Genomic DNA, 53564 nt, shown 5'->3' on the forward strand with positions numbered 1-53564 from the left:
CATGGGGGCCGTGGCGGGCAAGCTGTTCCGGCCGCGCCGCACGGCTTCCTGCAATTGCACGATGGCGGTTTCCGGCGAAGGCGCCGCGGTGACGGCGCTGATCACCGCCACACCGGCGGCACCGGCGCGCGCCGCCTGCTCGGTGCGCGCCACGTCCATGCCGGCAATGCCGACGACTGGCGTCGGCAGCAGCGCGCACCAGTAGGCCAGGTTGTCGTTGCCTTGCGGAGTCCACGGCATGGCCTTGGCCTGGGTGGGATGGATGGGGCCGCAGGCGATGTAGCTGGGCCGCAGCGCCCAGGCGCGGCAGACTTCCCAGTAGGCGTGGGTGCTGATGCCCAGCCGCAAACCGGCTTGGGCAATCGCGGCCAGGTCGGCGACGTGCAGGTCTTCCTGCCCCAGGTGCACGCCGTACGCGCCTTCCTCGATAGCGAGCTGCCAGTGGTCGTTGATGAAAAGCTGCGCGCCGGCTGCGGTGGCCGCGCGGATGCTTTGGCGGATTTCCTCGCGCACCGTCGCGCGGTGCTGCTCACCTTCTGCGTCGAGCGGCGCCGGGCCGCCCCAAGGCGCGAGAGCCCCCTCGGGGGGCAGTGCAGTACGCGAAGCGACAAGCGTGGGGGTCATCTTGATGCGCAACTGAACCGTGCGCACGCCGGCGGCCACGACGCGGGCCACCCAGGCGGCGCTGTCCACCACGGCGTACAGGCCCAGGTCTGCGTCGCTGAGCGCGGCAAAGCCGCTGACCGTTGTGGACCGGGGCAGGCTGAAGTGCGGCAGGTTGGCGCTACGCTGCGCAAAGTCGGGAAGTGGCTGCAGGGGTCCCGTCCCCGTGTGCTGGCTCAAGGCATCGTGCCGCGCCATGCAGGCCATGACGATGGCTTCCATGGCGACGAAACCGCGCGCCAGCGCCCGTGCGGCGGCGTCGGCGAACACCACGCCCGCGTCGGGTTGGCTTTTGGGGTGTGCGGTCGTGACGGAAGGGCTCAGCCAGCCGCTGGCCTGCGGCGTGTCGGCATAGTCGGCCTCGTCGCCGGTGATCACAACCGCCTCGCAAACGGCGGCGCGCAAACGGGCTGCGGCCTGCGTCACGGCCTCGGGCTTGGCCAATGCGGGCAAACCCAACAGCGTGGCGGCTTCGCTGCGACTCAGGCAGAGCAGGGCGGGGCGCGGCAGGTCCTGCGCGCTGCCGGCCAGCAGCCCTTGTATTTCCTTCGCGTTGCCGGCAAAGGTCCAGACCGGTGGGGTGTGGGCGGGCGCTGTCACAGAATGAACGGCCGGCCGGTGACCGGGGTGGAAGCGACCGCCATGTCCTGCTGCGCCATGATGCCGGCCCCATACGCCAGGCGCCCGGACTCGATGCCGAGCTTGAAGGCGCGCGCCATCTGCACCGGGTCGCGCGCATGGGCCACGGCCGAGTTGAGCAGCACGGCGTCGTAACCGAGTTCCATGGCCTGCACCGCGTCGGCGGGCGAGCCGATGCCGGCGTCCACGATCAGCGGCACGCCGGGCAGGCGGGCGCGCAGCGTGCGCAGCGCGTAGGGGTTGACCAGTCCCTGGCCCGAGCCGATGGGTGCGCCCCAGGGCATCAGGATGCGGCAGCCGGCGTCGAGCAGGCGCTGGCAGCTGACCAGGTCGTCGGTGCAATAAGGAAAAACTTCAAAGCCGTCGCGTACCAGCTCGGTGGCCGCCGTCACCAGCTCGAACGGATCGGGCTGCAGCGTGTGTTCGTCGCCGACTACTTCGAGCTTGATCCAGTTGGTGCCGAACAGCTCACGCGCCATCTGTGACAAGGTAATCGCTTCACGCGCGCTGCGGCAACCAGCGGTGTTGGGCAGCAGGCGGGCGCCGCTGTCCCGGATCAGCTGAAAAAAGTCGTTCTGCGTGCCGCCACCGGCTGCCAGCTGGCGCTTGAGTCCGACAGTGACCACCTGCGCGCCCGAAGCAGCGATGGCCTGCTGCAGAACCTGCGGTGACGGGTAGCTGGCGGTGCCCAGGAAAAAGCGGCTTGTGAGCTCAACACCTGCGATGTGAAAAGTGTCCGTGCCCGCGGAGCCGCCCGAAGGGGTCTGGGTGCCCTCCTTGGGGACAGCGAACGAAGAAAGCGTGGGGGTGGTCATTGGTCTAGCCTCCTGTGATGGCCTGGAAGGTGAAAACGGCATCGCCTTCCGCGAGCAGGGTTTGCGCCCGCGCGTCGCGTGCCACAAACTCGCCATTGACCGCACTGGCAAACGAGGCTGCCGGCTGCCCGCTGGCCTCCAGCAGCTCGGCCAGGGTGCAGCCGCCCGGCACCTGCCGGGCCTCGCCGTTGAGTGTGATGTTGATGGTTGTCATGTCAGATGCTGCAGCGTTTGCTCGACCAGTGCCGGCGCAATCAGCCAGCCGTGCCGGAACAGGCCGTTGATGCGGACCAGCCCGGGGCTTTGTTCGACGCGCGGCAGATTATCGGGCAGGGCCGGGCGCAGGTTGGTCTCGGTATGAACCATCCGCGCTTCGGCCAGTTCCGGAATGATGCTGTGCGCCGCTGCCAGCAGTTCGACCGTGCTGCGCAGCGAGATCGGCGAGCGGTCTTCGCTTTCAATTTCGCTTGCGCCGACGACGATGTGGCCGCCTTCGCGCGGCACCAGGTAGACCCGGTGCCGCGGGTGCAGCAGGCGCACCGGCCGCTGCAGGGCCACGCCGGGCGCATGCAGCCAGATGATTTCTCCGCGCACGCCGCGGACCTGCGGCGTGAAACCGTCGTTGGCTGTCAGGCCGGCCGGGGCGGGCCGGGCCCCGGTGCCGCGCACATCGAACACGCAGTCGAACCGGCTGACCCCTTGCGGTGTGTGGATCTCGCCGGCCTGCAACTGGCTGACCACTACGCCCCAGTGCCAGTGCGCACCTGCCGCAGTGGCGGCACGGGCCAGGGCCTGCATCGCCTGCACGGTATGGATATGCCCCTCGTGCGGCAGCAGCCAGGCGTGGGCCACGCCGTGGACGTCGGGTTCAAGCTCGCGCAGGGCCGCGGCATCGAGCCGCTGCGGCGCATGACCGGCCGGCGCCTTGTGCTGCAGCAGGTCCACCACGCGGTGCGCCGCGCCTTCGTCGCCGCGGTGCGCCAGCAGCAGGCTGCCGCGCCGGTGCAGTTCCACCGGCAAGCCCAGGGCCGCCACGATGGCCGGCCACAGATCCAGCGAACGCAAGCCGAGCGCGAACACGTGTTCGTCGGCCGACTCCAGCTCAGCCGTGGGGCTGAGCATGCCGGCGGCGGTCCAGCCTGCCGCATAAGGTGCCGTGCCCGGACCGCAGGCGGGCGCCTGTGGGCCCGGCGCGGGGTCAAAGACCTCGACCACATGGCCGGCCCGGCTCAGTTCGAAGGCCAGCAGCCGCCCGAGCAGGCCAGCGCCTGCGATGCCGATGTGCATGATGATGTCCGCCTTTTTTTTGCGTGCGCCCAGACGCTCAGAGCTTCTGGATGGGGATGTAGATTTCGCTGCCGCTCTCGCGGAACTCGGCCGATTTTGCCTGCATTCCCTGGTCCAGCGCCGCGTTTTCCGCAATCCCTTGCTGCACCGCAAACTCGCGCACTTCCTGGCTGATTTTCATGGAGCAGAACTTTGGTCCGCACATGGAGCAGAAGTGGGCGACCTTGCTGACTTCCTTGGGCAGGGTTTCATCGTGGAATTCGCGCGCCGTGTCCGGATCCAGCGACAGGTTGAACTGGTCGTGCCAGCGGAATTCGAAACGCGCCTTCGACAGCGCCTCGTCGCGTGCGCGCGAGGCCGGGTGCCCCTTGGCCACGTCGGCGGCGTGCGCGGCGATCTTGTAGGCAATGATGCCCTGCTTGACATCGTTGCGGTCGGGCAGGCCCAGGTGTTCCTTGGGCGTGACGTAACACAGCATGGCGGTGCCGAACCAGCCGATCATGGCCGCGCCTATCGCGCTCGAGATGTGGTCGTAGCCGGGCGCGATGTCGATGGTCAGCGGGCCCAGGGTGTAAAACGGCGCTTCGTGGCAATGCTTGAGCTGCTCGTCCATGTTGGCCTGGATCATGTGCATGGGCACGTGGCCGGGCCCTTCGATCATGGTCTGCACATCGTGTTTCCAGGCGATTTTTGTCAGTTCGCCGAGCGTGCGCAATTCGGCAAACTGCGCCTCGTCGTTGGCGTCGGCACCGGAGCCGGGGCGCAGGCCGTCGCCCAGAGAAAAACTCACGTCGTAGGCCTTCATGATCTCGCAGATCTCCTCGAAGTGCGTGTACAGGAAGTTTTCCTTGTGGTGCGACATGCACCACTTGGCCAGGATGGAACCGCCGCGCGAGACGATGCCGGTGCGGCGATTGGCCGTCATCGGGATGAAAGGCAGGCGCACGCCGGCGTGGATGGTGAAGTAGTCCACGCCCTGCTCGGCCTGTTCGATCAGCGTGTCGCGGTAAATCTCCCAGCTCAGGTCTTCGGCGACGCCGCCGACTTTTTCCAGCGCCTGGTAAATCGGCACCGTGCCGATGGGCACCGGCGAGTTGCGGATGATCCAGTCGCGCGTGGTGTGGATGTTTTTTCCGGTGGACAGGTCCATCACGTTGTCGGCGCCCCAGCGGATCGCCCAGACCAGTTTTTCGACCTCTTCCTCGATGCTCGAGGTGACCGCCGAGTTGCCGATGTTGGCGTTGATCTTCACCAGGAAGTTGCGGCCGATGATCATGGGCTCGACTTCGGGATGGTTGATGTTGGCCGGAATGATGGCGCGGCCGCGCGCCACTTCGTCACGCACGAACTCGGGCGTGACGAAGGCGGGCAGCTGTGCGCCCATGGGGTTGCCGCGTACGCGGGCCGCGCGTTCGGCATCGCCCAGATATTCGGCCATCCATTCGCGCCTGGTATTTTCGCGCAGCGCGATGTATTCCATTTCCGGCGTGATGATGCCGCGGCGCGCGTAGTGCATCTGGGTGACGTTGGCGCCGGCCCTGGCACGGCGCGGCGTGCGCTGCAAGCCCGCCGCTTGCGCGCGCAGGGCCGCGATGCGTTGGGCTTCCGGGTCTTGTGGATCATCGCGGTCCTGGCGGCGCGTGCCGTCATCAACCGCCTGGGCCGCACGGCCAGCGTACACCTCGGTGTCGCCGCGTGCCTCAATCCACGGCGTGCGCAGGGCTTCCAGCCCGCGGCGCACGTCGATGTCGGCGGCCGGATCGGTGTAAGGGCCGGAGGTGTCGTAGAGCGTGGCGGATTCGCCGTTGCTCAGGCTGACCTCGCGCATGGGCACGCGAAGGCCGGCGTGGACCTGGCCGGGCACATGGATCTTGCGCGAAGCGGGGAAAGGTTCACGGGTCAGGGACAGCAACTGGGCGAACTTGTCGGGCGCGTTCATCGGGGCATCCTTTGGCGTGTTGATACACAAAATGCTCCGAAGGTGTGGCCAACACCGGCGCTGTGGTGTTGGTTGTTGACTGGATAACCGGGGGGCCGGCGGCAGTCAGCTCTTCTTACGTCGGTACGAACCGATTCAAGTTCACGGGTTTGGGTTGGCCATCTCAGCGACCCGACCACCATGGTCGGGTTGCACCCCGGAGCAAGGCCATTCTAATGCACCGCGTGGCCGGACGCCGATAGCGTGCTAACGAGTGAGGTTGCTGCGAAGACGCTATGCTTGCCGCCACCACTTCCCGCAAACCATGAAAAAGATGAGCAGTCCGTTTGATTTTTCCACCGGCAACATGTCGGCGCTGGCGCAGGCCGACGTCGTTCGCGCGCTGGACGAAGACATCGGGGCCGGCGACCTGACCGCCAGCCTGATTGATCCTGAGCAGCACAGCTACGCCCGGGTGCTGGCGCGGGAGGCGGCGGTGATTTGCGGCCTGCCCTGGGTAGAGGCGACGCTGCAGCGGCTGGACCCGCAGGCCGAACGGGTCTGGCATGTGCGCGATGGCCAGCACTGCAGCGCCAACCAGGTCGTCCTGGAGGTCAGGGGCCGGTCGCGTGCGCTGCTCAGTGCCGAGCGGACCTTGCTCAATTTTTTGCAGCTGCTCAGCGCCGTGGCCACACAAACCGCGGTGTATGTCCGGGCCGTGCAGGCCGTGCCGGGCAACCGGGCCGCCATCGTTGATACGCGCAAAACCCTGCCCGGTCTGCGGCTGGCGCAAAAGTACGCGGTGCGTTGCGGTGGCGGCAGTAACCACCGCATCGGGCTTCACGACGCCGTGTTGATCAAGGAAAATCACATTGCGGCGGCCGGCGGCATCAGCGCGGTTTTGCAGCGCACGACCGAGGTGGCGAGCCGGGCGGCTTTTGTCGAGATTGAGGTGGAAACCCTGGTCCAGCTGCAGGAAGCCCTGGAGGCCGGCGCCCGGATGATTCTGCTCGACAACATGGACCTGGCCCAACTGCGCGAAGCCGTGCGCATCACGGCGGGCCGGGCGATTCTGGAAGTCTCGGGCGGCGTTGGCCTGGACACGGTGGCCGGCATTGCCGCCACCGGGGTGAACCGCATCTCGATCGGGGCCCTGACCAAGGACATCAAGGCGATTGATTTTTCCATGCGTTTTGCGCAACTGTGATAGCCGCCATGAGTGACGTACAAACCCCTGTTCATCCCCTGGTCCGGATCGACTACGAACAACCGGCCTGCCCGACCCGGCACGCCTGGGCGCGGGTGCCGGTGGAGCCGGCGCCCGCCGAGCGTGCGGCGCTGAAAGACCGGATCCGCCGCCTGCTGAAAGAGCGCAACGCCGTCATGGTGTCGCATTACTACGTGCACCCTGACCTGCAGGACCTCGCCGAAGAAACCGGCGGGCTGGTCAGCGATTCCCTGGAGATGGCGCGTTTCGGCCGGGACCATGCGGCAACCACCCTGGTGGTCTCGGGTGTGCGTTTCATGGGGGAGACCGCGAAAATTCTCTCGCCTGAAAAACGCGTGCTGATGCCCGACCTCGATGCAAGCTGCTCGCTGGACCTCGGTTGCCCCATCGACGAATTCAGCGCGTTTTGTGACGCCCACCCGGACCGTACCGTGGTGGTCTATGCCAACACCAGCGCCGCCGTGAAGGCGCGCGCCGACTGGCTGGTGACCTCCAACTGCGCGCTGGACATCGTGCGGGCGCTCAAGGACCAGGGCCGGAAAATCCTGTGGGCTCCCGACAAACACCTGGGCGGCTACATCCAGCGCGAAACCGGTGCCGACATGCTGATGTGGAACGGCAGTTGCATCGTGCACGACGAGTTCAAGGCCTTCGAGCTTGAGGCGCTGAAAAAAGAACATCCCCGGGCCAAGGTGCTGGTGCACCCCGAGTCGCCGGCCGACGTGATCGAACTGGCCGATGCGGTGGGTTCGACCTCGGCCATCCTCAAGGCGGCGCGCGAGATGGACGCCCGCGAATTCATCGTCGCGACCGACAACGGCATGATGCACAAGCTGCGCAGGCTCAACCCCGGCAAGATTTTTATCGAAGCGCCGACGGCTGGCGACAGCGCCACCTGCAAAAGCTGCGCGCACTGCCCCTGGATGGCGATGAATGGGCTGGCGGGTCTGGCGCAGGCGCTGGAGACCGGCACGAATGACGTTCACATCGACCCGGCGCTGGGCGTGCGTGCGCGCTTGCCGATTGATCGCATGCTGGCGTTTACCGCCGCGCAGCGCCTGGGCCAGCCGGCGGCAGGGCTGGTGCCGCGCATCGGCGCGGCCTGATGCGGCCCCTCTCGGCGCGGATCGATTTTTCCGACCCGGACAACCCGGGCGGGCCGCGTCTGCGCTGTGCTTTTGGCGCACCCCGCCAGACGCTGGTGGCGCACGGACTGGAACAGGTGCGGCCGGTGCTCGATGCCGTGCAGGCCGCGGCAGCGCAGGGCCGCTGGTGCGTCGGCTACCTGCGCTACGAGGCGGCCCCGGCCTTCGATACGGCCCTGGCCGTGCACGCGGCGCAGGGTCCCCTGGCCTGGTTTGCCGTTTACGACGAGGCGCTGCCCTGGCCGCGCGATGACGCTGCCGGCACGGCGCAGGTGCAGTGGCAGGAAACCTGTTCCCGCCCCGCCTTTGATGCGGCGCTGGATCGCATCCAGTGCGCCATTGCCGAGGGGGAGCTGTACCAGGTGAACTTCACCGCGCCCCTGCGCGGCGTGCTGCGCGGCGGGCCGGACGGTGACGCGGCACTGGCCCTGTTTGCTGCCTTGCAGCGCGCCCAGCCCGGAGCTTATGCGGCTTATCTCGACACCAGCGATGAGCAGGTGCTCTCGGTGTCCCCCGAGCTGTTTTTTGACTGGCACGCGGGCCGCATTCTCACGCGACCCATGAAAGGCACCGCCCCGCGCGGCGCCACGCCCGCCGAAGATGCCGCGCAGGCCGACGCCTTGCGTACCTCGGCCAAGGAACGCGCCGAGAACGTGATGGTCGTGGACCTGCTGCGCAACGACCTGTCGCGCATCGCCGAGCCGTTCAGTGTGCGCGTGCCGCGCCTGTTCCACACCGAGGCGCTGGCCACGGTGTGGCAGATGACCTCGGACGTGCAGGCGCACACGCGTGCAGCCTGTTCACTGGCCGATGTGTTTGCGGCGTTGTTCCCCTGCGGCTCGGTGACCGGCGCGCCCAAGGTGCGCGCCATGCAGATGATCCGCGCGCTGGAGCCGCAGGCGCGCGGCGTGTACTGCGGCGCCCTCGGGGTGGTGCGGCCGGGCGAACAGGGAACAAGGGCCACGTTCAACGTGCCCATCCGCACCGTCACCCTGCAGGGCGCTGCGCTGCGCTGCGGCATCGGCAGTGGCATCACGTCCGGTGCCAGCGCCGATGCCGAATGGCAGGAGTGGCGCCACAAGCGGGCCTTCGTGGAGCGCGCGAGCAGTCCGTTTGACCTGCTAGAAACCCTGGCGCTGGAGGACGGTGTCCTGCGCGACGCGCCCGCGCATCTGGCGCGCATGGCCGCCGCCGCAGCGCATTTTGGCTATCCGTGGCAGCCGCTGTCCGTGGACCAGTGCCTGCAAGACCTGGCGCAGGCTCATCCGCAAGGCATGTGGCGCGTGCGCTTGCTGCTCGATGCCCGCGGACAGATGCAGGCCGGGGCTTATGAGTTGCCGGCTTCACCGCTGCGCGTGCGGCTGCAGCTCGCGGACCATGCCATCGACGAGGCGCACGGGGAGTTCGTGCGTTTCAAGACCACGCGCCGCGCTCACTACGAAGCGTTCACACCCATGCAGCCCGGCGTTTTCGATAGCCTGCTGTGGAATGCCAAAGGCGAGATCACCGAATGCACACGCGGCAACGTGGCGCTGCTGCTCGACGGCAACTGGGTAACCCCGCCGCTGCGCTGCGGCCTGCTGGACGGCATAGGCCGCGCCAACGCACTGCGCGATGGTCGTGTGACTGAGGCCGTGGTACGCCTGGACGACCTGCCGCGCGTGCAGGCGCTGGCTTTTGTGAACAGCCTGCGTGGCTGGATTTCCGCGGACCTGGACCGCCGCTGCGTGTGATGCCGGCGCGGCGTCAGGCCGTGGGTGGCACCAGGATGGTGGGCACCGCCTTCTGCGCCATCTCCGGGTAGTCCCGGCTGAAGTGCAGGCCGCGGCTCTCATGCCGGGCTTGCGCCGAGCGCACGATGAGTTCGGCCACCTGCACCAGGTTGCGCAGCTCCAGCAAATCGCGGGTGACGTGAAAGTGCGCGTAGAACTCCTGGATTTCTCCCTGCAGCAGCGTGATGCGGTGCGCCGCGCGCTCCAGGCGCTTGTTGGTGCGGACGATGCCGACGTAGTCCCACATGAAGCGGCGCAGCTCGTCCCAGTTGTGGGAAATCACCACTTGCTCGTCGGCATCCGTCACCTGACTGTCGTCCCAGGCCGGTAGCCGGTTTTGTGAATCATTTTTACCTCCAGCCCCCGTCGAATGGGCGTAAGCAGCTACTTTTTTAATAGCATCTGCAACCTGCTGCGCAAACACCACACATTCGACCAGCGAGTTGCTGGCGAGCCGGTTGGCCCCGTGCAGGCCGGTGCAGGCCGTTTCTCCGGCGGCGTACAGGTTTTCGATGTCGGTGCGGCCCGCCAGGTCGGTCAGCACGCCGCCGCAGGTGTAGTGGGCGGCCGGCACCACGGGAATCGGCTGGCGCGCGATGTCGATGCCGAGCGCCAGGCAACGTGCGTGGATGGTCGGGAAGTGTTCGCGCACAAAGGCCTCGCCCTTGTGCGAGATGTCCAGGTAGACGCAGTCCACACCGTGTTTTTTCATCTCGAAATCAATCGCGCGGGCCACCACGTCGCGCGGTGCCAGCTCGGCACGTTCATCGTGGGCCGGCATGAAGCGCGTGCCGCCCGCCGATTCGGGCAGCCGCAGGATGCCGCCTTCGCCGCGCACCGCCTCGCTGATCAGAAAGGACTTGGCCTCGGGGTGGTACAGGCAGGTCGGGTGAAACTGGATGAACTCCATGTTGCCGACGCGGCAACCGGCGCGCCAGGCGGCGGCAATGCCGTCGCCGGTGGCGGTGTCGGGGTTGGTGGTGTACAGATAAACCTTGCCGGCGCCGCCTGTGGCCAGCACGGTGTGGCGTGCACCAAACGTGCGGACGGTGCCGTTGCCGCTGCCGCCGTTGCGGCTGTCCAGCGCATACAGGCCAACACAGCGGGCTTGGCCTGTAGTGCTGTCGTTTTGTACGATCAGATCGACCAGCGTGGTGTGTTCAAACACCTCAATGGCGGGGTGAGCCAGCACCGCCGCGATCAGGCATTGCTGCACGGCTGCGCCGGTGGCGTCGGTCGCATGAACGATGCGCCGGTAGCTGTGGCCGCCTTCCCGCGTCAGGTGCAGCGCGGGCGCCGCGCCGGGATCGCCGGGATGTTGCTCCTGCGTGAAAACCACGCCCTGCGCCTGCAGCCAGGCAATGGCCGCTGGTGCGCCTTCAACCACCTGGGTGGTGGCCGCCGCATCGGACAGCCAGGCGCCAGCGACCTGGGTGTCCTGGATGTGCGACTCAAAACTGTCGCCTTGTGCACCTTCTTCCATCACCGCGGCAATGCCGCCCTGGGCCCAGCCGCTGGAGCCGTCGGCCAGCGACCGTTTGGTCAGAATGGCAATCCGAAACAGGTCGCTGTCGGAGGCCGGCGCGCCCCGCTTGTCCAGCAGCTTGAGTGCAGCGCTCAGTCCGGCCAGGCCACTGCCGACGATCAGAACATCGAAGGTATGCTGCGTGCCGGCCAAAGAGGGCAGGGACGTCCCGGAAGGGTGTGCCTTTGCAGCTTGCCCGGCGACGGGCGGGGCATCGGCCAGCGTGTTGCCGGGCGGGATTTTCCCCGGTTCGCCGTGGCGTGTGGCGGTGATGTTTTTCATGAGAAGCCTTGCGGCCCTGGTTGGATCCGTGCAACTGACCTCGGTCAGCCGTTGCGCAGCGGCGTCACCTGACTGGCCTGATGCCCTGTTTGTCAAACAGGAGATTATCTGTCAGGCTGCAGATCGGCCCGGGGGGGCACGCCTGTCACAGGTTGCCGGACGCCGGGTCCGCTGACAAGCCGGCACCATGGGTGCCGGCTTGTCGCGACTCCCTCATTGAAGGGGTAATGGCATGGGACGCAAGGCGCCCGGCGCTGGCGCGGCTTGGGCCATGTCCCGCGGTCGTGCCGGGTCCCGGGGGTCATACGACCCGAAGACTTCGCGGGCCGACCGGGTTTCCGGCAAGACGTAGACGATGCCGTTCGTTCCGGTGAAGGTCGGGCTGATCACCTTGTCAAAGAAATTAACCGGAACATTGATGCAGCCGTAGGAAATGCGGTTGTCCTCCGGGGTTTCGCTTTCCAGGCGCTGCGCGCGTCGTTCGCCGGGTTTGCTCGTGACGACCCGATGCATCGATATGGCTGTTTCATAGTCCACCCACAGCATGTCCTGGCCGCGCAGGTTGCGGTCCATGGAGGCAACAAAACGTCCCGCCGGGGTCGTGCGTTCGTCGGGGCGGATGCTGGAAAGTTTGCGCTCGCCAATGCCGGGCGAGGAATCGTCGCCACGCGCCAACCCGAGTAGCACGGGCGCGGCATTCTGCAGCTGCCCGCTGGCATCAAACACGAGGACCCTTGCGTTGACCTTGTCGACGAGCATGAAGGGCAGGCCCTGGTTGTCGCCGGAATCGACGATCCAGTCGGCGACATGGGCGGTCTCGGTGGAAGGGCGCTCCCGACCGAAGCTTGCGCGCCTGGGAGATGCCGCTGGTGGGGCTTGTGCCCGGGACACCGCGGACAGGCCAGGGACCGCAGGCGCTGGCCCGGGGGCTTGCGCCGGTTCTGCGGCCGCCGCCGGTTGCAGCATGAGCACTGCCGCGCAGGCGGCCAGGCACAGCGCCTGCGCCAGGCGCTTGCTGTCTGTCAGACGCATCGTTCCGCCCACGCCACGCGCGCAGACTACCGCCGCGATTGCCTGTGAAGGGTGTGGAAGGGCCAGGGGGCGCGCTCCTAGTTGCGTGCTTGTCTGGGCGCGTACCGTGGTGCGATGTAGGGCTTTGGCGGGATCAGGGGGATGGCGGTGGGCATCACCGCTTCCTCTTCTTTCAGCGCCAGGAACACATCGCCGCTGTCGGCATAGGGCAATGGCATCACGTCCGACAGACCGGTGACACCGGCGAGTGCCAGGACGGTCATGCCCATGAAGGGAAGGAAGGAAACGGGACGCGCGGGCGTGATATTCGCGGTGGTTTTATTGACGGCAGGCCCGCAGCAGGAAGTCGCGAAGGCGTATTGGCTGGCATTCGGGCCTGTCAGCCGATACCCGCTGAAGGTCACGGTTTTACCGGTTCCCGGTTCCGATGTGGTGAATGTGGCGGTGCTGCCAGGATCGGCGATCAGGGAGACCCCGGCAGGGTTGCCCTTCAGGGAGGTGAGGATCGCCGTGGTGGTGCCGTCGAAGTTTTTGGTGGCTTCGGGGAAGACCAGCATGCGCTGGGTCAGGATGCTGTCGGTCAGGATGAATTGGGGCGCATAGTCCGTCGGCGTTGTGTAAGAGGTCGGGTTGTAAATGATGGTGACGGGGGCATTCGGGCCGGTGACGGTCGGGCGGTCTGGACCGACGACATTGATGTAGACCGAGCCGCCGGCCACTCCGGGACCGGTACCGTCGGTATCTGAAGCGAGCGTCAGGCCGAGCGGTATGCCCAGACTGCGGGAAGGAATGCTGGTGCCCCGCGTCAGGGTGATCTTGGCGTTGACATTGACATCGTTGGCCGCACACATCATGAGGTTGCCGTCGGTGACCGTGATGGCTGCGTTCTGGTTCACATTGCGGCCAGCGGCCAACAAAACGCTTCCCCGGGTGGTGGTGATAGCGGCGTTCACGTTGATATCTCGTCCGCAGCAGACTGAAAAGTTGCCATCAACGGCCGTCACGGCGGCATTGATGTTGGTGTCCCGGTCAGCAATGAGGGTGAGGGTCGTCGGGGCTCCGCTGGCAGTCCAACTCACCGCTTCGTTAACGAAAATGTCCCCGTTGCCAGGGCCGGGCGCCGTGGTGATGGTGACGTTGTTGGTGACCAGCTGGGCCGAGAGCGTGGCGCCGGAAATGTTGCCGCCGGCGCCGATGATGAAGTCCTGCGGATCGATCAGCCAGGTGCCCATCAGGCCCTGAGGTGCGGCCGTGGTGACGCGTACATCGTCTTTGATGTTGACGTGTGCCGCCGAGGTTTCAATAAAGCCGCCGTTACCGCCGTTTGGTGCGCTGGCATCCAGCGTGCCGCCGACGTTCATGGTGCCGCTCTGCATGTCGCCCAGCAGCAGGATGGTGCCGTTGCGGTTTCCAATGGTTTGCGCCTGGATCACGCCGGTGTTGTTGACCGCGGTGTGCAGCAGGTTGCCGGCCGCCTGGGCCGTCAGCAGCACGCGGCCGCCGTCGGCGCGAATCAGGCCGCCGTTTTCAACCAGCGCGTTGACGGCACCCTGAGCCACCGACATGTTGAGCAGGCCGTCGCCGGCAACGTCCATGGTGACGGCGTTGCCGGCGGCAAGTACCACCGAACCGAGTCTGGCGGAAATCACGCCCTGGTTGCTGACGGTTTTGCCCATCAGTGCCACGTAGCCGCCGTCGGCCGCAGTGATGTTGCCCAGGTTGACGACCGAGCCGCTTCCCGCGTCGGTGAAGGAATAATCGCCCGCCATGAACTTGGCATCGCTAAGACTCATGGTGGACGCGACCAGCCCGCCGACGTTCACCGATGCGCCGCTGCCGAACAGGACGCCGTTCGGGTTGAGTAGAAAGACCCTGCCGTTGGCCGAGAGGTTGCCCATGATGCTGGACGGATCGGCGCCCAGGACCCGGTTCAGGGCCACCGACGTGCTGCCGGGCTGTACGAACTGCACGGTCTGGCCGGCGGCAATGCCAAAGCTCTGCCAGTTGATCACCGTGTTGGCGGTGGACTGCGTGATGGTTGTGGAGGACGCACTGCTGGTGATGCTGGCGCCGCCGGCCGCCACCACACCGCCTGTTGGCAGGGCATAGGCAGTGGCGCCCAAGCCGAGCATCAGGCAGGCTGACAGCGCCTTGATGGCGAAGTTCGCGGCGCCGGGGCGTCCTGTCGTGGACGAGGATTTCTTTTTGCCTGCGCCGCCGGCGTTTTCAGACACGGCGACGAAGGCGCCTGAGCTGTCGCTCCAGATGGATTGGTGAATGCGGTTCATGGGTGAGTCCTTGTGTGCTGTCGTGTTTGCGCAGAAGCTGGCAAATGTCAGAAATATTTGATGACCTGGATCCAGAACCGGCCTGACTTGTCAGGGGCTGAAATCGCTGGCTCGCTGCCGAGCTTGCGGGCGTAATACATGCGCAGTGCGAAATTGCCGGGATCAGCCCAGGTGAGCCCCACCCCTGCGCCGCTCAGGTTCCTGTGGTTGGTCGCGGTCGTCCAGGGGTTCTTGTTGATCGTGACGCGTCCGGCGTCCACGAAGCCGACCAGGTGCACCTGGCCCGGAAGGCTTTCGGTCGGCTTGGGCAGCAACAGCCGGGCTTCCAGGTTGACAAGGTAACCCTCGTCCCCAAATGCCTCGCCCTGCGGGTAGGCCCGCACGCCGTCCATGCCGCCCAGGACCATCTTCTCGGAGGAGTCGAGGTTCTTCGAGGCGAGTTGCCCTTGGACACCGGCGTAAAAGGAAAGGGTGTCGGTGACGCGCTGCAGGCGTGAGGCGTTGAATCCGAGTTTGTTGTAGGCACCGTTGCTGCGCGCGCTGGCCGCATCCACCGCCAGCGCCGCGGGTGTCTCGATGTCGAGATCGCCGGCAGACAAGCCCAGGGAAAAAGCACTCACGCCGCCGCCGCCGAGGTTGTCGCGGTGGTTGCCATACAGGCTGGCGGTCAGGACGCGGGCCTTCTTGTCGGTCACGGAAGGGATCACGTCAACCCTGTCCTGAAAGGTCTTGGCGTCGTAGGCGAGGCCGGCGTTGAGGTTGCTGTTGCGCGAACGGATCAGCGGGTAGCTGCCATAGACACTTGCCACCTCCGCTGTGCCGTTGGCCTGCAGCGGCGCGAATTCCTTGCCGAGTTCATATTCCAGCCTGCTGTAGGCCACACCTGCGGTGGCCTTGCCAAACTGCATCTGGTAGGACGCGCGTCCGTAGGTGAGCCCGGAGCCCGAGGTCACAGCGCGCAGGCTGGCGACGTCGCCGCGCCCCAGCAGGTTGTTGAGGTTGACGGTGGCGCCCACGCGGTATTCGCCGGTATAACGGTTGCCGGCATTGTCGGCGTCGATGCTGCCGGTCACGCGTTTGCCGGGAACGATATCGACGATCAGGTCGGAGCTGCCCGGGGTTGCGCCCGGAACCAGTGTTGATTTGACGCTGACGCCCGGCGTGTCCGATAGCAGCAGCAGGCGGCTCTCCAGCGGGTCGTTGGTGATGGGGTCGCCACTGTTCAGGCCGCCGAGAAGGCTGTAGGCCTGGTCATCGGCAAGGTTGGACTGGTTGCGCAGGATGACCTTGCCGTATTCGCCTTCGCTCACGGCGATGGTCAGGGCGTTGTCCTTGATCTCCTGGGCAGGCAGGTAGGCCCGTGCCACGAAGTAGCCGTTTTTCCGGTAGTGGTCCGTGATCCGCCCAGTCATGGCCTGCAGTTCGGCCATCGTGAGTTCGGTCCCCGGCACGAAACCCGTGAGGGCGATCAGCGCCGCTTCGGTGTAAACCCGCGCGCCCGTCACCCGCAGGCTCTTGACGAGGATCTTGACGGCGTCGGCGCCGGGCGCGGCAGGCGCAGTGCCCTCCTGGATGCGGATTTCGGGCGGTGTTTTTTGCGGCACCGGGGCCGCAGGAATCTGCTGCATCTGGCTGCCGGCGCCGGGGATCTGTTGGGCCAGCAGGCTTTGGCTGAGCACCAGGAGCGCAAACGGCACCAGGTTTTTGTTCAGGGGAAAACGCCAGGAATCGCAGCGCCGGGGAGCGGTGGACAAAGGGGTATCGATTGCCCGGTTGGGTCGGTGCGTCTGGTGCATGGTGCTTGGCCTTGTAGTACCAAGCGATCATGGATGTAAGCCTTGTTATAAAACGTAGGACACCATGCTGCCCAATCGTGAGGAAATCGCAATTATCATTTCTATCGTTTTTGTAACGAATGCGTGGCTTAGGCGCGGCCGAGCTTGGGGGTATGGTCCACCGAACAGCTCGCCATGCGCGCGTCGGGACGTTCTGTCTTCGTGAAATCCAGCGCCGGCGCCCGCGCGGAGGGTTCGCCGTCCTCGGGGAACAGCCGTTCAGGCCGGCGTGTAAGCCAGGCGCACGTAGATCGGCGCGTAGGCCTCGGCCTGGGTCACGTCGATCAGGCCTTCCTTGGAGAGTTCAAGCAGCGCGATGAAGGTGACCACCAGCACCGGCATGCCGCGGGCGGTTTCAAACAGGTGCTCGAACTCGACAAACTTCTGGCCTTGCAGCTTGCGCAGCACGATGCTCATGTGTTCCCGCACCGAGAGCTCCTCGCGCGAGATCACATGGTGCTGGACCAGCCTGGCGCGCTTGACGATGTCGCGCCAGGCTTCCTGCAGGTCGACCACGCTGACCTCGGGAAAACGCGGCTGCAGCGCCTGCTCCACATAGACCTGGGCGCGCAGGAAGTCGCGGCCGAACTGCGGGATGTCGTTGAGTTTGTGGGCCGCCAGCTTGATCTGCTCGTATTCCAGCAGGCGGCGCACCAGTTCGGCACGCGGGTCTTCCGGCTCCTGGCCGTCGGCGACCTTTTTCGGCGGCAGCAGCATGCGCGACTTGATTTCGATCAGCATCGCGGCCATCAGCAGGTACTCGGCAGCAAGTTCCAGGTTGGTGGCGCGGATTTCATCGACATACACCAGGTACTGGCGCGTCACGGCCGCCATCGGGATGTCGAGGATGTTGAAATTCTGCTTGCGGATCAGGTACAGCAACAGGTCCAGCGGGCCCTCGAAGGCTTCCAGGAACACCTGCAGCGCGTCGGGCGGGATGTACAGGTCCTGCGGCATCGCGAACAGCGGCTCGCCGTACAGGCGGGCCAGTGCGACCTGGTCGATCACCGCGGGCATGCCGGCCAGCGCCAGCGCGTCGGGCGGCGAACCCGGCTCGGAAGGCGAGGGCGGCAGTTCGGTGATCGTGGACATGGGGGTGGGGCTGTGGCGTCAGTAACTATAAAAACAATAGCTACCAGCGCATATCCAGCAAGGGCTGGAGGCCTTTTTGACTATGGGTCTCAGGCCTGTTCGCTGTTCGGGTGGCCGCTGGTGCCATACACATAGGGCTGCTGCGGCACGCGGGCATCCTGGTAGTCGGCCTGCTCGGAACGGTCCAGCTTCTTGTCCCACCAGATCGCGCGTCCCTCGCGCTGTTCGGCCTCCAGCGTGGGTTTTTTCGCCTTGAGTTCCTCAATGAACAGGGTCACTTCCGAGGTGTAGTGGGGGCGGGCGAAGATGGACATGGGACTAAACTGCCTGAAATGTTGAATTGACTGATTTTACCGGGGACCACCATGTGCCTGCCTTTTTTCGTTTTCCGGGCGGGCCGCACAGTGGTGGGCCGCGCGCACACAAGGAGCTGGGCTCTCATGGGACTGCTGTCGGTACTGCTGGGGATGGTGGGTTGCGACCCGCAGCGCATCGCCGAACTCGAGGAAGGGGTGGCCACCGAAGCCGATGTGCGCGCCCGCTTCGGTGAGCCCGAAAAAATCTGGGAAGCCGCCGACCTGGCCGGCAACCCCTTTCCCGGCGCAGCCGCCCAAGCCGGTGCGCGCACCTTCGAATACAACCGCCAGCCCGAAGGCCAGGTCAACTACATGATCACCATCGGCCCGGACGGCCGGATGAGCGCGTTGCGACAGGTCCTGACGCCGCAGAACTTCGCGCTGGTGCTGCCCGGCATGCCCATGGAGCAGGTGCGCAAGATGCTGGGCAAGCCGATGCGGGTCACGCCGTATGCCCTGCAGCAGGAAACCCACTACGACTGGCGTTACCTGTCGCCGCCGGTCACGCCGAGAATTTTCACCGTGGTGTTTGACCGGGAGCTGCGCGTCGTGCGCACCGCCTCGGTCGATGCCGAGGTGACTGGGCCCAGCGGCCCCAGTCGCTAAAATAAAATGTCGAGAAGGGCTGCAGCCCTTATGAAATAGGCGCAAGCAGCTATCATTTTCATAGTTCTTCCACCTTCGCCAGAAAGCCCGAACGCGCCATGACCGCGCGCGGCTGGGCGTTCAGGCCGGAGATCACCAGCCGGCCGCCGCGCAGCACGATGGCCTTGTGCAGCTGACCCAGCACATCCAGCCCCGAGGCATCGAGCGACTGCAATGACTGGGCATCGAGGCGCACCAGCAGGCCCTGCGGCGCGCTTTCCACCACCGACAGCACCGGGTCGATCTTGGCGACCGCGCCGAAAAACAGCGAACCGTAGAGCTGGAAGTGGATGGAGTCGTCGGTGCGTCCGGTCTCCACCACCTGGAACAAACTGCTCATGCGTTGCACAAACAGCACGCAGGCCAGCAGCATGCCGACCTGCAGCGCGACCGTGAGGTCAAACACCACGGTCAGCAAGAAAGTGCCCAGCATCAGCAACCGGTAGTGGTTGCTGTACTGGCGCAGGTGCGCAAACTCGCGCCACTCGCCCATGTTCCAGGCCACATGCAGCAACAGGCCCGCCAGCACGGCCAGCGGCACATGCGCGGCCAGCGGCGCGGCGATCAGCACCACCCCCACCAGCATGAGGGCATGCACCAGGCCGGCGATCGGGGAGGTGGCGCCCGCCCGCAAGTTGGTCACGGTGCGGGCGATCGTGCCGGTGGCCGGCATACCGCCGAAAAAAGGCACGACGAAGTTGGCGACGCCCTGGGCCATCAGCTCCTGGTTGGGATCATGTTTGGGCAGGCCGGACATCTGGTCGGCGACACGTGCGCACAGCAGAGATTCCACCGCGCCCAGCACGGCGATGGTCAGCGTGGGTGGCAGCAGTAGCCGCACCGTCTCCCAGGAAAAATCGGGAAGGGCAAAGGCCGGCAGCGCGCGCGGAATACCGCCAAAACGTGAGCCTATGGTTTCCACCGGCAGACTCAGCAAGTAGGCAAAGGCCGTCAGCGTGACCAGCGCCACCACCGGTCCCGGCACGCGCGACACCACCCGGGTGGCACCCATCAGTTGCAGGCCCTCGACCACCTGCACCCGCTTGATCAGGCGCGCGGCCAGACCATTGCCGGTGCCGTTGTGGCTGGCAAACAGTTTCGGCCAGAGCACCAGGCCCAGAAAGCAGACCACGCCCAGGCCCAGGGCACTGGCGTTGAAGGAGTCCATGTGGGCGGCCAGGGCCTTGATCTGCGAGAAAAAGTCCGCCGGCATCTTGGCAATCTGCAGGCCCAGCAGGTCCTTGAGCTGCGACAGCGCAATCAGCACGGCGATGCCGTTGGTAAAACCGACCACGATGCTGACCGGGACGTAACGCACCAGCGTGCCCATTTTGAGAAACCCGAGCAGGAACAGCAGCACGCCGGCGCAGGCGGTGGAAATCAGGAGGTTGGGCAGGCCATATTGCTCGACGATGCCGTAGACGATCACGATGAAAGCGCCGGCCGGCCCGCCGATCTGCACGGCCGAGCCGCCCAGCAGGGCGATCAGCCCGCCGGCAATGATGGCGGTCCAGATGCCGGCCTGCGGCGACAGCCCCGAGGCAATCGCAAAGGCCATGGCCAGCGGCAGGGCCACGATGCCGACGGTCATGCCGGCGCCCAGGTCGTTGCTGAAACGTTCGCGCGTGTAGCCGCCCAGCGCTGAAAAGATGCGGGGGCGAAACGGCGCGAGGTAGGCGGGCAAGTTCATCAGAAGACTCCAGAGTGACACGCCGGCCGGGTTCATCCTCCAACTGTGGGATGGTCAGACCGGGAGTCCCTTGCTAAAGTGGGACACGTCTTTTTTGTTTCAAATACCTGCGGTTGCTCATCTTAAGCCGCGCACGCACGCTCCATGCCACTTTTTCCCAGCCGTTGGTCTTTGTCATGTCGGGTCACGGGCCGCCCCGGCCGGGCACTGCTCGCCTTTGTCGCCTGTGGACTGGCGGCATGTTGGCTGGCGGCCGGTCCGCCGGTGCTGGCGCAGACCGGGTCGGCCCCGGCCTCCGGATGGCTGGGCCGGCAGGGCGAAGCGCTGGTGCTGGTGGATACATCGGGCGAGCAGACGCTGGAGCAGGTTCAGCAGCGCTTTGCTCGCGGCGAGGCCACACCGGCCAGCGCCGAGCGCATCATGCCGGCCGGCGGCGCCGTGGCCCTGTGGTACCAGCTGGCCTTGCCTGCTGTCAGTGAGCCGACCCCGATGGTGCTGGCGTTGCTGCACCCCGGCATGAACCGCGTGGACCTGTACCGGCCCGCAGCCGATGGCGGCTGGCGTGCCCTGCGTTCGGGCGATTCGATCCCGGTCTCGCAATGGCCCTTGCCCTACCTGCATCCGGCGTTCGAGTTGGTGCAGCAGCCGGGGGAGGCCCGGCCCAGCTACCTGCGGGTGCAGCACAGCCATCCCATCAGCGTGCGCTGGACCGTGTGGTCCGCGCGCGATTTCCAGGCGTCCAGCAAGCGCTGGCATTTTCTGCTGGGCGCCTATGCCGGGCTGGTGGCGCTGGTGCTGGTGATCTGTACCGTCAACGCCTATTTCTGGCGCGACTCCATCCATTTTTATTACGCGGTCTATGTGCTGGTGATGGCCTTGGGCCAGCTCTCGCTCACGGGCCTGGCCGGCGAGTATTTCTGGCCCGACAACCCCTGGTGGAATGACGTGGCGTCCAACGTGCTTCCGGTGACGGGTGCGGCGCTGGGCCACCTCTTCATGCGTGAGCTGGTGCTCGGACGCGGCACCCGCTGGGCCACCCGCCTGATGCTGGCGATGGGAGGCGCAGGTGCCGTACTGGCGCTGTGTTTCCTGTTTGTCGGACGCAACCCGTTTTTTGCGATCTCCGGCCCCTACTACCTGGCCAGCTTCGCAATTTATCTCGGTGTGGCGCTGTGGTACGCCTGGCGCATTCCAAGCGTCGGCCTGTGGGTGCTGGCCGGCGTGCTGGCGATGCTGGCTGGCGCCGTGTTCCCGGTCCTGCGCAACATGCAGCTGGTGCCCGTGTCCTTCATGACGCAATACGGGGCGCAACTGGGCGTGGCCCTGGAGATCCCGCTGCTGCTGGTTGCCCTGTACCTGCGCAACCGGGAATGGCGCGACAACCGGGCTCGTATCGACACCATGGCCCGGATTGACCCGCTGACCGGTGCGGTCAACCACCGGGTGATGCTCGAGCGTTTGCACCAGTTGCTCATTCACCAGCAGCGCGAGCCGGCTTCGGGGGCGGTGCTGCGCGTGCGTATCGGCAACATCCAGGCGATCCGCGACGAATACGGCCTGCAGGTGGCCCAGATGGCGCTGGTCCATGCGGGGGCCTGCATCACGCGGGTGGCCCGGGAGGGCGACACCGTGGCGCGGCACCGCGACGGCGATTTTGTGCTGATCCTCAAGGGCCGCGTCACGCGCGACCAGCTCTCGGAAATGGGGCAGCGCCTGATCGCGCGCGGCCTGGCCCCCAGCGAACTGCTGCCACCGGGTGCGGTGCTGCAACTCAAGGTTGCCATCGCTGCGGCACCGTTTCAGGCGGCGGGGGTGGCCCTGCTGCTGCAGGCGCTGGAGGCGGCGGTCACCGAGATGGCGGCCCGCCCGGGCAAGGCCCTGCGATTTGTCGCCTGAGCTTAAGGAAGCGCCGAACAAGTCCCCTGCGGCGCGCGATCCGCCCATCCGCAAGGACGCATTCAGCGCTTCTTTACCTGACGCGCATGCCGGGCTGCGCGCCGGGCAGAGGCTCGAGTACAAAGATGCCCGGCTCGGCTTTTTCATTGGCGTGGCTGGCGGCCAGCACCATGCCTTCGCTGATGCCAAACTTCATCTTGCGCGGCGCCAGGTTGGCCACCATCACCGTGTGTTTGCCGATCAGGTCTTCCGGTTGGTAGCTGGAGGCGATGCCGCTGAAGACGTTGCGCAGGGTGCCTTCGCCCACGTCCAGCGTCAGGCGCAGCAATTTGGTCGAACCTTCCACGGCTTCGCAGTTGATGATTTTGGCAATGCGCAGGTCGATCTTGCTGAAGTCGTCGATGGTGATGGCAGGTGCGATGTCCTCGCCGCCGGGTGCTATGTATTCGATAGCTGATGGCGCAGGCGTTTCCTGGGCTGGAGGCTCAAACAAGGCATCCAGCTGTTTGATGTCCACGCGTTGCAGCAGGTGTTTGTAGTCGCCGATGGCGTGGCCGCTGCCCAGGCCGGCAGCGGCATCGGCAAACGACAGCGGCCCGGTTTTCAGGAAGCCCTCGACCTCGGCTGCCAGTGCCGGCAAGACCGGTTTGAGGTAAATGGTGAGCAGGCGGAAGGCCTCGATACACACCGTGCAGACATCCTGCAGGCGCGTGTCCATGCCGGCCTGCTTGGCCAGTTCCCAGGGCTTGTTCTGGTCCACATAGGCGTTGACGCGGTCGGCCAACAGCATGACTTCGCGCAGGGCCTTGGCGAATTCACGGAATTCATACAGCTGTGTGATGGCGTCGCTCTGGGCGCGCAGCACGGACAGCAGCGCATCCCCGTCGGCGGAGATCTCCCCCAGCCGGCCGGCGAAGCGCTTGGCAATGAATCCGGCGGCGCGGCTGGCGATGTTGATGTACTTGCCGACCAGGTCGCTGTTGACGCGCGCCATGAAATCGTCGGCGTTGAAGTCGATGTCCTCGTTGCGCGCATTGAGCTTGGCGGCCAGGTAGTAACGCAGCCATTCCGGGTTCATGCCCAGGCTCAGGTACTTGAGCGGGTCCAGCCCGGTGCCGCGGCTTTTGCTCATCTTCTCGCCGTTGTTGACGGTCAGAAAACCATGGACAAACACGTTGTCCGGTGTCTTGCGGCCGCTGAAATGCAGCATGGCCGGCCAGAACAGGGTGTGGAAGGTGACGATGTCCTTGCCGATGAAGTGGTACTGCTCGAGCTTGGGGTCGGCCATGTAGCCCTCGTAGTCCTCACCGCGCTTGTCCAGCAGGTTTTTCAGCGACGCGAGGTAGCCGACGGGCGCATCCAGCCAGACATAAAAATACTTGCCTGGCGCGTCGGGGATCTCGATGCCGAAGTAGGGCGCGTCCCGCGAGATGTCCCAGTCGCCCAGGCCTTCGCTTTGGGTGCCGTCGGCGTTGTCACGCACCGAGAACCACTCCCTGACCTTGTTGGCCACTTCGGGCTGCAGCTTGCCGTCCTGCGTCCACTGCTCGAGGAACTCGACGCAGCGCGGGTCGGACAGCCGGAAGAAAAAGTGTTCCGAGCTCCTGAGCACCGGCGTGGCGCCCGACAGGGCCGAGTAGGGGTGGATCAGATCGGTCGGCGCATACACCGCGCCGCAGACCTCGCAGTTGTCACCGTACTGGTCTTTTGCGCCGCATTTCGGGCACTGGCCCTTGATGAAGCGGTCCGGCAGGAACATGCTCTTTTCGACATCGAAGAACTGCTCGATGGTTTTGGTCGAAATCAGGCCGGCCTTCTTGAGGTCCCGGTAGATCTGCTGCGCCAACTGGTGGTTTTCCGGTGCGTCGGTCGAGTGCCAGTTGTCAAAGCTGATGTGAAAGCCGTCGAGGTAGGGCTTGCGTCCCGCGGCGATGTCGGCCACGAACTGCTGCGGCGTCTTGCCGGCCTTCTCGGCCGCAATCATGATGGGCGCGCCATGGGCGTCGTCGGCGCCGACAAAATTCACCGCATGGCCCTGCATCCTCTGGAAGCGCACCCAGATGTCGGCCTGGATGTACTCCATGATGTGGCCGATGTGGAAATTGCCATTGGCGTAGGGCAGGGCGGTGGTGACGAAAAGGCGGCGCTGGGGCATGGTGGTGCTTTGGTGAGCTGTGAGAGCTTGCTGAGGCTAACCCGTGATTTTAAGTCGGACCGCCCTGCCCCGTCCGCAGCGCCCGCGCGGGTCACCTGGCCGGCGCTCGATGGGCGGGAAGCGCTTCCTTTGCTTGATGCAAGTCAACATGAACGCCCGGTGGCCCGTTTTCCGCGCCGCAGGCCGTGGCTATACTGAAATCGGCCCTGTCTCCACTGTGGAGGCGGTCGCCTTCCCGGGCAATGCGCTGCTGTCCGGGAAACACCGGCGGGAGGCTCTGCCACTGCCGGTTGCCAGCCGCCTGGCCTGACGCGGCTCCAGCGTACTTGAGTGACATCCAAGCAAGACGAGGTGACTGATGGACTTGCCAGACGCCAATCCGCTGACGCTGCCCGAGGGCGTGATCGCCCTGGTGCCGATGCGCAATGTGGTGCTGTTTCCGCACGCGCTGGTGCCGATCACCGTCGGCCGGGAAAAATCAATTGCGGCCATCGAGCACGCGAGCAGGAGCGTCACCCCGGTGGGCATCGTGTTGCAGCGGGACGCCCGGGTGGATGATCCCGGCCGCGACGCCCTGTGCGATGTCGGAACTTTCGCCAAGGTCCTGCAGCATGTGGATACCGGTGAAAAACTGCAGCATGCCGTCTGCCAGGGCGTGGCGCGCTTCCGGATAGAGGCCCTGGTCGAGGGTTACCCTTTTCTGGCCGCGCGCGTGGAGGCCATTGAGGAGCCGTCCGCTGTTTCCACCCAGGCAGAAGCCCTGGGGCTGCAGTTGCGCGAACGTGCCGTGGAAATCCTCTCCCTGTTGCCGGGCGCGCCGGCCGAATTGGCCCACACCCTGCAGACCGTGCGGGCACCGTCGCACCTGGCCGACATCGTTGCCAGCCTGCTGGACGCCGAAATCACCGAAAAGCAGATGCTGCTGGAAACGGTGAACTCCGAGGAGCGGCTGCAGAAAGTGCTGCAGATCCTGTCGCGACGCATCGAGGTGTTGCGGCTGTCGCAGGAAATCGGCGAGCGCACCAAGGAGCAGATGGATGACCGCCAGCGCAAATACCTGCTGCGCGAGCAGCTCAAGACCATCCAGAAGGAGCTCGGCGAGGACGGCGACGGTGAGGATGTCGCGCGCATTGGCGAGCTGATCACCAAGGCCGGCATGCCCCCCGATGTGGAGGCGCAGGCGCGCAAGGAGTTGGGGCGCCTGCAGCGCATGCCGGAAGCTTCCGGCGAACATTCGATGCTGCGCACCTACCTCGAGTGGCTGACCGAGCTGCCCTGGGCGGCGCCGGAACCCGCCCCGATCGACCTGGCCGAAGCGCGGCGGATTCTTGAGGCGGACCATTACGGGCTGGAGCGCATCAAGCAGCGCATTGTCGAGTTTCTGGCGGTGCAAAAACTCAACCCGCAGGGGCGCGCACCCATCCTGTGTTTTGTCGGCCCCCCCGGCGTGGGCAAGACCTCGCTCGGGCAAAGCATTGCACGCGCGCTGGACCGGCCTTTTGTGCGGGTGTCGCTGGGCGGCGTGCATGACGAAGCCGAGATCCGCGGCCATCGCCGCACCTACATAGGCGCCATGCCGGGCATGATTGTGCAGAGCCTGCGCAAGGCCGGTGCGCGCCACTGCGTGATGATGCTGGACGAAATCGACAAGGTCTCGCCGAGCGCCCACGGCGATCCGTCGGCGGCGCTGCTGGAGGTGCTGGACCCGGAGCAGAACTCGACCTTCCGGGACAACTACCTCGGCGTGCCTTTCGACCTGAGCCGTGTGGTTTTCATCGCGACGGCCAATGTGATGGACCACGTGCCCGCGCCGGTGCGGGACCGCATGGAGGTGATTGACCTGCCAGGCTACACGCAGGAGGAAAAGCTGCAGATCGCGCAGCGTTACCTGGTGCGGCGCCAGCGTGAAGCCGCCGGCCTGCGCGAGGGCCAGTGCGAGCTGACCAGCGCGGCCCTGCAGGCGCTGGTGGCCGACTACACCCATGAGGCCGGGGTGCGGCAGCTCGAGCGCGAGATCGGGCGTGTCATGCGCCACGCCGCGGTGCAGATTGCCGAAGGTTCGAAAGCGCTGGTGCGTGTTGATGCGGCCGACCTGGACGCGTTGCTGGGGCCGGCGAAATTCGAACACGAAATCGCGCTGCGCAGCAGTTTGCCGGGTGTGGCAACCGGGCTGGCCTGGACGCCCGCGGGCGGTGACATCCTGTTCATCGAAGCCACCCGCGTCGCCGGCAGCGGTCGCCTGATCCTGACCGGCCAGCTCGGCGACGTGATGAAGGAAAGTGCCCAGGCTGCCCTGACGCTGGTGAAGTCGCGCGCGCCGCTGCTGCGCATTGCGGCGGCCAGTTTCGATGCCGTTGACGTGCATGTGCATGTGCCGGCCGGCGCCATTCCCAAGGACGGGCCGAGCGCCGGGGTGGCAATGTTTATTGCGCTGGCGTCGCTGTTCACCGACCGGGCGGTGCGCCACGAGGTGGCGATGACCGGCGAAATCAGCCTGCGCGGCCTGGTGCTGCCGGTGGGCGGCATCAAGGAAAAGGTGCTGGCGGCGCAGCGTGCCGGTGTGCGGACCGTGCTGCTGCCAAGGCGCAACGAGAAGGACTTGCGCGACGTGCCCGAGGCCGCACGGCAGGCCCTGGCCTTCGTCTGGCTCGATCATGTGGATGACGCCATTCAGGCGGCACTGGGCGGCGATGCGGCGCCGGGTGCCGGCTTCGTGCTGGTGTGAAGGCGATGCCATGCCCTGGACGGCTCAGCGTTACCCGGTGTCCATGCGCGGGTTGCCTGAGCCCGTGCGCCTCAAGGCGATAGAAGTGGCCAACGCGCTGCTCGCCGAGGGCATGGACGAAGGGCGCGCCATCCGCATCGCCATCGCCAGGGCCCGGCAGTGGGCCGCGCGACGGATGTGATGCCAGCGCATAACACCGACATCGCCGCGGCCCTCAACGACATCGCGGATCTGCTCGACATCGAGGGGGCGAATCCATTTCGCATTCGCGCCTACCGCAACGCCGCCCGCACCGTCGGCGAACTGGGCCAGCCGGTGCCGGCCATGCTGGCCCAGGGGGCCGATCTCGATGACCTTCCAGGCATCGGCTCGGACCTGGCGGCGAAGATCCGGGAGATCGCGGAAACCGGCTCCTGCGCGCTGCTGGGGCGCCTGCGCCAGGAGCTCCCGCCCGGCATCACCGAACTGCTGAAAGTGCCGGGCCTGGGCCCGAAGCGGGTGCGGGTGCTGCACCATGAACTCGGTGTCCAGACGATCGAACAGCTGCACCATGCGGCCCGGGAAGGACGGGTGCAGGCGATTCACGGCTTCGGTCCCAAAAGCCAGCAGGCCATTCTGGATGCGACCGCCGCGCAGTTGGAGGAGGAGCGGCGCATTCCACTGTGGAGGGCGGACCAGACGGCCGGGGCGCTGCTGGCCGACCTGGCGGCCCTGCCCGGCGTGGCGCGCGCTGTGGCCGCCGGCAGCCTGCGGCGGCGGCGCGAGACGGTGGGCGATCTGGACCTGCTGGTCAGCCTGAGCGGCCGCAGTCCGGTGATCGATCGTTTCGTCGGGGGCGAGGATGTGAGCCGGGTGCTGGCCCACGGCAGTACCCGGGCCAGCGTGGTTCTCAAGAGCGGGCTGCAGGTCGACCTGCGCGCGGTGCCGGCGGAAAGTTTCGGTGCGGCCTGGGTCTACTTCACCGGCTCGAAGGTGCACAACATCGCCTTGCGCCGGCTGGCGCAGGAGCGTGGGCTAAAGATCAATGAGTACGGCGTCTTCCGGGGCCGGGACCGCCTGCCCGGCGCCACCGAGGAGGCGCTTTACCAGGCCATCGGCCTGCGTTACATCGAACCCGAACTGCGCGAGGACCGCGGCGAAATCGACGCGGCGCGCCAGGGCCGGCTGCCGGTGCTGGTGGTTCTGGGGGACCTGCGGGGCGACCTGCATGTGCACACCAGCGAAAGCGATGGCCAGGACAGCCTGGAAGCCATGGCTGCAGCGGCCCGTGCGCGCGGCCTGCAGTACCTCGCGATCACCGAGCATTCGCGCCGTCTGGGCGTCGCCCGTGGCGTCGATCCGGTCCGGCTGGCCAGGCAGATCGATCGCATCGACCGGTTCAACGCGCAGTCGCCGGGCTTCACGGTTCTCAAGGGGGTGGAAGTCGACATCCTCGAGGACGGCACGCTGGACCTGCCCGACACCATCCTGCAGCGGCTGGACCTGGTGGTGGGTGCGGTGCACCATCGTTTTGACCTGCCGCGCGCCCAACAGACCGCGCGGCTGCTGCGGGCGATGGACAGCCGGTATTTCACGCTGCTCGCGCACCCGGGCGGGCGCCTGATCGGCGAGCGACCCGCCTGTGACTTCGATCTGTTGCGGGTGCTGCGCAAGGCCCGGGAGCGGGGCTGCTTCGTCGAGCTCAATGCCCAGCCGGCGCGGCTCGATCTGACCGATACGGCCTGTCAGATGGCCAAGGCCGAAGGTGTGCTGGTCTGCATCAACTCGGATGCCCACAGCACGCTTGAGTTCAACCACCTGACCTCCGGCATCGACCAGGCACGGCGCGGCTGGCTTGAAAAAGCCGATGTGCTGAACACGCTCACGCTGGAAGACCTGCGGCCTGTGCTTGCCCGCACCATGCGGTGAATCCGGGCGCTGCCGCCGCATTCGGGCAACCCTGCCATTTGCAGGGGTGTTGATCAACATCACGGCTGGCTTGCCAGCAAGGGACACACTGCACAAAATGGGGTTTGCTGATAGCAATGCCCCGTGCGGGCAAGTTGCCCGCTGTCGCCATGGAAGGAGGACGAATGACACGCAAGACAAGTATCCCGGCGGATGCCCGGCACCACCAGAACGAGGACGGCGAGGAAGCGCCCGAGGCGTTGTCCGAAGCCACCGAACCCGCTGAGGAGGCGGGCCGGATCGTGGCCCGCCCGGACGGCTACCACTGGCTGGCGCAGGACGGCAAACAGGAGTTCGGCCCGTTCGAGACGCTGGAACTGGCGCAGCAGGACATGGATGCCGCCGACGGCGGCGAGCTGGAGCCAACCCTCAGCCTGCAGGAGGCTGAACGCGAGATCGGCATCGGCGAATGGCTGGATCCCGAGACCGGCGAGCCCGCCGAAGGTCCGTCGCCGCCCCATCCGGAAGGCGAATGACCGCGGTGCCGGCCGCGGGGCGGCACATCGACGTCTGCAACGGCGATGCCGACGGCCTGTGCGCCGTGCTGCAATGGCGGCTGCAGCAGCCGGCACCGGCTGTGCTGGTCACGGGGCTCAAGCGCGATATCGCGCTGCTGGACCGGGTGCAGGCCGGACCGGGCGACGAGGTGCTGGTGTGCGACGTGTCGCTGCAGCGCAACCGCGCGTCCCTGCTGCGCCTGCTTGCCGCGGGCGCACGGGTGCGCTACTTCGATCACCACGCCCCGCCCGATGTGCCAGACCATCCGAACCTGGAAACCCACATTGACCTCGACAGCCAGACCTGCACCAGCCTGCTGATGGATCGCCACCTCGGCGGGGCTCACCGGTCCTGGGCGCTGGTGGGGGCGTATGGCGACAACCTGACCGGCGTGGCCGACGCGCTCGCGGCGCAGACCGGCATGAACACCGATGACCGTGACCGCTTGCGCATGCTCGGCGAGGCCATCAATTACAACGCCTACGGCGAGGAGGAGAGCGATGTTTTCATGGCGCCGGCGCGCCTGTACGAGACGCTGGTCCGTTACCGCGACCCGCTTGACCTGCTGCAGCACGAGCCGGTAGCGCAGCAACTCGATGCCCTGCGCCGCGATGACCTGCGCCGGGCTGCGAACCTGCCGCCGCACTGGCAGAATGGCCGCGCCAGTGCGACCCTGCTGCCGGACGCCGGCTGGAGCCGGCGCGTGATCGGCTGCCTGGCCAATGAACTCGCCCGTGCCGAGCCGCAGAAGGCGCATGCCGTGTTGAAGGCCATGCGCGGCGGTGCCTATGTCGTCAGCGTGCGTGCGCCGCTGTCCGCCGCAGGTGGCGCGAGGGAGCTGTGCCACCGTTTCGGCGGCGCCGGCCGGGCCGGGGCGGCAGGTATCGACCACCTGCCGGCACAGGACCTGGACCGCTTCCTGGAGGCTTTTGGCGCCACCCGCTGGGGCGCAGCCTCCCGGGAGGCTGGGGCGGACCCAGCCATCGACACGCCGTGAATCGCGCTCAGGCGCGGGTCTTCTGGTAGGTGCCCACGAGTTCCGCGTTGGCCAGCACATGGCCTTGCATGGCGCGCTCGACCGCCGCCTTGGTCGGTTGATGGAGCGTGGGCAGTGTCGTATCCAGGGCGTAGAGCTTGAAGAAATAGCGGTGCCGGCCTGTCGGCGGGCAAGGGCCGCCGTAGTCCGCCCGGTGCCAGTCGTTGAGGCCTGCGCGTGCACCGCCCGGCAATGGATGGCCGCCCGCCGGCATACCGGTGCTGTCCGGCGGCAGGTCGACCAGCACCCAGTGCACCCAGGTCTGCCGCGGTGCAGCCGGGTCGGGTGCATCGGGATCGTCCACGATCAACACCAGGCTGCGCGCGGCTGGCGGGACACCGTCCCAGTGCAGCGGCGGGGCACTGTCGTCGCCTTCGCAAGTGTGGCGCCGCGGTATCTCGCCATTCGGCGCAAAAGCGCTTGAACGCAGTTCCATGGATGTTTCCCGCTCAGGCAGGTTTCATGGCGCCGCCGGGGAACCGACGGTTTGTGCCAGGGCGATGCGCTGGGTCGGGGACAAGCCCAGGGCCGCCGCCAGCCGGCCCCGGTCGATCAGGCCGCGAACCACCGTCGCCAGACCGGTGGCAGCGCAAAACAGGTAGACATTCTGGGCAATGCAGCCGGCGTCGGCGCCGGCAAGAAAATGGCGCTCCTCGGCGCTGGCATCATGCATGCGGCTGAAGTCCGCAACATAGACGAGATTCAGCGGCGCGCTGGCCACGAAGTCCTGCGTGCCGGTGGCACTGCGCAGGTCTTCGGCCTTGACCAGCAGCAGCTGGTGGGACATGGCGTCGTAACGGTAGGCGCCTTCGGGCAACACCGCGTAGACGTCGATCTCCTGCCAGTTGCGGGCCGACGGTGCGGTGCGGTGGGCGCTGCCCTGCCGGTTGATGCCAAAGCCGGCCCACAGCAGCGCCGACAGCGTTTCCAGGGGCAGGGTGTCCGGCAGGAAGGCGCGCGAACTGTGGCGCTTCTCCAGTGCCTGCGCCAGCGTGACGGCGGGCGGCACGGCCGGCGGTGGCAGGACCACCGTGTCGGTTTCCAGATTGAGCGGGATCGTGGACATGAAATCCTCCAGCAGGAAGCAGGACGTGTCAAAACGTGCGGGCCGCACATGCGGCCGCTGAGCGGATGCCGGGAGGGTGCCTGCCATCCCTGCATCTTCACGAAAAATCATTTTCCGCCTGTGTGCATGGCACGCATTGAGGCAGATCAAGGCTGCGCCCCGGCGAAAGCCCGCACGCATGGCCGGGTTGTCAGGTCATCGCCGGCCGGCACCTGCCCCGGCATTGGCTTAGACTTCAGCCCATCCCGCTGCCGCGCGGCGCGCCCCGGTGCGGCCGGCTTGCCACCCCAGATTCAATCGGAGATTCCCCAGATGGCTGTAGAACAACAGGCAATTTTGAACGCCCTGCAAGGCGTGCTTGACCCCAATACCGGCAAGGATTTTGTCAGCACCAAGGCGCTTAAAAACCTGCAGATCGCCGGCGGCGACGTGTCCTTCGACGTCGAACTCGGTTACCCGGCCAAAAGCCAGCTCGCCGGCATCCGCAAGCTGCTGATCGCCGCTGCCAAGGGCGTGGCGGGCGTCACCAACGTGTCGGTCAACGTCGGTTTCAAGATCGCCAGCCACAGCGTGCAGCGCGGCGTGCAACTGCTGCCCAATGTCAAAAACATCGTGGCCGTGGCCTCCGGCAAGGGCGGCGTGGGCAAAAGCACCACCGCCGTCAACCTCGCGCTGGCCCTGGCCGCTGAAGGTGCCAGCGTCGGCCTGCTCGACGCCGACATCTACGGGCCCAGCCAGCCCATGATGATGGGCATCGAGGGCCGGCCCGAAAGCGTGGACGGCAAGAACATGGAGCCGATGGAAAACTACGGCATCCAGGTCATGTCCATCGGTTTTCTGGTCGCGCAGGACGAAGCCATGATCTGGCGCGGCCCCATGGCGACGCAGGCGCTGGAGCAGTTGCTGCGCCAGACCAACTGGAAGGACCTGGACTACCTGATCGTCGACATGCCGCCTGGCACCGGCGACATCCAGCTCACGTTGTCCCAGCGCGTGCCCATCACCGGTGCGGTGATTGTCACCACGCCGCAGGACATCGCTTTGCTCGACGCCAAAAAAGGCATCAAGATGTTCGAGAAGGTCGGTGTGCCGATTCTGGGCATTGTCGAAAACATGGCGGTGCATATCTGCAGCAAGTGCGGCCACACCGAGCACATCTTTGGTCAGGACGGCGGCAAGAAGATGGCGGCCGACTACGGCATGAGTTACCTCGGCGCACTGCCGCTGGACATGCAGATCCGCCTGCAGGCCGACAACGGCCGGCCCACCGTGGTGGCCGACCCGGACGGCGAAGTCGCCGGCATCTACAAGGCCGTGGCGCGCCAGGTGGCCATCACGATTGCCGCCAAGGCGAAAGACTTTTCGGCCAAGTTCCCGACCATCACGATCTCGAAAAACACCTGATCTTTCCGGGCGCCGGGGGCCAACCATGAACATGCTCGCTTCGCTGCGTTATCTGGTGGCCCTCAGCGAGCACCGGCATTACGCGCGCGCCGCCCAGTCCTGCGGCATCACCCAGCCGGCGCTGTCCAACGCCCTGCGTGCGCTGGAAAGAGAATTCGGTATCGCCATCGTCAAGCGCGGCCGCACCTACGCCGGCCTCACGCCGGAAGGCGAACGCGTGCTGGCCACGGCGCAACGCATGCTGCACGAACACGAACTGCTGCAGCAGGAGCTGCGCAGCAGTGCCAGCCAGCCGCAGGGTGCGCTGCAGCTGGGCGTCGTGCCGACGGCCGTGCCGGTGGCAACGCGTTTTGCGGCCCGGCTCCGGCAGCGTTACCCGGGCATCGCGCCCGTGGTGCGGTCGTTGAGTTCGCAGGAAATTGAACTCGGCCTGGAGAACCTGTCGCTGGACCTGGGCCTGGGGTTTGTCGAACGCCTGAACCAGCGCGCCAGCCGTTTCGAGATCTTCCCGCAGTACACCGAACACTACTTCCTGGTGCGCCGCGCGGCGGCGCCCGGCCGGCCGGGCAGCGGGCTGCGTGTGGGCCCGGCCATGGACTGGCGCGGAGCGGCGCAGCTGCCGCTGTGCCTGCTGACGCCCGAGATGCACAACCGCAGCATCGTGGACAGCGCCTTTGCCGGCCTGGGGCTGGCGGTCAAGCCGGTCATGGAAACCAACTCCATCCTGGCGCTGGCCCTCAGCGTGGTCGCCGGCGAGGTCTGCAGCGTGTTGCCGGGTGCGCTGGTGGGCGCGGTCCGCAGTTATGCCGAACTCGAAGCCCTGCCGCTGGTCCAGCCCGAACTCACGACACCTGTCGGCTTTTTCACGCTGGTCAAGGCCAGCCCCTCGCGGGCGCTGCAGGCCGCGCTGGTGCTGGCCCAGGATGGGGAGTGGCTGCGTCACGCGGCGCAGCACAGCGGGACCCTGCATTCAGATCCTGAATCTGCGCATACATGAATTCAATTTGACGCAGGCGGGCCCAGGAGCGACAGTGCGTCATGAACGCTTCCCCGGTCCTTCCTGTTCCTGTTCCCACCGTGGCCCTGGCCACGCTGGACGACATGCGCGAGCGCATCCGCCGCAAAAGCAAACTCAAGGGCCGCCAGGCCGACGAGGTTTCTCTGGCCGAGGTTCGCGCGCTCATAGGCGGGCGGCCCGAAGGCGGCCACCGGCGCGACCTGCTGATCGAACACCTGCACAAACTCAACGACGCCTACCGATGCCTGCATGAGCGGCACCTGGTGGCGCTGGCCCGGGAGATGAACGTCCCCATGGCCGAGGTGTACGAGGTCGCAAGTTTTTATCACCATTTCGAGGTGGTCAAGGGCGACGGCCAGGCGCCCGGGCTCACGGTTCGCGTGTGCGACGGGCTGGCCTGCGAGCTGGCCGGTGCGCAGGACCTGCTGGCGCGCCTGCCGGCGCTGCTCGGGCAGGAGGTGCGTGTCATGGCTGCGCCCTGCCTGGGCCGTTGTGAGCAGGCGCCGGCCGTTCTGGTGCACCAGCAGGCGCTGCCGCGGGCCACGGTCGAGGCCGTGGTTTTGATGGCAAATCAGCCTCCAGCCCAGAAGGAGAAAGCGCAAGTAGCTATTAATTTCGTAGCGTCTCAGTACGCGGAAAAGAGTGTCCCTGGCACGGCGGATGAGGTGTTGCCAGCCTTCGCGAACTACGAGACCTACCGTTCCCACGGGGGTTACGCGCTCGCGGCGGCGCTGGTCAACGGGGAAGAAGATGCTGGGGCGGTGCTTGCAGCCATGGAAAATTCCGGCCTGCGCGGTCTGGGCGGCGCGGGTTTTCCGGCGGGGCGCAAGTGGCGCATCGTGCAGGGCCAGCCCGGCCCGCGCCTGATGGCGGTCAACATCGACGAGGGAGAGCCCGGCACGTTCAAGGATCGCACCTGGCTGGAACGCGATCCGCACCGTTTCCTGGAGGGGGTGCTGATCGCGGCGCAGGTGGTGGGCATCGAGGCCTGCTACATCTATTTGCGCGACGAGTACCACGACTGCCGCACCATGCTGCAAGCCGAGCTGTCCAAGCTGCTGGCGGATCCGCCCTGTCCGCTGCCGCACATCGAGCTGCGACGGGGCGCGGGGGCCTACATCTGCGGCGAGGAGTCCGCCATGATCGAAAGCATTGAAGGCAAACGCGGCGAGCCGCGCCTGCGCCCGCCCTACATCGCCGAGGTCGGGCTGTTCGGCCGGCCCACACTGGAGCACAACTTCGAGACCCTGTACTGGGTGCGCGATATTGTGGAGAAAGGCCCGCAGTGGTTCAGCGGCTTCGGACGCCACGGCCGCAAGGGTTTGCGCTCTTTCAGCGTCAGCGGGCGCGTGAAGAATCCGGGTGTCAAGCTGGCGCCGGCCGGCATCACGGTGCAGGAGCTCATCGACGAATACTGTGGCGGCATGGCCGACGGCCACCAGCTTTATGCCTATCTGCCCGGCGGCGCCTCAGGCGGCATTTTTCCGGCCAGCCATGCCAACCTGCCACTCGACTTCGACACCCTGCAGCCGCACGGCGGCTTCATCGGCTCGGCTGCAGTCATCGTGTTGGGGCACATGGACAAAGCCCGTGATGCAGCCCTCAACATGATGCGTTTTTTCGCCCACGAAAGCTGTGGCCAGTGCACGCCTTGCCGCGTCGGCACAGTCAAGGCGGCGAAGTTGATGGAGGCGCCCGTGTGGGACAACGCCACGCTGGAAGACCTGAACGTGGTGATGGCCGATGCGTCCATTTGCGGACTGGGTCAGGCGGCGCCCAACCCGGTGCGTTGTGTCCAGAAATACTTTGCACACGAAGTCGCCTGACATGAATGCCCCAGCCAAGCCCTTTGAGGTCACGCCCCAGGTCATCCCCTTTCTGCTTGACGGCAAGTCCGTCGACGCTTACGAGGGCGAATCCATTCTGCAAGCTGCCGAGCGCAGCGGTGTCTGCATTCCGCACCTTTGCTACAAGGACGGCTACCGCGCCGACGGCAATTGCCGTGCCTGCGTGGTCGAGATCAAGGGCGAACGCACCTTGGCCCCCAGTTGCTGCCGCAACGTCACGGCTGGCATGGAGGTGCAGGCCAGCAGCGAACGCGCTGTCAGGAGCCAGAAGATGGTGCTGGAGATGCTGCTCTCCGACATGCCCGACACCGGCTACAAATGGGATGAGACCGATGAATCGCTGCAGCACGGCGAACTCAGCGAGTGGGCCGCGCGCATGGATGTTGCCGTGCGCCCCGAACTGAAAGCGCTGCGCCGCGAGCAGCCGGCCGCCGATGTGTCGCACCCGGCCATGGCCGTGAACCTGGACGCCTGCATCCAGTGCAAGCGTTGCGTGACCGCCTGCCGCGAAGAGCAGGTCAACGACGTGATCGGCTACGCCATGCGCGGATCGCACAGTGAGATCGTCTTTGACCTGGGCGACGCGATGGGCGACAGCAGCTGCGTGGCCTGCGGCGAGTGTGTGCAGGCCTGTCCGACCGGTGCCCTGATGCCCAAGACCCTGGTGGGGTCCCAGGCCGTCGATAAAAAAGTTGATTCGGTCTGCCCCTTCTGCGGCGTCGGCTGCCTGGTGACCTACAAGGTGAAAGGCAACAAAATTGTCAGTGTCGATGGCCGCGACGGACCGGCCAACCATTCGCGGCTGTGCGTCAAGGGGCGTTTTGGTTTTGACTATGCGCACAGCCCGCAGCGTCTGACCGTGCCCCTGATCCGCAAGGCCGGTGTCCCCAAGGATCCGGCCGCCTTGCAGCATCTGAACCGCAACACGGCGGACTGGTCGGAAGTGTTCCGCGAAGCGACCTGGGAAGAGGCCTTGGCGCTGGCAGCCGGCCCGCTCAAGCACCTGCGTGACACCTGCGGCAAAAAATCGCTGGCGGGCTTTGGTTCCGCCAAAGGCAGCAATGAAGAGGCTTACCTGTTCCAGAAACTGGTGCGCACCGGCTTCGGCTCCAACAACGTGGACCACTGCACCCGCTTGTGCCACGCGTCCAGCGTGGCGGCGCTGCTTGAAGGCGTCGGCTCGGGCGCGGTGAGCAACCAGGTCAATGATGTTGCGCATTCCGACCTGATATTTGTGATTGGCTCCAACCCCTCGGCCAACCATCCCGTGGCCGCCACCTGGATGAAGAATGCCGCGCAGAAGGGCGCCAAAATCGTGCTCGCTGATCCGCGCGTCACCGATATCGGCAGGAACGCCTGGCGCACGCTGCAGTTCAAGGCCGACACCGACGTGGCCATGCTCAATGCACTGATCCATACGGTGATTGAGGAGGGCCTGGTGGACCAGGACTTCATCGACCGGCGCGCCAGCAATTACGAAGCGCTCCGGGAAAACGTCAAGGGCTACAGCCCCGAGGCCATGGCGCCGGTTTGCGGGATTCCCGCCGGGACCCTGCGCGAGGTCGCCCGGGCATTTGCCAAGGCCAAAGCGGCGATGATTCTGTGGGGCATGGGCATCAGCCAGCATGTCCACGGCACCGACAACGCGCGCTGCCTGATCGCGCTGGCCACCGTGACCGGTCAGATCGGCAAACCCGGCTCCGGCCTGCATCCGCTGCGCGGCCAGAACAACGTGCAGGGCGCCAGCGACGCCGGCCTGATCCCCATGATGTTTCCCAACTACCAGCGCGTGGACAACCAGGCGGCCCATGCCTGGTTCGAAGCGTTCTGGAAAACACCGCTGGACCGGCAGCCCGGCTACACAGTTGTTGAAATCATGCACAAGGCGCTGGCGCCCGAGAGCGACCCGCACAAGGTGCGCGGCATGTACATCATGGGCGAAAACCCGGCCATGAGCGACCCCGACCTGAACCACGCGCGCCACGCGCTGGCCAGCCTGCAGCATCTGGTGGTGCAGGACATCTTCATGACCGAGACCGCCTGGCTGGCCGATGTGGTGCTGCCCGCGACCGCCTGGCCTGAAAAGACCGGCACCGTCACCAACACCGACCGCATGGTCCAGCTCGGCCGGCAGGCCGTGGACCCGCCCGGGCAGGCCAGGCCCGACTTGTGGATCATCCAGCAGATCGCGCTGCGCATGGGCCCCCACGCTTCACACGTCGTGTCGTCGCTGCCCCCCGAGGGGGCCGGCCCCGCCTTGGGGCGGCCCGGCGACGGGGGCTTGGGCCTGTCCTGGGATTACCCGGGGGAGCACAGCGGCGTGGCTGCGGTTTATGAGGAGATGCGCCAGGCCATGCACACCGCGATCTCGGGCATCACCTGGGAGCGGCTGGAACGCGAATCCAGCGTGACCTATCCCTGCCTGAGCGCAGACGACCCCGGTGCGCCCACCGTGTTCATCGACCACTTTGCCACTGAAGACGGGCGCGTGCACCTGGTACCGGCTGACATCATTCCTGCCAACGAACGGCCCGATGCCGACTACCCTTTTGTGCTCATCACGGGACGGCAGCTCGAGCACTGGCACACCGGCAGCATGACGCGGCGCACCGCCGTGCTCGATGCCATCGAACCCCTGGCCACGGCCTCGCTGTGCGGCGCCGACCTGCTGGCGCTGGGGCTGGCGCCGGGCGACGTGGTGACCGTGCAGTCGCGGCGCGGGGCGGTCGCCCTTCATGTGCGGCGCGACGACGGCACGCCGCCGGGCGCGGTGTTCATCCCGTTTGCCTATCACGAAGCTGCGGCCAACCTGATGACCAACGCTGCGCTGGACCCGTTCGGAAAAATTCCGGAATTCAAGTACTGCGCCGTGGCGATTCATCGCGGCGGACAGCTTGCAGGGGCTGCAGGTTACGGGCCTGGTGCTACCGGGGGTCTTTAACCTTCCAGGCTGTGGGTGACAAAAGAGTTGTGCCACAAATGCGCATGAAGACAGCCGTACACTGCGTGCATGTCTGAATTCGTCCTGCAGTTTCCCGGTGCCGATACGGCCATTCGCCGCCCCAGTGTGGTTGTGGCCGTGGTCATGCGCCGCGAGCGCATCGACAACCGCTGGCAGCCCTGGCGCTGGTCGTTGGCCGACATCGTGCCGCACGAGGAAAGTTTTGGCGCGCAGCCGCGCCTGCTGCTCAAGGACGAGCAGGAAGAGCGCTGGCTGCATCCCGGTTTCAAGGTCGAGCTGTTCACCGACGACGCGGAAGGTTATTACCTCAACGTCACCACGCCCCAGCCCTGCTTCTGGGTGGTCTGGCGCATGGAGGAAGAGGCGACGCTGGCCGACGAGCCGGTGGCCGTGCCGCAGACCGTGACCCTGAGTTACCACGACGCCGGACGCTGGCTCGACGCGCAGGAAACCGTGGAGCAGGTGGCGGCGCCGCGCGATGTGGTCGAGTGGGTGCAGGCTTTTGTCGATGCCCATTACGTGCTGGAGGCCAAGCGTCGGCAGCGCCCGCAAAGCTTCAAGCCGCTGCAGGACCGCTTTGGCAACCCGGCGCGGGTGAGCACGGACAAGAAGTTTGGCGGAGACGGCCATGGCTGACGAAGCCCCCGGATTCCTGGGCCGGTGGGCGCGGCGCAAGACGGACGCCCTGCAGGGCAAACCGCTGGACGAACCGGCGCCTGCCCTGACCCCGCCTATGGCTCCAGAGACCGCCCGGACGGGCGCGCCGGTCCCTGCGGCAGCCGTGCCGGCTCCGGCCGATGCTGCAACGCCAGCCGAAAGAAAGCTGCCGACGTTGCAGGACGCGCAGCTTTTGACGAAGGACTCCGATTTCAAGCCCTTCATGGCCGGCGATGTCGGGCCCGAAGTGCGCAACGCCGCGATGAAAAAGCTGTTTGCCGACCCACACTTCAATGTGATGGACGGCCTGGACATCTACATCGACGACTATTCCAGGTCCGATCCCATTCCCGAGTCCATGCTCCGGCAGATGACGAGCGCCAAGTTTCTCAATCTGTTTGAGGATGAAGAAAAGGAAGAGAAGGAAGAGAAAGAGGGCGGGAAGGCGGCACAGACCACTGCACCACGGGAAACTGCGAATAACCCCACGGATGAAACCGTGGCACAGTCCCATGAAGGCACGGACATACCCGATCCGGCCATTTCCCCAGAACATTCCAGCCAACCCGAGCCGCAACCTGGCTCTGGCGCCAGCCAAGAAAACCATGCCCACACTGATTTGCGACTGCAACCAGACCATGCCGCTCCAGCCCCAGACGCTGGGCACGGCACTTGATGAAAAACTGACCCTGCATTCGGCGCTGTGCCGCCGCGAAGCGGGCGCCTTCCAGAAGGCGGTCCAGTCCGGCGACGACGTAGTGGTGGCCTGCACCCAGGAGACCCGGCTTTTCGCGGAACTGGCGCAGCAGACCGAGGGCGCGACCTCGGTCATCAAGTTCGTCAACATCCGCGAGACCGGCGGCTGGAGCCGGGACGCCGCCCAGGCCAGTCCGAAAATTGCGGCCCTGCTCGCGGTGGCCCACCTGCCGGATGCGGAACCCGTGGCGACCGTGACCTACAAAAGTGCGGGTCGCGTGCTCATCATTGGTGAACTCGATGCGGGCGAACGCGCCGCCGGCTTGCTGTCGGACGCGCTGGACGTCACGCTGTTCAGTCTGGGGACGGGCCGCGATGGTGGTCTGCAGGAGCGGCGTTACCCGGTGCTGGCCGGGCAGATCCAGCGCCTGACCGGCTGGCTGGGAGCTTTCGAGCTCCATTGGCAGCGCAGCAACGCGATTGACCTCGACCTGTGCACGCGCTGCAACGCCTGCCTGGCGGTCTGCCCCGAAGGCGCCATCGGTTTCGACTACCAGATCGACAATGCCCTGTGCAAGTCGCACCGGGCCTGCGTCAAGGCTTGCGGTGTGGCCGGCGCGATTGATTTCGGCCGCGCACCCGAGGCCTTGAGCGAAAAGTTCGATCTGGTGCTGGACCTGCGTGCCACCCCGGCCTTCACGCAACATGCCTTGCCCCAGGGTTATTTCCGCTGGGATGGCCAGGACAGCCGCACCCTGCTGCAACTGCGTTCGCTCGTCGGCGAGTTCGAAAAGCCCAAGTTCTTCAACTACAAGCAAAAACTCTGCGCCCACAGCCGCAATGAAAAAACCGGCTGTACGGCCTGTATCGACGTCTGTTCGGCCTCGGCGATCAGCAGCGAGCGCGACCGGCAGCAAATCGTGGTGAATCCCAATCTGTGCGTGGGCTGCGGTGCCTGCACCACGGTCTGTCCGAGCGGGGCACTGACGTTTGCCTACCCGCGTCCCGGGGAGCAGGGCGCGAAGATCAAGACCCTGCTGGGTACCTATGCGCGCACCGGCGGCAAGCAGGCGGCCCTGCTGCTGCACAGCCAGGAAGCGGGCACGCGGCTGTTGGGTGACCTGGGCCGCCTGGCGCGGCTCGATCCGGCCACGCACGGCGTGCCGGCGCGCGTTTTGCCGCTGGCCTTGTGGCACACCGTGTCGGTGGGCCTGGAATTGTGGCTCTCGGCCATCGCCCACGGCGCTTCCCAGGTATGGGTCCTGATGACGGACGAGGAGGCACCGCAGTACCGCGAGGCTGTGCGCGAGCAGATGGAGGTGGCGCAGGCCATCCTCAGCGGTCTCGGTTACCAGGGGGAGCACTTCCGGATTTTCGAAGCCAGGGATGCACGTGATCTGGCAGCGCTCGACGCCCAGCTGCAGATGGCGCCCGCCCAGGGCGTGGCCCAGGCGGCCGGCTTTGCCGTGCAGGCCGACAAGCGAGCCACCCTGGAGCTGGCGCTGGATCACCTGATGACACAGGCCACGGTCAGGTCCGAGGCGATTGCGCTGCCGGCCGCCGGCTCGCCGCTGGGCACGCTGGCCATCAACAAGGACGCCTGCACCTTGTGCCTGAGCTGCGTCAGCGCCTGCCCGGCCAGCGCGCTGCAGGACAACCCGGAGCGGCCCCAGCTCAAATTCATCGAGAAAAACTGCGTGCAGTGCGGCCTGTGCGCGACGACTTGTCCGGAAAGCGCCATCTCCCTGCAGCCGCGCCTGCTGCTCACGCCGCAGCGCAAGGAGGCGCGTGTGCTCAACGAGAGCCAGCCCTACCAGTGCATACGCTGCAGCAAACCGTTCGGCACCCTCAAGGCTATCGAGTCCATGCTGGGCAAGCTGGCCGGCCATGCGATGTTCCAGGGGGCGGCTGCCGAACGCCTGAAAATGTGCAGCGACTGCCGCGTGATTGACATCTACTCGGCAGACAACGAAATCAAGATCACGGACATTCGCTAAATCCCATGACCCAGCCCGCCCAACTCGTACCGTCCACGCTGGACGAAGAAACCGCCCGCGCCGAAGTGTATGGGCTGCTGGCCGCGCTTTACTACGCGCCACCGCCGGCTGACCTGCTCGACAACCTGCGGGTGGCGGTGACCGAAGCGCCGGCGGCCGGTGCCTTGCTGGAAGCCTCGTGGGCTGAACTGGTCGGCGCCGCCCGCAGGTTGTCGGACGGGGAGATCGCCCGGGAATACGAGGCGCTGTTTGGCGGCGTCGGCAAGCCCGAGGTCTATCTGTTCGGCTCCCACTACCTCAGCGGGTTCCTCAACGAGAAGCCGCTGGCGGCGCTGCGCACCGATCTGGAAGCGCTGGGCCTGGCGCGCGACGAGGCCATGCCCGAAACCGAAGACCATATCGCCTACCTGTGCGAAGTCATGCGTTACCTGATAGCGGGGGACGATGTGGCGGTCGCCAACCTGACGCGCCAGCGCGAGTTTTTTGCACGCCATCTGCAGCCTTGGGCAACCACCCTGTGCGATGCGGTCAGTGCTCACCCGAAGGCCGATTTCTACCGCGGCCTGGCCGGATTCACCCACACGTTTCTCAGCGTTGAAACCCAGGGCTTTGACATGCTGGCCTGAGCAGGGCGGGCCAATGCGAGGCACGGTGTAGCCTCCCCGCGCAGCAGCTTTTCTCAAAATGCGACACTTTCCTTTGATTAGATCCGTCGGGGTAAAAACTAAGATGCCCTATCGTTTTCCCCTAGGTGTTGTATTTGGCTTGGCCTGACCGTTGTCGCATGTGCAGGTCTGACGTAAAGTAGGCAGGTCAGTAAGTATGCAAACCAGTTCATAACAGCAAGCTTCCTTGGAGACCACTATGCAGGACAGCCAGCCAAAACCCTCGCGCCGGGGCTTCTTCTTCGGCGCTGCCGCCACCGGTGCTGTTGCCGCCGTGGCGGTCGCCCTGCCCGGGGTGCAAGCGCCCGAGGCCGCCCTCCAGGAATCCAAGCCTGCGCCGGAAAAAGGCGGCGGCTACAGCCTGTCGGATCACGTCAAGCGCTACTACCAGACCGCGCGTATCTAGTTTTTCCCGTTCCCCTTCTTACGGAGAGCTCCATGCTGCTCACGAAAAAAATTCACGGTGTTCACGGCGATACGGCGCAGCGCGCCGGATCCGCTCGTTTTGTACAAAGCTTGTCGCGCGGACTGTCGAATGCTCTGCCCACCATGGACCGCCGCGCTTTCCTGCGACGCTCGGGCCTGGGGGTCGGCGTCGGTCTGGCTGCCACCCAACTGACGCTGGTCAAGAAAGCCAAGGCTGCGGCGCCTGGCGCGGGTGACGGCGGCGGAAAAATCGAGGTCAAGCGCACGGTGTGTACCCATTGTTCGGTGGGCTGTGCGGTCGATGCGGTCGTCGAAAACGGCGTCTGGGTCCGGCAGGAACCGGTGTTCGACTCGCCGATCAACCTCGGCGCGCATTGCGCCAAGGGGGCTGCACTGCGCGAGCACGGTCACGGCGAGTACCGCCTGCGTTATCCGATGAAGCTGGTCAACGGCAAGTACGAGCGCATCAGCTGGGACACGGCCCTCAACGAGATCACCGCCCGCATGATGGAGCTGCGCAAGGCCAGCGGCCCTGATTCGGTGTATTGGGTCGGATCGTCCAAGCACAACAACGAGCAGGCCTACCTGATGCGCAAGTTCGTGAGCTTCTGGGGCAGCAACAACTGCGACCACCAGGCACGCATCTGCCACTCCACCACGGTGGCGGGTGTGGCCAACACCTGGGGCTACGGCGCCATGACCAATTCGTACAACGACATGCAAAACAGCAAGTGCGCGTTGTACATCGGCTCCAACGCCGCCGAAGCGCACCCGGTCAGCCTGCTGCACATGCTGCACTCGAAGGAAACCGGTTGCAAGATGGTTGTGGTGGACCCGCGCTTCACGCGCACGGCAGCCAAGGCCGACGAGTACATCCGCATCCGCTCCGGCTCGGACATTCCGTTCCTGTTCGGCATGCTGTATCACATCTTCAAGAACGGCTGGGAGGACACCAAGTACATCAACGACCGTGTCTACGGCATGGACAAGGTCAAGGAAGACGTGCTCGCGAAGTGGACGCCGGACAAGGTCGAGGAAGCCTGCGGTGTGCCCGAGGCGCGCGTGTACATGGCCGCCGAGATGATGGCCAAGAACCGGCCGTCCACCATCGTCTGGTGCATGGGCCAGACCCAGCACACCATCGGCAATGCCATGGTTCGCGCCTCCTGCATCCTGCAGCTGGCCCTCGGCAACGTCGGCGTCTCCGGCGGCGGCACCAATATTTTCCGCGGCCATGACAACGTGCAAGGCGCGACCGATGTCGGACCCAACCCGGATTCGCTGCCGGGTTACTACGGCCTGGCTGAAGGTTCCTGGAAACACTTCGCCAAGACCTGGGGTGTGGACTTTGACTGGATCAAGGGGCGTTATGCCTCGCCCGCCATGATGGGCAAGCCCGGCATCACCGTGTCGCGCTGGATCGACGGCGTGATGGAGAAAAACGAATTCATCGACCAGGATTCCAACCTTCGTGGCGTGGTGTTCTGGGGCCATGCGCCCAACTCGCAGACCCGGGGTCTGGAGATGAAGCGCGCCATGGACAAGCTCGACCTGCTGGTGGTGATTGATCCCTACCCCTCGGCCACAGCCGCCATGGCGGCCATGCCGGGCAAGGCCGAAGACCTCAATCCCAACCGCGCCGTCTATTTGCTGCCGGCCGCAACCCAGTTCGAGACCAGCGGTTCCGTGACGGCCTCCAACCGCTCGCTGCAGTGGCGTGAAAAAGTCATCGAGCCGCTGTGGGAGAGCCGCAGCGACCACATGATCATGCACCAGCTGGCCGAGAAGCTGGGCTTCGCCAAGGAGCTGTCGAAGAACTACAAGATGCAGAAGGTCAAGGGCATGGACGAACCCGTGCCGGAAGACATCCTGCGCGAGATCAACAAATGTGTCTGGACCATTGGCTACACTGGGCAAAGCCCCGAGCGCCTGAAGGCCCACATGCGCAACATGCACATGTTTGACGTCAAGACGCTGAAATCCAAAGGCGGCAAGGACAAGGAAACGGGCTACGACACGACAGGCGACTATTTCGGTCTGCCATGGCCCTGCTACGGAACCCCGGAAATGAAACACCCTGGTTCCCCTAACCTCTACGACACCTCCAAACACGTGATGGACGGCGGCGGCAACTTTCGCGCCAACTTCGGCGTTGAGAAGGACGGCAAGAACCTGCTCGCCGAAGACGGCTCGTACTCCAAAGGCGCCGACATCCAGACCGGCTATCCGGAACTTGACCACCTGCTGCTCAAGAAGCTCGGCTGGTGGGATGAGCTGACCGAGCCGGAGAAGGCCGCGGCTGAAGGCAAGAACTGGAAGACCGATCCTTCGGGCGGACTGATCCGGGTGTTCATGACGGGCCATGGCTGTCATCCTTTTGGCAATGCCAAGGCGCGTGCGGTGGTATGGAACTTCCCCGACGCGATTCCGCAGCACCGCGAGCCGCTGTACGGCAACCGGCCCGACCTCATGGCCAAGTACCCGACGCATGACGACAAGAAGGCCTTCTGGCGCCTGCCGACGCTTTACAAGACCATCCAGCAGAAAAACATCGCCGACAAGGTGCATGAAAAATTCCCGCTGATCATGACCTCGGGCCGTCTCGTGGAATACGAGGGCGGTGGCGAGGAAACCCGCTCCAACCCCTGGCTGGCCGAGCTGCAACAGGAAATGTTCATCGAGATCAATCCCAAGGTGGCTGCCGAGAAGGGCATCCGCAACGGTGAACGGGCCTGGGTCAGCACCCCGACAGGTGCGCGCCTGAATGTCCAGGCGCTGGTGACGGAGCGTGTCGGACCCGACACCGTGTTCCTGCCTTTCCACTTTTCCGGACGCTGGCAGGGCGCCGACATGCTGGCCTACTACCCCAAGGGCGCCGCCCCTGTGGTGCGCGGCGAAGCGGTCAATACGGCGACCACCTACGGCTACGACAGTGTGACGATGATGCAGGAAACCAAGACGACGGTCTGCAACGTCGAGAAGGCATAACCTCTATGACCCCCACGCTTTTCACTTCGTGTAATACGCTGCCCCCCGAGGGGGCCGTTTTTTCCTTGGGGCGGCCCGGCGAAAAAATGATTGTTCAGGAGACACCATGGCACGCATGAAATTTGTTTGTGACGCCGAGCGCTGCATCGAGTGCAACGGTTGCGTTACAGCCTGCAAGAACGAAAACGAAGTTCCATGGGGCGTCAACCGCCGCCGTGTGGTGACGCTGAACGACGGTGTTCCCGGCGAGAAGTCCATCTCCGTGGCCTGCATGCATTGCAGCGACGCGCCCTGCATGGCCGTTTGCCCGGTCAACTGCTTTTACCGCACCGACGAGGGTGTGGTGCTGCACGACAAGGACGTCTGCATCGGTTGCGGCTACTGCTCCTATGCCTGCCCGTTCGGCGCGCCCCAGTTTCCGTCCCAGGGCACCTTTGGCGTGCGCGGCAAGATGGACAAGTGCACCTTCTGTGCTGGTGGCCCCGAGGCCAATGGCAGTCAGGCCGAATTCGAAAAGTACGGCCGCAACCGGCTGGCCGAAGGCAAGCTGCCAGCCTGCGCCGAACAGTGTTCGACCAAGGCGCTGCTCGCCGGTGATGGCGATGTGGTTGCCGACATCTTCCGCACCCGTGTCGTTCAGCGCGGCAAGGGCGCCGAAGTCTGGGGCTGGGGGACGGCCTACGGTTCCAAACAGGCGGGCCAGCCTCCCGTGCAAGGAGCCAAATCATGATGCGCCTCACACTGCTCACGGCTGCCGTCATGGCGCTTGCCGCTTGCGGCGACAAGCCCCAGTCCGCTGGTGGCGTCAAAAGCGACACGGCCGCGTTCCAGGGTACGAGCAATGCCTTCAATGCCCCGGGCTGGAAAGCCGGCGACAAGACCGCCTGGGAGCAGCAGCTCAAGACCCGCGCGCAGGCCGGCCAGAACGAATACAACCGCCTGAAATAACAGGGAGTTCACATGCAACGCCCATCGCGATTCCTGGCGGCACTCTTTCTTGCGGCATCCGGCTGGTCGGCCACGGTGTCGGCGCAACCTGCGGCCACACCGCCGACTCCGGCTCCGGCTGCTGCAACGGCTCCGGCCGCGGCAGCACCCGCCGGCGGCATCCAGAGCGCCAACATCTTCGAGGTCAAACCCGAGGCGAGCGCTGATCCCAAGTACGCCGGACAGACCAATGGCGAGCGTGCCAAGGTCCAGCCCGGCAACAACGCGCCCATGTGGCGCCAGGTGGGTTCGGGTGTCACCGGCTACAGCAGCTTGCCCAAAAGCGAGGCGCCCGAGGCCGGCAACCTGATCCAGCCTTTTGTGCAATACCCCGGCTCACTGTTGACCAACGCCGGAGAGGCCTGGCGCCAGGTCCGCAACAACTGGCTGATCCCCTACGGTGGCGCGCTGCTGCTGATCGTGGTGGGTGCGATAGCGCTGTTTTACTTTGGCAAGGGCCGGATCAACCTGCACGGTGCTGAAACCGGCCGCAAGATCGAGCGGTTCACGCCGTTTGAGCGTTCCGCCCATTGGGCCAACGCAATTGCTTTCTGTATTCTTGCGATCTCCGGGATCGTCATGGCGTTTGGCAAGTTCTTCCTGCTGCCGGTCATGGGTTTGACCCTGTTCGGCTGGCTGACCTATCTGCTCAAGAACATGCACAACTTTGCCGGCCCGCTGTTTGCCGTGTCCCTGGTGATCGTGTTTTTCACGTTTGTCCGCGACAACATGCCCAGCCGCGGCGATATCGGCTGGCTGCTCAAGGGCGGAGGCTTGCTGTCCGGCAAGGAAGTGCCGTCGCACCGCTTCAACGCAGGCGAAAAACTGGTGTTCTGGGGCGGCGTGTTTTTCCTCGGCATCATCGTGGTGGCCTCGGGGCTGGTGCTCGACAAGCTGATCCCCGGGTTGATCTATGTTCGCGACACCATGCAGGTGGCGCACATGGTGCATGCCGTGGCGACGGTGCTGATGATGGCGATGTTCATCGGCCACATCTACATTGGCACCATCGGCATGCAGGGTGCCTACGACGGCATGAAAACCGGCTATGTGGACGAGACCTGGGCCAGGGAACACCACGAGTACTGGTATGACGACGTGAAGGCTGGCAAGATTCCGGCGCAGCGCAGCGAGCCTGCGCCACCGAGCCAGACCGTCCAGGCCTAGATCAGATCTGAACAGCGAGGATTCCATGAAAAAAATTCTTATTGCCGCCTTGTTTGCCAGCATGTCCACCGTGGCACTGGCCAAGCTCCCTCCGGTCAGCGATGAGGCCAAGGCCAAGGCCGCCGAGGCCGCCGCCAAGGCCGCCTGGGCCGGCAAGGTCGATGGCTACCTGTTGTGCAAATCCACGGACAAGGTGGCGGCCAGTTATTACAAGACGGCCAAGGCTGCAGGCAAGGAAACCAAGCCCCCGGTGGCCACGCCAGCGTGCGCAGAACCTGGCGCCTTCAGCTACAAGCCGCCTGAGGCGGCCAAGCCCCTGGAGGCAGCAGGTGCGCACTCTCCGGCAGCGACCGCAACCAGCCCGCCCAGCAGCAAGACACCTGCGGCAGCCATTGCCCCCGAAAAGAAATCCTGAGCACCGATTCACTGCAAAAAGGCCGACCCCGCAAGGTGTCGGCCTTTTTGTTGTAGTCTCGACCTGGAAACCGCAGGTGACCGCTACATATCCGCTGGCAGGACCGCATGGACACACACCTATTGACTCACGCACGATTTCACCTTTCAGGTGATAGCGCTACGCACCCGATTGCGCCGCCTTGGCGCGCGCTGACCGCGTTGCTCCTCCTTGCGGGCATCAGCCCGCAGCGTCGTCACGCCTTGCCAGCTCACCCCATGGCGGCCCACTCGGGCGCGTCCAACTGAGGTTTTCAGGCCAAATCATGCTTCTGCCATACCTGACCCAGGCCCGGGCGCCGCTCACCTGCGACATCGACGCTGTCAACGAGTACGGTGATCCGCTCCAGATCGCCATTCCCGCCGAACGCGCCCTGACGGTCTATGTCGACAAGCGCGAGTTGGTGACCTTGATGACGCTCGGTGCCCACCCCGAACTGCTGGTGCTGGGTTACCTGCGCAACCAGCGGCTGGTCAGGGACGCCGCGGACATCGAGTCCATCACGGTGGATTGGGATGTGGGCGCCGCGGCGGTCAGGACGCGCCACGGCATCGCGGATATCGAGGAAAAAACCGCGCGTAAGGTGGTGACCACCGGCTGCGGGCAGGGCAGTGTGTTCGGCGGCCTGATGGACGAGGTGGACCAGATCGAACTCCCGGTCGATGACTGCATCACCCAGGCCCAGCTGTACAGCTTGGTCAACACCATCCGTCTCAAGGAAACCACCTACAAATCGGCGGGATCCGTTCATGCCTGCGCGCTGTTTTCCCTGGCATCCGCGGAGCCGGAAATGCTGCTGTTTGTCGAGGATGTCGGGCGGCACAACGCCATTGACACCATTGCCGGCTGGATGGCCATGAATATGTTGGCCCCCACGCTCCCCACTGCGTGTGGTTCGCTGCCCCCCAAGGGGGCGCTGCGCCTGCGGCCCGGCGAAGCCGGTCCCGCGGCCCTGGCTGGTGAAGAGGGGGATTCCGGACTCGTGTTCTACACCACCGGGCGCCTGACCAGCGAAATGGTCATCAAGTCGGCGCAAATGGGGGTGCCGATTGTGGTCTCGCGCAGTGGCATCACGCAGATGGGCCACCAGGTGGCGCAGGCTGTCGGGTTGTGCGCCATAGGCCGTGCGACCAACCGGCGTTTTGTCTGTTATGCCCAGCCCGGGCGGCTCAAGCTGCAGCCAGACCTCGCTGGCCCCCGACTGCGGGCGCCAGAGGCCGTCTGACGGCGGTGCGGCGTTCCCGCAGGCGTGGCGACCCGCTGGGGCGCCCCGGCTGTTCACCGGCAGAAACCGACAGGCGCCGGGGCTGTGGACTTTGCGTTATGGTCACGGCATGAACACCCTTTTCCTCAAACTCGGCTGGCGGACGCTGCTGCGCGACCTGCGCGCCGGAGAACTGCGGCTGCTGATCGTCGCGGTGACGCTGGCCGTCGCAGCCCTGACGGCCGTCGGTTTTTTTGCGGACCGCCTCAAGGGGGGCCTGCAGCGCGATGCCCGCCAGCTGCTTGGCGGTGATGCCGTTTTGCGCAGCGACGGCATGACCCCCGAGGTGTTCATAGCCAAGGCGCGCAGCCTGGGCCTGCAGGCGACATCGACCGTGACTTTTCCGACCATGGGCCGGGCGCGCGAGGAAGACGGCGGCGCCAGCAAACTCGTGGCCTTCAAGGCGGTGCCCGAGGGCTACCCCTTGCGCGGCACCATGCTGATCGCGCCAGCCCCTGACGCTGCCGGCGCGGCCACCCGCGAGATTCCCGCCCCCGGCACGGTTTGGGCTGACGCGTCGCTGCTCGATGCGCTGGGCCTGCGCATCGGCCAGACCCTGCTGATGGGCGACGCCCGCTTCACGTTGGCGCGCGTGATTGTCCAGGAGCCGGACCGCGGCGGCGGGTTTGCCAATTTTTCGCCGCGCGTGATGATCAACAGCGCCGACCTCGCCGCCACCGGCCTGATCCAGCCCGCCAGCCGGACCAACTACCGCTTTGCCGTGGCCGGCAGCGACGCCGCGGTGAAAACCTATGTCCAGTGGGCCACGCAAGAGATCAAGAAGGCCGAATGGCGCGGTGTGCGCATCGAGTCGCTGGAGAGCGGCAGCCCCGAGATGCGCCAGACGTTGGACCGTGCCGAGAAGTTCCTCAATCTGGTGGCCTTGCTGGCGGCCTTGCTGAGCGCCGTGGCCGTGGCCATCGTGGCACGCGGCTTCGCAGCCAAACACCTGGACGACTGCGCCATGCTGCGCGTGCTCGGCCAGCCGCAACGCACCATCGCGCTGGCTTACACCTTTGAATTTGTGCTGGCCGGCATGGCCGCCAGCGCCCTCGGTGTGCTGATCGGTTTTGCCGTTCACTATGGCTTTGTGCTGCTGCTGGCCGGCCTGGTCGAAACAGCGTTGCCCGCGCCTACCCTCTGGCCCGTGGCTTTCGGCATGGGCATGGGGCTGACCCTGCTGCTCGCTTTCGGCCTGCCGCCGGTGCTGCAGCTGGCCCAGGTGCCGCCGCTGCGCGTGATCCGCCGCGATGTCGGCAACCTGCGGCCGGCCTCGCTGGCGGTGCTGCTGGTCGGGGTGCTCGGTTTTGCGGCCTTGCTGGTGGCGGCCAGCAGCGACCTCAAGCTCGGCCTGATTGCCGTCGGCGGCTTCGCCGGTGCCGTGGCGGTGTTTGCCGTGGCCAGCTTCGCCGCGGTCAAGCTGCTGCGTGCCAGCGTCAACGAAGCCACCGCGCCGCGCTGGCTGGTGCTGGCCACGCGCCAGCTGTCGGCGCGCCCGGTCTACGCCGTGGTGCAGGTCAGCGCGCTGGCGGTCGGTCTGCTTGCGCTGATGCTGCTGGTGCTGTTGCGCACCGACCTGATCAGCAGCTGGCGCAATGCCACACCGCCCGATGCGCCCAACCGTTTTGTCATCAATGTGCAGCCCGAGCAGGGCGCCGCTTTCCAGCAGGCCCTGCGCGACGGCGGCGTCACCAAGTTTGACTGGTACCCCATGATTCGTGGCCGCCTCGTCGCGATCAACGGCAAGGCGGTGGCGCCGGAGGACTTCGAGGACGACCGCGCCAAGCGCCTGGTGGACCGCGAGTTCAACCTGTCCCATGCCGTGCAGCAGCCCTCGCACAACCAGGTGGTGGCTGGCCGCTGGACGGCCGATGAGGGCGGCGCCATCAGCGTCGAGGACGGGCTGGCGAAAACGCTGGGCCTGAAACTGGGCGACAGCCTGCGTTTCGACATCGGCGGCCAGCTCAGCGAGGCAAAAATAACCAGCCTGCGCAAGGTCGACTGGGGCTCCATGCGGGTCAACTTTTTCGTGATGTACCCGGTGGCGAGAATGCCGGACGTGCCGGTGTCCTACATCAGCGCCTTCCGCGCGCCCGAACGTGTGGCCACGCAGGACGGGGTGAAGCCGCGCAGCTTTGACAACGAGCTGGTCAAGGCCTTTCCCAACATCACCAACGTGGACATGAGCAGCACCATTGCCCAGGTGCAGCGCGTGCTGGATCAGGTGATACGCGCCGTGGAGTACCTGTTTGGTTTCACGCTGGCCGCCGGCCTGGTGGTGCTGTTCGCAGCCATCACCGCGACGCGCGAAGAGCGTGCGCTCGAGTTCGCCATCATGCGTGCCGTCGGCGCGCGCGCCTCGCTGCTGCGCCAGGTGCAGCGTGCCGAACTCGCCGGCGTCGGCTTGCTGGCCGGCTTCCTCGCGTCCATCGTCGCATTGGCGGTGGGCTGGGGCCTGGCGCGTTTTGTGTTCGATTTCAGCTGGACCGGCTCCTGGACCGTGCCGCTGCTTGGCAGCCTCGCCGGCGCGGTGCTGGCGATGGCCGCGGGTTGGTGGGGGCTGCGCTCCGTGCTCAACACACCGGTCGTGGAAACCTTGCGCAAGGCGCAGTGATACAGCAATACCCCCACCGTTCGGACTGAGCTTGTCGAAGCCTGTCCTGCGCCGCGCCGAAGAGCCCTTCGACCCTTCGTCAAGCTCAGGACAGGCCAAGCTCAGGGAGAACGGAAAAGAAAGATCCACCGCAAGTCAACCATGCAGACCGAAGAAAAACCACCAGGCACACCACCGTTCGACACCCCCTTCGCCTGGATAGGCGGCGAAGCGCGGGTGAAGGCGTTGGTGGACCGTTTTTACGACCTGATGGACCTGGAACCTGGCTACGCTGCATTGCGCGCAGCGCACGGCAGCGACCTGGTCAAGGCGCGCCAGCACCTGTTCTGGTTCCTGTGCGGCTGGCTGGGCGGACCGCAACACTACACCGAGCGTTTTGGCCACCCCAAGCTGCGCCTGCGCCACATGCCTTTTGTCATCGGCATCCTCGAGCGCGACCAGTGGCTGGCCTGCATGGACCAGGCCATGGGTGAGACCGGCGTCGATGAAGAACTGCGCGCCAGGCTGCGCACCTCGTTTTTCCAGACCGCAGACTGGATGAGGAACTCGCCGGCCTGACGTTGTGCGGCCACAGCAAACCTGCCCCCGTTCGGGCTGAGCCTGTCGAAGCTCTTTCTGTGCAATGCTATTGATTCGGTAGCTGCTAGCGTCCTTCCTGTAAGGGGTCCGGGCATCTTTTATCAGTAAACTCGGCTGACACGGGGGCGCAAGCCGGACCGGGACTGATTTTATGCATGGCGGATTCAAGTACGAAGTGCAACGTTCAGAAATAGGGTGGGCCAAGAGTCAATAGGATGGGCTCTTTGTGACCAGCCAGTCTCAACGAAGCACCATGACCTACAAACACTTGACCCGAGAAGAACGATACCAAATTCACGTACTC

The 53564-nt window shown here is 65.7% G+C and carries 42 protein-coding genes and 1 riboswitch; of the genes, 27 read left to right on the plus strand and 15 right to left on the minus strand.

Translation table 11 applies throughout. From position 1 onward, the window contains the following. The 5 genes from B7G52_RS15780 to thiC form a co-directional block, all read right to left on the minus strand. On the minus strand, positions 1–1263 hold a 1263-nt coding region (locus B7G52_RS15780), incomplete at its 3' end, for a thiamine phosphate synthase (protein WP_240523484.1). Next, the gene (locus B7G52_RS15785; protein ID WP_096698509.1) at positions 1260–2117 is read right to left on the minus strand and encodes a thiazole synthase; all 858 of its coding nucleotides are present in this window, start codon (positions 2115–2117) and stop codon (positions 1260–1262) included. The genes B7G52_RS15780 and B7G52_RS15785, both read right to left, overlap by 4 nt. 4 nt (positions 2118–2121) lie before the next feature. Next, the gene (gene thiS / locus B7G52_RS15790) at positions 2122–2331 is read right to left on the minus strand and encodes a sulfur carrier protein ThiS (RefSeq protein ID WP_096698510.1); all 210 of its coding nucleotides are present in this window, start codon (positions 2329–2331) and stop codon (positions 2122–2124) included. Next, positions 2328–3404 (minus strand): glycine oxidase ThiO, encoded by a 1077-nt coding sequence (thiO, locus tag B7G52_RS15795; RefSeq protein WP_096698511.1) that lies wholly within the window; start codon positions 3402–3404, stop codon positions 2328–2330. The genes thiS and thiO overlap by 4 nt, the downstream gene beginning before the upstream one ends. 37 nt (positions 3405–3441) lie before the next feature. Next, on the minus strand, positions 3442–5343 hold the full coding sequence (thiC, locus tag B7G52_RS15800; RefSeq protein WP_096698512.1) for a phosphomethylpyrimidine synthase ThiC: 1902 nt from the start codon (positions 5341–5343) through the stop codon (positions 3442–3444). Between the two features lie 95 nt (positions 5344–5438). Beyond that, positions 5439–5552, minus strand: a riboswitch (TPP riboswitch). A gap of 104 nt (positions 5553–5656) precedes the next feature. On the opposite strand from thiC, the gene nadC reads away from it, so the two are divergent. From nadC to pabB, 3 genes are read left to right on the plus strand one after another with little or no spacing between them, the layout of a single operon-like run. Further along, the gene (nadC, locus tag B7G52_RS15805; RefSeq protein WP_096698540.1) at positions 5657–6529 is read left to right on the plus strand and encodes a carboxylating nicotinate-nucleotide diphosphorylase; all 873 of its coding nucleotides are present in this window, start codon (positions 5657–5659) and stop codon (positions 6527–6529) included. Between the two features lie 8 nt (positions 6530–6537). Next, positions 6538–7656, plus strand: coding sequence for a quinolinate synthase NadA (gene nadA, locus B7G52_RS15810; protein ID WP_096698513.1), 1119 nt, complete (start codon positions 6538–6540; stop codon positions 7654–7656). Continuing rightward, a complete protein-coding gene (gene pabB / locus B7G52_RS15815) occupies positions 7656–9428 on the plus strand; it encodes an aminodeoxychorismate synthase component I (RefSeq protein ID WP_096698514.1) in 1773 nt (590 codons plus the stop codon). Before nadA ends, pabB begins: the two co-directional genes overlap by 1 nt. Positions 9429–9441: 13 nt before the next feature. On the opposite strand, the gene nadB is transcribed toward pabB, so the two are convergent. The 6 genes from nadB to B7G52_RS15845 form a co-directional block, all read right to left on the minus strand. Next, on the minus strand, positions 9442–11274 hold the full coding sequence (nadB, locus tag B7G52_RS15820; RefSeq protein WP_096698515.1) for an L-aspartate oxidase: 1833 nt from the start codon (positions 11272–11274) through the stop codon (positions 9442–9444). A gap of 213 nt (positions 11275–11487) precedes the next feature. Next, positions 11488–12306 (minus strand): hypothetical protein, encoded by an 819-nt coding sequence (locus B7G52_RS23840; protein WP_205853075.1) that lies wholly within the window; start codon positions 12304–12306, stop codon positions 11488–11490. A gap of 77 nt (positions 12307–12383) precedes the next feature. After that, on the minus strand, positions 12384–14594 hold the full coding sequence (locus tag B7G52_RS15830) for a filamentous hemagglutinin N-terminal domain-containing protein (RefSeq protein WP_096698516.1): 2211 nt from the start codon (positions 14592–14594) through the stop codon (positions 12384–12386). A 47-nt stretch (positions 14595–14641) separates the two neighbouring features. Continuing rightward, positions 14642–16390, minus strand: coding sequence for a ShlB/FhaC/HecB family hemolysin secretion/activation protein (locus B7G52_RS15835; protein WP_096698517.1), 1749 nt, complete (start codon positions 16388–16390; stop codon positions 14642–14644). 258 nt (positions 16391–16648) lie between these two features. Further along, positions 16649–17521: a ScpA family protein gene (locus B7G52_RS15840; RefSeq protein ID WP_096698518.1), complete on the minus strand. Its 873-nt coding sequence runs from the start codon at positions 17519–17521 to the stop codon at positions 16649–16651. Positions 17522–17610: 89 nt separating this feature from the next. Beyond that, positions 17611–17835 carry a DUF3460 family protein gene (locus B7G52_RS15845; protein WP_096698519.1) on the minus strand — a complete coding sequence of 75 codons (225 nt, stop codon included), beginning with the start codon at positions 17833–17835 and terminating at the stop codon, positions 17611–17613. Between the two features lie 126 nt (positions 17836–17961). On the opposite strand from B7G52_RS15845, the gene B7G52_RS15850 reads away from it, so the two are divergent. Further along, entirely contained in the window at positions 17962–18483 is a 522-nt protein-coding gene (locus B7G52_RS15850; RefSeq protein ID WP_096698541.1) for an outer membrane protein assembly factor BamE, read from the plus strand. A 58-nt stretch (positions 18484–18541) separates the two neighbouring features. On the opposite strand, the gene B7G52_RS15855 is transcribed toward B7G52_RS15850, so the two are convergent. Beyond that, entirely contained in the window at positions 18542–20212 is a 1671-nt protein-coding gene (locus B7G52_RS15855) for a SulP family inorganic anion transporter (RefSeq protein ID WP_096698520.1), read from the minus strand. 144 nt (positions 20213–20356) lie between these two features. On the opposite strand from B7G52_RS15855, the gene B7G52_RS15860 reads away from it, so the two are divergent. Further along, the gene (locus tag B7G52_RS15860) at positions 20357–22108 is read left to right on the plus strand and encodes a 7TM diverse intracellular signaling domain-containing protein (protein WP_096698521.1); all 1752 of its coding nucleotides are present in this window, start codon (positions 20357–20359) and stop codon (positions 22106–22108) included. Positions 22109–22181: 73 nt separating this feature from the next. Here the strand turns inward: B7G52_RS15860 and metG are convergent, their stop codons facing one another. Further along, on the minus strand, positions 22182–24263 hold the full coding sequence (gene metG, locus B7G52_RS15865) for a methionine--tRNA ligase (RefSeq protein ID WP_096698522.1): 2082 nt from the start codon (positions 24261–24263) through the stop codon (positions 22182–22184). 358 nt (positions 24264–24621) lie between these two features. Here metG and lon point away from each other — a divergent pair, with 358 nt between their 5' ends. The 5 genes from lon to B7G52_RS15885 all read left to right on the plus strand — a co-directional run bounded on the left by lon (position 24622) and on the right by B7G52_RS15885 (position 30430). Then, positions 24622–26988: an endopeptidase La gene (gene lon / locus B7G52_RS15870; RefSeq protein WP_096698523.1), complete on the plus strand. Its 2367-nt coding sequence runs from the start codon at positions 24622–24624 to the stop codon at positions 26986–26988. Between the two features lie 10 nt (positions 26989–26998). Continuing rightward, positions 26999–27169 carry a hypothetical protein gene (locus B7G52_RS23660; protein ID WP_170954784.1) on the plus strand — a complete coding sequence of 57 codons (171 nt, stop codon included), beginning with the start codon at positions 26999–27001 and terminating at the stop codon, positions 27167–27169. Next, positions 27169–28896, plus strand: a complete 1728-nt coding sequence (gene polX / locus B7G52_RS15875; RefSeq protein ID WP_096698542.1) for a DNA polymerase/3'-5' exonuclease PolX — start codon at positions 27169–27171, stop codon at positions 28894–28896. Before B7G52_RS23660 ends, polX begins: the two co-directional genes overlap by 1 nt. Positions 28897–29060: 164 nt before the next feature. After that, positions 29061–29411 carry a hypothetical protein gene (locus tag B7G52_RS15880; protein WP_240523485.1) on the plus strand — a complete coding sequence of 117 codons (351 nt, stop codon included), beginning with the start codon at positions 29061–29063 and terminating at the stop codon, positions 29409–29411. Next, positions 29408–30430 carry a hypothetical protein gene (locus B7G52_RS15885; RefSeq protein ID WP_096698524.1) on the plus strand — a complete coding sequence of 341 codons (1023 nt, stop codon included), beginning with the start codon at positions 29408–29410 and terminating at the stop codon, positions 30428–30430. Before B7G52_RS15880 ends, B7G52_RS15885 begins: the two co-directional genes overlap by 4 nt. 7 nt (positions 30431–30437) lie before the next feature. Here the strand turns inward: B7G52_RS15885 and B7G52_RS15890 are convergent, their stop codons facing one another. After that, positions 30438–30905, minus strand: coding sequence for a YbhB/YbcL family Raf kinase inhibitor-like protein (locus tag B7G52_RS15890; protein ID WP_096698525.1), 468 nt, complete (start codon positions 30903–30905; stop codon positions 30438–30440). Positions 30906–30929: 24 nt separating this feature from the next. Continuing rightward, on the minus strand, positions 30930–31535 hold the full coding sequence (locus tag B7G52_RS15895) for a nitroreductase family protein (RefSeq protein WP_096698544.1): 606 nt from the start codon (positions 31533–31535) through the stop codon (positions 30930–30932). A gap of 312 nt (positions 31536–31847) precedes the next feature. Between B7G52_RS15895 and apbC the strand changes: the two genes are divergently transcribed. From apbC to B7G52_RS15980, 17 genes are all read left to right on the plus strand, one after another. Next, on the plus strand, positions 31848–32939 hold the full coding sequence (gene apbC, locus B7G52_RS15900; RefSeq protein ID WP_096698526.1) for an iron-sulfur cluster carrier protein ApbC: 1092 nt from the start codon (positions 31848–31850) through the stop codon (positions 32937–32939). A gap of 25 nt (positions 32940–32964) precedes the next feature. Further along, the gene (locus tag B7G52_RS15905; RefSeq protein ID WP_096698527.1) at positions 32965–33936 is read left to right on the plus strand and encodes a LysR family transcriptional regulator; all 972 of its coding nucleotides are present in this window, start codon (positions 32965–32967) and stop codon (positions 33934–33936) included. Between the two features lie 41 nt (positions 33937–33977). After that, positions 33978–35783, plus strand: coding sequence for an NADH-ubiquinone oxidoreductase-F iron-sulfur binding region domain-containing protein (locus B7G52_RS15910; RefSeq protein WP_170954785.1), 1806 nt, complete (start codon positions 33978–33980; stop codon positions 35781–35783). 1 nt (position 35784) lies between these two features. Beyond that, the gene (locus tag B7G52_RS15915) at positions 35785–38745 is read left to right on the plus strand and encodes a molybdopterin-dependent oxidoreductase (protein ID WP_096698528.1); all 2961 of its coding nucleotides are present in this window, start codon (positions 35785–35787) and stop codon (positions 38743–38745) included. 69 nt (positions 38746–38814) lie between these two features. Next, positions 38815–39402: a DUF3305 domain-containing protein gene (locus B7G52_RS15920; protein WP_096698529.1), complete on the plus strand. Its 588-nt coding sequence runs from the start codon at positions 38815–38817 to the stop codon at positions 39400–39402. Further along, positions 39395–40099: a DUF3306 domain-containing protein gene (locus B7G52_RS15925; RefSeq protein WP_096698530.1), complete on the plus strand. Its 705-nt coding sequence runs from the start codon at positions 39395–39397 to the stop codon at positions 40097–40099. Before B7G52_RS15920 ends, B7G52_RS15925 begins: the two co-directional genes overlap by 8 nt. Continuing rightward, complete coding sequence (locus B7G52_RS15930) at positions 40029–42116, plus strand: 4Fe-4S binding protein (RefSeq protein WP_096698531.1); 2088 nt, start codon at positions 40029–40031, stop codon at positions 42114–42116. The genes B7G52_RS15925 and B7G52_RS15930 overlap by 71 nt, the downstream gene beginning before the upstream one ends. A 5-nt stretch (positions 42117–42121) precedes the next feature. After that, entirely contained in the window at positions 42122–42742 is a 621-nt protein-coding gene (locus tag B7G52_RS15935; RefSeq protein WP_096698532.1) for a molecular chaperone, read from the plus strand. A gap of 238 nt (positions 42743–42980) precedes the next feature. After that, positions 42981–43187: a formate dehydrogenase gene (locus B7G52_RS15940; protein ID WP_096698533.1), complete on the plus strand. Its 207-nt coding sequence runs from the start codon at positions 42981–42983 to the stop codon at positions 43185–43187. 32 nt (positions 43188–43219) lie between these two features. Continuing rightward, positions 43220–46195: a formate dehydrogenase subunit alpha gene (locus B7G52_RS15945; protein ID WP_096698534.1), complete on the plus strand. Its 2976-nt coding sequence runs from the start codon at positions 43220–43222 to the stop codon at positions 46193–46195. A gap of 106 nt (positions 46196–46301) precedes the next feature. After that, positions 46302–46925 carry a formate dehydrogenase FDH3 subunit beta gene (gene fdh3B / locus B7G52_RS15950; RefSeq protein ID WP_096669558.1) on the plus strand — a complete coding sequence of 208 codons (624 nt, stop codon included), beginning with the start codon at positions 46302–46304 and terminating at the stop codon, positions 46923–46925. Continuing rightward, entirely contained in the window at positions 46922–47143 is a 222-nt protein-coding gene (locus tag B7G52_RS15955) for a hypothetical protein (protein WP_096698535.1), read from the plus strand. Before fdh3B ends, B7G52_RS15955 begins: the two co-directional genes overlap by 4 nt. A 12-nt stretch (positions 47144–47155) precedes the next feature. Further along, positions 47156–48349 (plus strand): formate dehydrogenase subunit gamma, encoded by a 1194-nt coding sequence (locus B7G52_RS15960; protein WP_096698536.1) that lies wholly within the window; start codon positions 47156–47158, stop codon positions 48347–48349. Between the two features lie 25 nt (positions 48350–48374). Continuing rightward, positions 48375–48764 (plus strand): hypothetical protein, encoded by a 390-nt coding sequence (locus B7G52_RS15965; protein ID WP_096698537.1) that lies wholly within the window; start codon positions 48375–48377, stop codon positions 48762–48764. Positions 48765–49068: 304 nt separating this feature from the next. Then, on the plus strand, positions 49069–50028 hold the full coding sequence (locus tag B7G52_RS15970; RefSeq protein WP_096698538.1) for a formate dehydrogenase accessory sulfurtransferase FdhD: 960 nt from the start codon (positions 49069–49071) through the stop codon (positions 50026–50028). 109 nt (positions 50029–50137) lie between these two features. After that, positions 50138–52681, plus strand: coding sequence for an ABC transporter permease (locus tag B7G52_RS15975; RefSeq protein WP_096698546.1), 2544 nt, complete (start codon positions 50138–50140; stop codon positions 52679–52681). Between the two features lie 141 nt (positions 52682–52822). Then, entirely contained in the window at positions 52823–53239 is a 417-nt protein-coding gene (locus B7G52_RS15980) for a group II truncated hemoglobin (protein ID WP_096698539.1), read from the plus strand. Positions 53240–53564: the final 325 nt, after the last annotated feature.

Origin of the sequence: Polaromonas sp. AER18D-145 (assembly GCF_002379095.1) — a bacterium.
Classification (GTDB): domain Bacteria; phylum Pseudomonadota; class Gammaproteobacteria; order Burkholderiales; family Burkholderiaceae_C; genus Polaromonas.

Bases quoted from the DNA above. Each gene is read 5' to 3' on its own strand.
- B7G52_RS15970 (WP_096698538.1), top strand. From the start codon at position 49,069: ATGCTTCTGCCATACCTGACCCAGGCCCGGGCGCCGCTCACCTGCGAC.
- B7G52_RS15945 (WP_096698534.1), top strand. From the start codon at position 43,220: ATGCTGCTCACGAAAAAAATTCACGGTGTTCACGGCGATACGGCGCAG.
- lon (WP_096698523.1), top strand. From the start codon at position 24,622: ATGGACTTGCCAGACGCCAATCCGCTGACGCTGCCCGAGGGCGTGATC.
- thiC (WP_096698512.1), bottom strand. From the start codon at position 5,343: ATGAACGCGCCCGACAAGTTCGCCCAGTTGCTGTCCCTGACCCGTGAA.
- B7G52_RS15840 (WP_096698518.1), bottom strand. From the start codon at position 17,521: ATGTCCACGATCACCGAACTGCCGCCCTCGCCTTCCGAGCCGGGTTCG.
- nadA (WP_096698513.1), top strand. From the start codon at position 6,538: ATGAGTGACGTACAAACCCCTGTTCATCCCCTGGTCCGGATCGACTAC.
- B7G52_RS15955 (WP_096698535.1), top strand. From the start codon at position 46,922: ATGATGCGCCTCACACTGCTCACGGCTGCCGTCATGGCGCTTGCCGCT.
- B7G52_RS23840 (WP_205853075.1), bottom strand. From the start codon at position 12,306: ATGCGTCTGACAGACAGCAAGCGCCTGGCGCAGGCGCTGTGCCTGGCC.
- B7G52_RS15965 (WP_096698537.1), top strand. From the start codon at position 48,375: ATGAAAAAAATTCTTATTGCCGCCTTGTTTGCCAGCATGTCCACCGTG.
- B7G52_RS15920 (WP_096698529.1), top strand. From the start codon at position 38,815: ATGTCTGAATTCGTCCTGCAGTTTCCCGGTGCCGATACGGCCATTCGC.
- B7G52_RS15830 (WP_096698516.1), bottom strand. From the start codon at position 14,594: ATGAACCGCATTCACCAATCCATCTGGAGCGACAGCTCAGGCGCCTTC.
- B7G52_RS15895 (WP_096698544.1), bottom strand. From the start codon at position 31,535: ATGTCCACGATCCCGCTCAATCTGGAAACCGACACGGTGGTCCTGCCA.
- B7G52_RS15880 (WP_240523485.1), top strand. From the start codon at position 29,061: ATGACACGCAAGACAAGTATCCCGGCGGATGCCCGGCACCACCAGAAC.
- B7G52_RS15925 (WP_096698530.1), top strand. From the start codon at position 39,395: ATGGCTGACGAAGCCCCCGGATTCCTGGGCCGGTGGGCGCGGCGCAAG.
- B7G52_RS15855 (WP_096698520.1), bottom strand. From the start codon at position 20,212: ATGAACTTGCCCGCCTACCTCGCGCCGTTTCGCCCCCGCATCTTTTCA.
- B7G52_RS15905 (WP_096698527.1), top strand. From the start codon at position 32,965: ATGAACATGCTCGCTTCGCTGCGTTATCTGGTGGCCCTCAGCGAGCAC.
- B7G52_RS15835 (WP_096698517.1), bottom strand. From the start codon at position 16,390: ATGCACCAGACGCACCGACCCAACCGGGCAATCGATACCCCTTTGTCC.
- B7G52_RS15910 (WP_170954785.1), top strand. From the start codon at position 33,978: ATGAACGCTTCCCCGGTCCTTCCTGTTCCTGTTCCCACCGTGGCCCTG.
- B7G52_RS15935 (WP_096698532.1), top strand. From the start codon at position 42,122: ATGACCCAGCCCGCCCAACTCGTACCGTCCACGCTGGACGAAGAAACC.
- B7G52_RS15845 (WP_096698519.1), bottom strand. From the start codon at position 17,835: ATGTCCATCTTCGCCCGCCCCCACTACACCTCGGAAGTGACCCTGTTC.
- B7G52_RS15890 (WP_096698525.1), bottom strand. From the start codon at position 30,905: ATGGAACTGCGTTCAAGCGCTTTTGCGCCGAATGGCGAGATACCGCGG.
- thiO (WP_096698511.1), bottom strand. From the start codon at position 3,404: ATGCACATCGGCATCGCAGGCGCTGGCCTGCTCGGGCGGCTGCTGGCC.
- B7G52_RS15850 (WP_096698541.1), top strand. From the start codon at position 17,962: ATGGGACTGCTGTCGGTACTGCTGGGGATGGTGGGTTGCGACCCGCAG.
- nadB (WP_096698515.1), bottom strand. From the start codon at position 11,274: ATGAAAAACATCACCGCCACACGCCACGGCGAACCGGGGAAAATCCCG.
- B7G52_RS23660 (WP_170954784.1), top strand. From the start codon at position 26,999: ATGCCCTGGACGGCTCAGCGTTACCCGGTGTCCATGCGCGGGTTGCCT.
- B7G52_RS15940 (WP_096698533.1), top strand. From the start codon at position 42,981: ATGCAGGACAGCCAGCCAAAACCCTCGCGCCGGGGCTTCTTCTTCGGC.
- polX (WP_096698542.1), top strand. From the start codon at position 27,169: ATGCCAGCGCATAACACCGACATCGCCGCGGCCCTCAACGACATCGCG.
- B7G52_RS15785 (WP_096698509.1), bottom strand. From the start codon at position 2,117: ATGACCACCCCCACGCTTTCTTCGTTCGCTGTCCCCAAGGAGGGCACC.
- nadC (WP_096698540.1), top strand. From the start codon at position 5,657: ATGAGCAGTCCGTTTGATTTTTCCACCGGCAACATGTCGGCGCTGGCG.
- pabB (WP_096698514.1), top strand. From the start codon at position 7,656: ATGCGGCCCCTCTCGGCGCGGATCGATTTTTCCGACCCGGACAACCCG.
- B7G52_RS15885 (WP_096698524.1), top strand. From the start codon at position 29,408: ATGACCGCGGTGCCGGCCGCGGGGCGGCACATCGACGTCTGCAACGGC.
- metG (WP_096698522.1), bottom strand. From the start codon at position 24,263: ATGCCCCAGCGCCGCCTTTTCGTCACCACCGCCCTGCCCTACGCCAAT.
- apbC (WP_096698526.1), top strand. From the start codon at position 31,848: ATGGCTGTAGAACAACAGGCAATTTTGAACGCCCTGCAAGGCGTGCTT.
- B7G52_RS15930 (WP_096698531.1), top strand. From the start codon at position 40,029: ATGCCCACACTGATTTGCGACTGCAACCAGACCATGCCGCTCCAGCCC.
- thiS (WP_096698510.1), bottom strand. From the start codon at position 2,331: ATGACAACCATCAACATCACACTCAACGGCGAGGCCCGGCAGGTGCCG.
- B7G52_RS15860 (WP_096698521.1), top strand. From the start codon at position 20,357: ATGCCACTTTTTCCCAGCCGTTGGTCTTTGTCATGTCGGGTCACGGGC.
- B7G52_RS15915 (WP_096698528.1), top strand. From the start codon at position 35,785: ATGAATGCCCCAGCCAAGCCCTTTGAGGTCACGCCCCAGGTCATCCCC.
- B7G52_RS15960 (WP_096698536.1), top strand. From the start codon at position 47,156: ATGCAACGCCCATCGCGATTCCTGGCGGCACTCTTTCTTGCGGCATCC.
- B7G52_RS15980 (WP_096698539.1), top strand. From the start codon at position 52,823: ATGCAGACCGAAGAAAAACCACCAGGCACACCACCGTTCGACACCCCC.
- fdh3B (WP_096669558.1), top strand. From the start codon at position 46,302: ATGGCACGCATGAAATTTGTTTGTGACGCCGAGCGCTGCATCGAGTGC.
- B7G52_RS15975 (WP_096698546.1), top strand. From the start codon at position 50,138: ATGAACACCCTTTTCCTCAAACTCGGCTGGCGGACGCTGCTGCGCGAC.